The organism is Corynebacterium sp. HMSC067D03 (genome assembly GCF_001811185.1).
Classification (GTDB): Bacteria; Actinomycetota; Actinomycetes; order Mycobacteriales; family Mycobacteriaceae; genus Corynebacterium; species Corynebacterium coyleae.
Genome location: NZ_KV803790.1, coordinates 1 through 56365 on the forward strand (window position 1 = coordinate 1; position 56365 = coordinate 56365).

Annotated in this window: 50 protein-coding genes and 1 tRNA gene (1 of these 51 cut by a window edge); 26 read left to right on the forward strand and 25 right to left on the reverse strand. The window is 63.0% G+C overall.

All coding sequences use genetic code 11. The annotated features are described in order from the left end of the window. Positions 1 to 212 (forward strand): hypothetical protein (locus HMPREF2785_RS12070; protein ID WP_210386080.1); only part of this gene is annotated, 212 nt, incomplete at its 5' end. A gap of 1123 nt (positions 213 to 1335) precedes the next feature. On the opposite strand, the gene HMPREF2785_RS02570 is transcribed toward HMPREF2785_RS12070, so the two are convergent. Both HMPREF2785_RS02570 and HMPREF2785_RS02575 read right to left on the reverse strand, forming a co-directional pair. Further along, positions 1336 to 1980, reverse strand: coding sequence for a DUF3239 domain-containing protein (locus HMPREF2785_RS02570; RefSeq protein WP_070570978.1), 645 nt, complete (start codon positions 1978 to 1980; stop codon positions 1336 to 1338). Between the two features lie 10 nt (positions 1981 to 1990). Further along, positions 1991 to 3631 (reverse strand): DNA repair helicase XPB, encoded by a 1641-nt coding sequence (locus HMPREF2785_RS02575; RefSeq protein ID WP_070614189.1) that lies wholly within the window; start codon positions 3629 to 3631, stop codon positions 1991 to 1993. Positions 3632 to 3674: 43 nt separating this feature from the next. Between HMPREF2785_RS02575 and HMPREF2785_RS02580 the strand changes: the two genes are divergently transcribed. After that, positions 3675 to 3887: a type II toxin-antitoxin system ParD family antitoxin gene (locus HMPREF2785_RS02580; protein WP_070614190.1), complete on the forward strand. Its 213-nt coding sequence runs from the start codon at positions 3675 to 3677 to the stop codon at positions 3885 to 3887. On the opposite strand, the gene HMPREF2785_RS02585 is transcribed toward HMPREF2785_RS02580, so the two are convergent. Beyond that, positions 3884 to 5077 (reverse strand): ABC transporter permease, encoded by a 1194-nt coding sequence (locus tag HMPREF2785_RS02585; RefSeq protein ID WP_070614191.1) that lies wholly within the window; start codon positions 5075 to 5077, stop codon positions 3884 to 3886. The two genes, HMPREF2785_RS02580 and HMPREF2785_RS02585, sit on opposite strands and share 4 nt — an antisense overlap. Then, positions 5077 to 5955, reverse strand: coding sequence for an ABC transporter ATP-binding protein (locus HMPREF2785_RS02590; protein ID WP_070614192.1), 879 nt, complete (start codon positions 5953 to 5955; stop codon positions 5077 to 5079). Before HMPREF2785_RS02590 ends, HMPREF2785_RS02585 begins: the two co-directional genes overlap by 1 nt. 56 nt (positions 5956 to 6011) lie before the next feature. Between HMPREF2785_RS02590 and HMPREF2785_RS02595 the strand changes: the two genes are divergently transcribed. Then, the gene (locus HMPREF2785_RS02595; RefSeq protein WP_070614193.1) at positions 6012 to 8828 is read left to right on the forward strand and encodes an FAD-binding and (Fe-S)-binding domain-containing protein; all 2817 of its coding nucleotides are present in this window, start codon (positions 6012 to 6014) and stop codon (positions 8826 to 8828) included. Here HMPREF2785_RS02595 and HMPREF2785_RS02600 read toward each other — a convergent pair. Continuing rightward, positions 8825 to 10858, reverse strand: a complete 2034-nt coding sequence (locus HMPREF2785_RS02600) for a helicase-associated domain-containing protein (RefSeq protein ID WP_070614194.1) — start codon at positions 10856 to 10858, stop codon at positions 8825 to 8827. The two genes, HMPREF2785_RS02595 and HMPREF2785_RS02600, sit on opposite strands and share 4 nt — an antisense overlap. A 53-nt stretch (positions 10859 to 10911) precedes the next feature. On the opposite strand from HMPREF2785_RS02600, the gene HMPREF2785_RS02605 reads away from it, so the two are divergent. Beyond that, positions 10912 to 11106 carry a hypothetical protein gene (locus HMPREF2785_RS02605; RefSeq protein WP_092101852.1) on the forward strand — a complete coding sequence of 65 codons (195 nt, stop codon included), beginning with the start codon at positions 10912 to 10914 and terminating at the stop codon, positions 11104 to 11106. Between the two features lie 120 nt (positions 11107 to 11226). On the opposite strand, the gene HMPREF2785_RS02610 is transcribed toward HMPREF2785_RS02605, so the two are convergent. Then, entirely contained in the window at positions 11227 to 11958 is a 732-nt protein-coding gene (locus tag HMPREF2785_RS02610; RefSeq protein ID WP_070421467.1) for a resuscitation-promoting factor Rpf1 domain-containing protein, read from the reverse strand. A gap of 284 nt (positions 11959 to 12242) precedes the next feature. Here HMPREF2785_RS02610 and HMPREF2785_RS02615 point away from each other — a divergent pair, with 284 nt between their 5' ends. Beyond that, positions 12243 to 12626, forward strand: coding sequence for a cold-shock protein (locus tag HMPREF2785_RS02615; protein WP_070421466.1), 384 nt, complete (start codon positions 12243 to 12245; stop codon positions 12624 to 12626). On the opposite strand, the gene HMPREF2785_RS02620 is transcribed toward HMPREF2785_RS02615, so the two are convergent. Together HMPREF2785_RS02620 and HMPREF2785_RS02625 are read right to left on the reverse strand one after the other, a co-directional pair. Beyond that, entirely contained in the window at positions 12627 to 13124 is a 498-nt protein-coding gene (locus HMPREF2785_RS02620; protein WP_070421465.1) for a DUF2771 family protein, read from the reverse strand. 15 nt (positions 13125 to 13139) lie between these two features. Continuing rightward, positions 13140 to 13937, reverse strand: coding sequence for a glutaminyl-peptide cyclotransferase (locus HMPREF2785_RS02625; RefSeq protein WP_070614195.1), 798 nt, complete (start codon positions 13935 to 13937; stop codon positions 13140 to 13142). Positions 13938 to 13976: 39 nt separating this feature from the next. On the opposite strand from HMPREF2785_RS02625, the gene HMPREF2785_RS02630 reads away from it, so the two are divergent. From HMPREF2785_RS02630 to HMPREF2785_RS02640, 3 genes are all read left to right on the forward strand, one after another. Next, positions 13977 to 14651 (forward strand): DUF3027 domain-containing protein, encoded by a 675-nt coding sequence (locus HMPREF2785_RS02630; RefSeq protein WP_083308828.1) that lies wholly within the window; start codon positions 13977 to 13979, stop codon positions 14649 to 14651. 91 nt (positions 14652 to 14742) lie between these two features. Beyond that, positions 14743 to 16188 carry an NCS2 family permease gene (locus HMPREF2785_RS02635; protein WP_070614197.1) on the forward strand — a complete coding sequence of 482 codons (1446 nt, stop codon included), beginning with the start codon at positions 14743 to 14745 and terminating at the stop codon, positions 16186 to 16188. Continuing rightward, complete coding sequence (locus tag HMPREF2785_RS02640) at positions 16189 to 16989, forward strand: TrmH family RNA methyltransferase (RefSeq protein WP_070421461.1); 801 nt, start codon at positions 16189 to 16191, stop codon at positions 16987 to 16989. 5 nt (positions 16990 to 16994) lie between these two features. Here HMPREF2785_RS02640 and HMPREF2785_RS02645 read toward each other — a convergent pair whose 3' ends face one another. Both HMPREF2785_RS02645 and sepH read right to left on the reverse strand, forming a co-directional pair. Next, positions 16995 to 17834, reverse strand: a complete 840-nt coding sequence (locus tag HMPREF2785_RS02645) for a DUF6928 family protein (protein ID WP_070614198.1) — start codon at positions 17832 to 17834, stop codon at positions 16995 to 16997. Positions 17835 to 17837: 3 nt separating this feature from the next. After that, a complete protein-coding gene (gene sepH / locus HMPREF2785_RS02650; protein ID WP_070483724.1) occupies positions 17838 to 18752 on the reverse strand; it encodes a septation protein SepH in 915 nt (304 codons plus the stop codon). A gap of 253 nt (positions 18753 to 19005) precedes the next feature. Between sepH and HMPREF2785_RS02655 the strand changes: the two genes are divergently transcribed. From HMPREF2785_RS02655 to HMPREF2785_RS02675, 5 genes are all read left to right on the forward strand, one after another. After that, positions 19006 to 20301, forward strand: coding sequence for a citrate synthase (locus tag HMPREF2785_RS02655; RefSeq protein WP_083279316.1), 1296 nt, complete (start codon positions 19006 to 19008; stop codon positions 20299 to 20301). A gap of 110 nt (positions 20302 to 20411) precedes the next feature. Then, positions 20412 to 20771, forward strand: coding sequence for an FKBP-type peptidyl-prolyl cis-trans isomerase (locus HMPREF2785_RS02660; RefSeq protein WP_070451706.1), 360 nt, complete (start codon positions 20412 to 20414; stop codon positions 20769 to 20771). Between the two features lie 10 nt (positions 20772 to 20781). Continuing rightward, positions 20782 to 21609 carry an aldo/keto reductase gene (locus HMPREF2785_RS02665; RefSeq protein ID WP_070570965.1) on the forward strand — a complete coding sequence of 276 codons (828 nt, stop codon included), beginning with the start codon at positions 20782 to 20784 and terminating at the stop codon, positions 21607 to 21609. 227 nt (positions 21610 to 21836) lie between these two features. Beyond that, positions 21837 to 22175, forward strand: a complete 339-nt coding sequence (locus HMPREF2785_RS02670) for a DUF485 domain-containing protein (protein WP_070421457.1) — start codon at positions 21837 to 21839, stop codon at positions 22173 to 22175. 3 nt (positions 22176 to 22178) lie between these two features. Further along, entirely contained in the window at positions 22179 to 23831 is a 1653-nt protein-coding gene (locus HMPREF2785_RS02675) for a solute symporter family protein (protein ID WP_070421456.1), read from the forward strand. Positions 23832 to 23957: 126 nt separating this feature from the next. Here the strand turns inward: HMPREF2785_RS02675 and HMPREF2785_RS02680 are convergent, their stop codons facing one another. The 4 genes from HMPREF2785_RS02680 to HMPREF2785_RS02695 form a co-directional block, all read right to left on the reverse strand. Then, complete coding sequence (locus HMPREF2785_RS02680; RefSeq protein WP_083308829.1) at positions 23958 to 27680, reverse strand: DUF4062 domain-containing protein; 3723 nt, start codon at positions 27678 to 27680, stop codon at positions 23958 to 23960. Positions 27681 to 28024: 344 nt separating this feature from the next. Beyond that, complete coding sequence (locus HMPREF2785_RS02685; protein ID WP_070570962.1) at positions 28025 to 29548, reverse strand: hypothetical protein; 1524 nt, start codon at positions 29546 to 29548, stop codon at positions 28025 to 28027. A 61-nt stretch (positions 29549 to 29609) separates the two neighbouring features. After that, positions 29610 to 30413, reverse strand: coding sequence for a DUF1906 domain-containing protein (locus HMPREF2785_RS02690; RefSeq protein ID WP_070450789.1), 804 nt, complete (start codon positions 30411 to 30413; stop codon positions 29610 to 29612). Between the two features lie 37 nt (positions 30414 to 30450). Further along, positions 30451 to 31152, reverse strand: coding sequence for a PAQR family membrane homeostasis protein TrhA (locus HMPREF2785_RS02695; RefSeq protein ID WP_070614200.1), 702 nt, complete (start codon positions 31150 to 31152; stop codon positions 30451 to 30453). 114 nt (positions 31153 to 31266) lie between these two features. Here HMPREF2785_RS02695 and HMPREF2785_RS02700 point away from each other — a divergent pair. Both HMPREF2785_RS02700 and HMPREF2785_RS02705 read left to right on the forward strand, forming a co-directional pair. Then, positions 31267 to 31339 (forward strand) — tRNA-Arg (locus HMPREF2785_RS02700). Between the two features lie 48 nt (positions 31340 to 31387). Then, positions 31388 to 31864, forward strand: coding sequence for a GNAT family N-acetyltransferase (locus HMPREF2785_RS02705; RefSeq protein WP_070483772.1), 477 nt, complete (start codon positions 31388 to 31390; stop codon positions 31862 to 31864). Between the two features lie 25 nt (positions 31865 to 31889). On the opposite strand, the gene HMPREF2785_RS02710 is transcribed toward HMPREF2785_RS02705, so the two are convergent. Genes HMPREF2785_RS02710 through HMPREF2785_RS02725 form a run of 4 tightly spaced genes read right to left on the reverse strand, consistent with a single transcriptional unit; the run spans position 31890 to position 34226 of the window. Then, on the reverse strand, positions 31890 to 32174 hold the full coding sequence (locus HMPREF2785_RS02710) for a mycoredoxin (RefSeq protein WP_070421450.1): 285 nt from the start codon (positions 32172 to 32174) through the stop codon (positions 31890 to 31892). Position 32175: 1 nt separating this feature from the next. After that, on the reverse strand, positions 32176 to 32652 hold the full coding sequence (locus HMPREF2785_RS02715) for a dihydrofolate reductase (protein WP_070483714.1): 477 nt from the start codon (positions 32650 to 32652) through the stop codon (positions 32176 to 32178). After that, on the reverse strand, positions 32652 to 33449 hold the full coding sequence (locus tag HMPREF2785_RS02720) for a thymidylate synthase (protein WP_070483712.1): 798 nt from the start codon (positions 33447 to 33449) through the stop codon (positions 32652 to 32654). The genes HMPREF2785_RS02715 and HMPREF2785_RS02720 overlap by 1 nt, the downstream gene beginning before the upstream one ends. Before the next feature lie 3 nt (positions 33450 to 33452). Further along, positions 33453 to 34226, reverse strand: a complete 774-nt coding sequence (locus HMPREF2785_RS02725) for a 3'(2'),5'-bisphosphate nucleotidase CysQ (protein ID WP_070483710.1) — start codon at positions 34224 to 34226, stop codon at positions 33453 to 33455. Between the two features lie 30 nt (positions 34227 to 34256). Here HMPREF2785_RS02725 and HMPREF2785_RS02730 point away from each other — a divergent pair, with 30 nt between their 5' ends. Then, positions 34257 to 38927, forward strand: a complete 4671-nt coding sequence (locus tag HMPREF2785_RS02730; RefSeq protein WP_083308831.1) for an ATP-dependent helicase — start codon at positions 34257 to 34259, stop codon at positions 38925 to 38927. A 10-nt stretch (positions 38928 to 38937) separates the two neighbouring features. On the opposite strand, the gene HMPREF2785_RS02735 is transcribed toward HMPREF2785_RS02730, so the two are convergent. Further along, positions 38938 to 40452: an HNH endonuclease signature motif containing protein gene (locus tag HMPREF2785_RS02735; protein ID WP_070614201.1), complete on the reverse strand. Its 1515-nt coding sequence runs from the start codon at positions 40450 to 40452 to the stop codon at positions 38938 to 38940. A gap of 208 nt (positions 40453 to 40660) precedes the next feature. Between HMPREF2785_RS02735 and HMPREF2785_RS02740 the strand changes: the two genes are divergently transcribed. The 3 genes from HMPREF2785_RS02740 to HMPREF2785_RS02750 are packed head-to-tail and all read left to right on the forward strand — an operon-like array spanning position 40661 to position 42658. Continuing rightward, complete coding sequence (locus tag HMPREF2785_RS02740; protein WP_070614202.1) at positions 40661 to 41470, forward strand: DNA-formamidopyrimidine glycosylase family protein; 810 nt, start codon at positions 40661 to 40663, stop codon at positions 41468 to 41470. A 32-nt stretch (positions 41471 to 41502) separates the two neighbouring features. After that, on the forward strand, positions 41503 to 42399 hold the full coding sequence (locus HMPREF2785_RS02745; RefSeq protein ID WP_070614203.1) for a RelA/SpoT domain-containing protein: 897 nt from the start codon (positions 41503 to 41505) through the stop codon (positions 42397 to 42399). A gap of 10 nt (positions 42400 to 42409) precedes the next feature. Then, a complete protein-coding gene (locus tag HMPREF2785_RS02750) occupies positions 42410 to 42658 on the forward strand; it encodes a hypothetical protein (protein ID WP_070421444.1) in 249 nt (82 codons plus the stop codon). Positions 42659 to 42706: 48 nt separating this feature from the next. On the opposite strand, the gene HMPREF2785_RS02755 is transcribed toward HMPREF2785_RS02750, so the two are convergent. From HMPREF2785_RS02755 to pgi, 3 genes are read right to left on the reverse strand one after another with little or no spacing between them, the layout of a single operon-like run. Then, positions 42707 to 43354 carry a DedA family protein gene (locus HMPREF2785_RS02755; RefSeq protein WP_070570954.1) on the reverse strand — a complete coding sequence of 216 codons (648 nt, stop codon included), beginning with the start codon at positions 43352 to 43354 and terminating at the stop codon, positions 42707 to 42709. Positions 43355 to 43369: 15 nt separating this feature from the next. After that, a complete protein-coding gene (locus tag HMPREF2785_RS02760; RefSeq protein ID WP_070614204.1) occupies positions 43370 to 44857 on the reverse strand; it encodes a glutamate-cysteine ligase family protein in 1488 nt (495 codons plus the stop codon). Further along, positions 44857 to 46494: a glucose-6-phosphate isomerase gene (gene pgi, locus HMPREF2785_RS02765; RefSeq protein ID WP_070451830.1), complete on the reverse strand. Its 1638-nt coding sequence runs from the start codon at positions 46492 to 46494 to the stop codon at positions 44857 to 44859. Before pgi ends, HMPREF2785_RS02760 begins: the two co-directional genes overlap by 1 nt. Before the next feature lie 118 nt (positions 46495 to 46612). On the opposite strand from pgi, the gene HMPREF2785_RS02770 reads away from it, so the two are divergent. Beyond that, a complete protein-coding gene (locus HMPREF2785_RS02770) occupies positions 46613 to 46948 on the forward strand; it encodes an antibiotic biosynthesis monooxygenase family protein (RefSeq protein WP_070483701.1) in 336 nt (111 codons plus the stop codon). Between the two features lie 27 nt (positions 46949 to 46975). On the opposite strand, the gene HMPREF2785_RS02775 is transcribed toward HMPREF2785_RS02770, so the two are convergent. Continuing rightward, on the reverse strand, positions 46976 to 47269 hold the full coding sequence (locus tag HMPREF2785_RS02775; RefSeq protein ID WP_070483699.1) for a chorismate mutase: 294 nt from the start codon (positions 47267 to 47269) through the stop codon (positions 46976 to 46978). Positions 47270 to 47337: 68 nt separating this feature from the next. Between HMPREF2785_RS02775 and pcrA the strand changes: the two genes are divergently transcribed. After that, positions 47338 to 49650: a DNA helicase PcrA gene (gene pcrA / locus HMPREF2785_RS02780; RefSeq protein ID WP_070614205.1), complete on the forward strand. Its 2313-nt coding sequence runs from the start codon at positions 47338 to 47340 to the stop codon at positions 49648 to 49650. Here the strand turns inward: pcrA and HMPREF2785_RS02785 are convergent. Continuing rightward, positions 49647 to 50345 (reverse strand): M23 family metallopeptidase, encoded by a 699-nt coding sequence (locus tag HMPREF2785_RS02785; protein ID WP_224212937.1) that lies wholly within the window; start codon positions 50343 to 50345, stop codon positions 49647 to 49649. The two genes, pcrA and HMPREF2785_RS02785, sit on opposite strands and share 4 nt — an antisense overlap. Positions 50346 to 50634: 289 nt before the next feature. After that, on the reverse strand, positions 50635 to 51360 hold the full coding sequence (locus HMPREF2785_RS02790) for a M23 family metallopeptidase (protein WP_070421437.1): 726 nt from the start codon (positions 51358 to 51360) through the stop codon (positions 50635 to 50637). 301 nt (positions 51361 to 51661) lie between these two features. Between HMPREF2785_RS02790 and HMPREF2785_RS02795 the strand changes: the two genes are divergently transcribed. The 5 genes in view from HMPREF2785_RS02795 to HMPREF2785_RS02815 are tightly spaced (at most 22 nt apart) and all read left to right on the forward strand, a layout consistent with a single transcriptional unit that may run on beyond the window. Next, positions 51662 to 52900, forward strand: coding sequence for a cell division protein PerM (locus HMPREF2785_RS02795; protein ID WP_141750628.1), 1239 nt, complete (start codon positions 51662 to 51664; stop codon positions 52898 to 52900). Positions 52901 to 52910: 10 nt separating this feature from the next. Beyond that, positions 52911 to 53492: a phosphoribosylglycinamide formyltransferase gene (gene purN, locus HMPREF2785_RS02800; RefSeq protein WP_371325687.1), complete on the forward strand. Its 582-nt coding sequence runs from the start codon at positions 52911 to 52913 to the stop codon at positions 53490 to 53492. Further along, complete coding sequence (purH, locus tag HMPREF2785_RS02805) at positions 53489 to 55033, forward strand: bifunctional phosphoribosylaminoimidazolecarboxamide formyltransferase/IMP cyclohydrolase (protein WP_070614207.1); 1545 nt, start codon at positions 53489 to 53491, stop codon at positions 55031 to 55033. Before purN ends, purH begins: the two co-directional genes overlap by 4 nt. A 22-nt stretch (positions 55034 to 55055) precedes the next feature. Beyond that, on the forward strand, positions 55056 to 55931 hold the full coding sequence (locus tag HMPREF2785_RS02810) for a serine hydrolase (protein ID WP_083308833.1): 876 nt from the start codon (positions 55056 to 55058) through the stop codon (positions 55929 to 55931). A 2-nt stretch (positions 55932 to 55933) separates the two neighbouring features. After that, a protein-coding gene (locus HMPREF2785_RS02815; RefSeq protein ID WP_180949995.1) for a serine hydrolase crosses the window boundary here: on the forward strand, positions 55934 to 56365 show its 5' end (the start). The gene runs 432 nt beyond the window's last position; 432 of the gene's 864 nt are visible here — the first part of the coding sequence; its start codon is at positions 55934 to 55936; its stop codon lies beyond the right edge, outside the window.

Genomic DNA, 56365 nt, shown 5'->3' on the forward strand with positions numbered 1-56365 from the left:
CGCCGACCCAACAACTTCACACACAAACACCCAAAGTACAACACCCACGTTGCACTTTGGGTGTTTTCACGTATACCCACATGATTGTTGTCGCCGACAACAGCAACATTGGTGACCACCCACTCGTCCGCAATACAAAACCAGAAACGCAGCAGGCGTCACTACGCCGCCGCATAGTGGATGCTGACTCGTCTCACTATGCCACCGCATAGTCGTTGGGGTCCACCCACTAGTCCGCAATGCAGAATCAGGAACAGTGCGGGCGTCACTATGCCACTGCATAGTCAATGGGTGTGCGCCAACTTGTCCGCAATGCAGAGTCGGTTCCCACGGTTCTTGGTTGCGCTCTTTGAAAAGTAGCCCAACACACTCGCTGAGATAGTTGGTATCCACCAACTTGTCCGCAATGCAGAATCAGAAACATTGCGTGCCTGACTATGCGACTGCATAGTCGTTGGCGTACACCCGTTAGTCCGCAATGCGGAGCGGGAGACTGAACGGGTTCCACTATGCCGCTGCATAGTCGTTGGTGTCCACCAACTTGTCCGCAATGCGGAGTCAGTGGCAGAACGGGCTGCACTATGCCACTGCATAGTCGTGGGGTTTCACCAACTTGTCCGCAATGCGGAGTCGGTTCCCACGGTGCTTGGTTGCGCTCTTCGAAAAGTAGCCCAAAGCGCTCCGCCAAAAGTAGCCCACCACCCATGCCGAAATAGATGGTGGGCGCCCACTAGTCCGCAACGCAGAGTCCATAACGCCACGGGCACCACTATGCCGCTGCATAGTTGTTGGCTGGAGCCATTTGTCTGGAATGCGGAGACGGAAACGGGATTCGATATGCTATGTCGCTGCAAAGTCGTTGGTGTTTCCCTGTTGTCCGCAATGCGGAGTGGCAGGAGGACACAGCGTGGTAACTATGCCGCTGCATAGTTGGCGTACACCCATTAGTCCGCAATGCGGAGTGAGAAGGGGATCGATACCCATTACGCTACTGCATGGGCATCGGGAGAGGGCAGGGGGGAGGTCCAACTGTCCGTAACGCGGAGTCATCGCCTTCACACCACCGAAGCCCCCACTAAAGCCACCTGCGCACTTCTGTGAATGCAAAATGAAGCTCAACTGGCTGCAGGATTTTACACTCCGCCCAGGTTGGCGAATGGTGTGATGTGGGGTTTTGCATTGGCGTGCGGGGCAGGGTTGTCGGCAAGGCCAATGGGGGCTGCCGGCGTGGCGCAGAGCGGACGAAACGGCCGGCGCGGGGCGGCAGGGGCCGAACAGCCCCCAACAGCCAAGCGCTCCCAACAGCCCCAACAACCTCGAAAAACAAACAGAGAACTACAACTCCACGACGGCGTTCTTGGACTGCTCGAGGAGGTCCTTCTTCTTGCGGGCGCGCTCGAGTTTGGACCACTGGTCGCCGGGTACGGCGTTGCGGGCCTCGTCGATGACGGCGACGTCCGGGGTGCCCCAGGCGATCGGCATCGGGGTGACCATCTGCCACATCTTCTTGTTCTGGGCGGAGCGCTGCGCGCCGACGGCGGCGACGGGGACCTTGGTGCCCACCTTGTCGGAAGTGTTCGGGATCGGGTGGTAGACGCGGGAGGTGATGCCCCAGCGGGGCGGCAGGGAGGGCTCGACGTTGAGGTTCACCAGGGCGGTCAGGGTGATGGTGGTGCCGACGCGTTCGGTGATGATGGCTGGGGCCAGCGGGTTGGCGTCGTAAAGTTCTTGCGTCTTGCCCACACTGCGGGGGATGAGCAGGCCCACGACGAGCATCATCAGGCCGAAGAGGGCAAGGCCGAACGTGCCCAGGGTGTGCCAGGGGGATTCGGGGTCGACGAAGAACCAGACGGCTGCGGCGCCGAGCAGGGAGATCACAAAGAGGGCGACGCCCGAAGCGACGAGGCTGCGGGTGTCGCGGATCATTTCGTTGTGTTGCTTTGCGTACTCTTCGTCGACGTCGAACTTGAAAACCTTCATGGGGAAGAGTTTAGAGGTCGGAGGCGTCGACGAGTCGATACGCGTAGCCCTGCTCGGCGAGGAAGCGCTGGCGGTGGATGGCGTATTCGGCGTCGAGGGTGTCGCGGGCGACAACGGTGTAGAACACGGCCTCTGCGCCGTCGGCCTTCGGGCGCAGCAGCCGGCCCAGGCGCTGCGCTTCCTCTTGGCGGGAGCCGAATGTGCCGGAGACCTGGATGGCCACGGCGGCTTCGGGCAGGTCGATGGAGAAGTTCGCCACCTTGGACACCACCAGGGTGGAGATAGCCCCGTCGCGGAAGGCTTGGAAGGCTTCTTCGCGTTTTTTGGTGGTGGTTTTTCCGTCGACAAGTGGGGCGTCGATGCGCGCGGCGATCTCTTCGAGTTGGTCGACGTAGGCGCCGATGATCAAGGTCTGCTGGCCCTCATGTTTTGCAAGCAGCTTATCGACGACCCCAAGCTTCGCCTTCGAACACGCCGCCAACCGATAGCGTTCGCGGGTTTCGGCGGTGGCGTAGGTGAGGCGTTCGTCGTCGCTAAGTGTGGTGCGCACTTCGACGCATTCGGCGGTGGCGATGTAGCCGGCCATTTCGAGTTCTTTCCAGGGGGCGTCGTAACGCTTGGGGCCGATGAGGGAGAACACGTCGTCCTCGCGACCGTCCTCGCGCACCAGGGTGGCGGTCAGGCCTAGGCGGCGGCGCGACTGGAGGTCGGCGGCCATGCGGAAGACGGGGGCGGGCAGGAGGTGAACTTCGTCGTAGATGATGAGGCCCCAGTCGCGGGAGTCGAAAAGTTCGAGCGCGCGGTATTCGCCCTTGGTTTTGCGGGTGACCACCTGGTAGGTGGCGATGGTGACCGGGCGGATCTCCTTCTTCTCCCCGGAGTACTCGCCGATCTCCTCGGGCGTGAGCGTGGTGCGGCGCAGCAGCTCGTCGCGCCATTGGCGGCCCGCGACGGTGTTGGTGACCAGGATCAGTGTGGTGGTCTGTGCCTGCGCCATCGACGCCGCACCCACGATGGTTTTGCCCGCGCCGCACGGCAACACGACGACGCCGGAGCCGCCCTCCCAGAATGACTCGGCGGCGTACTGCTGGTAGTCGCGTAGCGCCCAGCCGTCGTGGTTGAGCGCGATCGGGTGCGATTCGCCATCGACGTAGCCGGCGAGGTCCTCCACAGGCCAGCCGAGTTTGGTCAGTTCCTGTTTGATTTGGCCACGGGCGGAGGGGTGGACGGGGATGGTGGTGTCGTCGATACGCGATGCGACAAGCGGGATGATCTTCTTGGAGCGAGTGACCTCGGTGAGGATTGCCGGGTCGTCGGCCTCGAGGATGAGCCCGTGCGCGGGGTGCTTGACCAGCTTGAGGCGGCCGTAGCGCGCCATGGTCTCCGCAACATCCACGAGCAGCGGCTGCGGGACGGGGAAGCGGGAGAACCGTTCGAGCACGTCAACGGCCTGCTCCGCGTCTAAGCCGGCAGCGCGCGCGTTCCACAACGCGAGCGGGGTGATGCGGTAGGTGTGGATATGCTCAGGTGCGCGCTCGAGCTCCGCAAACGGGGCGAGCGCAGCACGGGCCTTGGGTGCGTCCGGGTGTGCGACCTCGAGCAGCACAGTCTTGTCCGACTGGACGATGAGCGGGCCGTCGCCGAGAGCCATGCGATCTACTCCTCCTGTTCGTAGGCGTTGGTAGTCTACGGGCATGGCTGCGAAAAACACATCCGTTGTCCTCGGCGAACGCTACGACAAATTCATCGCCCAACTGCTCGAAGACGGCCGCTACGCCTCCGCCAGCGAAGTCCTGCGCGAAGGCCTGCGACTGGTGGAGGAGCGGGAGCAGAAGTTTAAAGCGCTACGCAAGGCCGCGGAGAACGGCGACATTGACGCGAAGGCGTTTATCGACGAACTGCGCTAACCCCTCCGAAGCACCTGTGACCACTTGGTCACGCTGCCGTTGTTGAGGATCGTGCGCTTGTAAATGCCGGCGGCGCCCCACACGACGAGCACAGTGGTGACCGCAGCGAGCGCGAAGGAGCCCGCGAGCTGGATGGCGGTGAAGTCGCCAGCTGCGTAGGTCAAGGGCGCGCTGAAGATCGAAAACGGCGGGATCCAGCTCATCACCTGCATGAAGGTTGAGTCGGTGTTGGACCAACCAAACGACGAGATGTACACGCACGCCATCAGCAGGATCAGAATCGGCATCTGGGTGGACTGCAGGTCCTCGGTGCGCTGCACCATCGCGCCGGCGGCGGCGTAGAGGCCGCCGAAAAACAGCATGGACAACAGCCAGGCGACAAGCAGGATGGGGAGGACGGACCAGTCGACTTCGACGTCGTCGATAAGCCCCGAGACCTTCAGCCCGATGCCGCCGACAGCAAGCAACACTGCGGTGGCGAGGAAGCCGAAGATGACGGTGCCCAACAGTTTGCCGGCGAGGAAGTCCAGCGGACGAACGGAGGCCAAGATGAGCTCGACGACACGCGAGGATTTCTCCTCGGTGACGCGGCTGCCCACCTGGGCGGCAAAAGTGATCACGGTGAACATGACGATGATCAGCGCGAAGAAGGTGGTCAGCAGGCGGGTCAACTGCTCTGCGGTGTCGTCGCCTTCGGTGTCGTTGATGTCCACCGGCACAACGTCGATCTGCGGGGAGGCAGCCTCGTAATCGGCGGGGCTAATGCCCAGGGTGCTTAAGGTTTCGGCGCGCGCCTGCTCTTGGGAGAGGGCGTCGAGGCCGGTGAGGATGGTGGTGGAGGGGGAGCCGTCCGCAAGGACCTCCCAGTTGTCGCCCTCGACAATCAGGGCGGCCTCCACGTCGCCGTCGCGGACTAACTGTTCGGCTTCGGTGCGGTCGGTGGCGGTGCGGGCGTCGTAGCCGGCGTCGTCGAGAAGCTGCTCTGCGATGCCCACGGCGGCGATGGCCGGGCCGCCGGCTTCCGCTTCGGCGTCGTCCTTGTTTTTCATCCAGGTGCCGAAGCCGATCATGCCGAACATGACCAGCAACATGATCACGAGCGTGACAATGACGCCCTTCTTCAGCAGCAGAATCTGCACCTCGCGCTTCGCGGTGGTGGTGATGGTGTGCATGGGGGAGTAGGTCTTCATTACTTCACAACCTCCTTGAACAGCTCGGCCAGATCCGGCACGACGCGGGTGAACTCGTGGACGGGGCCTGCGGCCATGGCGGCGCGGAGGATGTCCTGGTCGTTGTCGGCGGAAGTGGTTTCGACGATGACGTGGGTTGGGGTGTCGCTAATAAGCGTGGCGGTTGCGGGAATCCAGCCGCGCGCTTGCGTGCCGACGCGGAACCGCACCGGGCCACCCGAGCGCAACTCGTCGACGGTGCCCTCGGCGACCATGCGGCCGCGGGTGACGATGCCGATGCGGTCGCAAAGCCGCTGCACCAAATCGAGCTGGTGGGAGGAGAAGATCACCGGCACGCCGGCGCGGGCGCGGTCGGTGAGCATCGTGCTCATCACGTCCACGGCGACGGGGTCCAGGCCGGAGAAGGGCTCGTCAAGGATGAGCACCTCCGGGTCGTGGATCAGCGACGCGGCCAACTGCACGCGCTGTTGGTTGCCTAGGGAGAGATCGTCGAGCTTGTCGTTGAGCCGCTCGCCGAGGCCCAACTCCTCGAGCAGTTCGGTGCCGCGCTGCTTGGCGGCCGCGCCGTCCACGCCGTGGAGTTTAGCCAGGAAGATCAACTGATCAAGGATCTTTTCCTTGCCGTAGAGGCCACGTTCTTCGGGCATGTAACCGATGCGGCGACGGGAGTCGTCGTCAAGCGGACGCCCATCGAGGAGCACCTCGCCAGAATCGGCGCTGAGCACGCCCAACGCGATGCGCATCGTCGTGGATTTACCGGCGCCGTTGGAACCGACGAAGCCGTACATTTCCCCATCGTGGACGGTGAAGTCCATTCCGTCGAGGGCCTGGACGTCGCCGAAGCGTTTGTGAAGGTCCTGAATCTGAAACGTAGTCACCCGACAAAAACTACCAAAAGATACGACATCGCTCAGGGCGGGTTTACCATGAACCCATGACTGCAACCATCTCATCCCCAGCGGCGCATCTGGCCCGCGAACTCGGCTCCGACGAGGCGCTGTCCACGCGCCCGATCGACCGCATCAAGTACGCCCACGACGCATCCCACTTCCTCTACACCCCCGATGTGGTGGTCGAAGCGCGCAACGCGAATGATGTCGCGGCGGCGTTCCGCGCGTCGGCATCCTCCGGCGCCCCAGTGGTGCTTCGCGGCGGCGGTACCTCCCTGTCCGGCCAGGCAGGTGGTGCGGGCATGCTGGTGGACGTGCGTAAGCACTTCCGCGGCGTGGAGGTACTTGACGGTGGCAAGCGCGTGCGCGTCCAGCCCGGCTCCACGGTGCGCCAGGTCAACGCGCACCTGGCCGCGTTCGGCCGCAAGATCGGCCCGGACCCGGCGTCCGAGGGCGCCGCGACGATGGGTGGCGTGATTGCCAACAACTCCTCCGGCATGGCCTGCGGCACGGAGTTCAACACCTACAACACCATCGAATCCGTCACCTTCGTCCTGCCGTCCGGCACCGTGATCAACACCGCCCACCCGGATGCGGAGGCGCAGTTCGCGCGTCAGGAGCCGGAGCTTGTGGACACGATCGAGAAGCTCAAGCGACGTGTGCGCGACAACAAGGAATCCGTAGACATCATCGAGCGCCACTTCGCGCTGAAGAACACGATGGGCTACAGCCTGAATTCGTTTTTGGATTACGACTCGCCGCTGGACATCTTCATGCACCTGCTGGTCGCATCCGAGGGCACACTCGCGTTTATCGCGGAGGCTGTCCTGCGCACCATCGAGGTGCCGAAACTGAAGACGACCACCATCGCGGTCTATCCGACGCTGGACGCCGCGACGCGCTCCCTGCCGGCCCTGTTTGAGTCGAAGGCGGCGACGCTGGAGTTGATGGATTCGCGCTCCATCAAGGTCGGCCGCACCTTTGATTCGGTGCCGGAGCAGATCACCGGCTTCGAACTTGGCGGCCAGGCGGCGCTGCTCATCGAATACCACGCCAACGAGGCCGAGCAGCTGTGCGAATACGAGCAGGCCGGCTCCAAGCTCCTGCGTGAGTTCGACCTGCAGACCCCGGCGCAGTTCAGCACCGACCCCATCGAGGCCGCCAAGGCGTGGGCGTTCCGCAAGGGCCTCTACGCCCAGGTCGCGGAGGCTCGCCCGTCCGGCACCACCGCGCTGCTTGAGGACATCGCGGTGCCCGTCGAGGACCTCGCCGACACTTGCGGCGGGTTGCAGCAGCTTTTCGACGCCTACCGGTACGACGACGCCGTCATCTTCGGCCACGCCAAGGACGGCAACATCCACTTTTTGATCACCGACCGCTTCGAGGGCGACGAGAACCTCACGCGCTACGACGGCTTCAACGAGGACATGGTGGACCTCGTGCTCGGTGCCGGCGGCAACCTCAAGGCTGAGCACGGCACCGGCCGCGTCATGGCGCCGTACGTGCGCCGCCAGTACGGCGAGGAACTCTACGACGTGATGGCGGCGCTCAAGCGCGCCGCCGACCCTCGCGGGGTGATGAACCCGGGCGTGATCATCACTGACGACGAGCGCGAGCACATGAAGAACTTCAAGCTCAACCCGCAGGTGGAAGACGAAATCGACTCCTGTGTGGAGTGTGGCTACTGCGAGCCGGTGTGCCCCTCGCGCGACCTGACCATGACCCCGCGCCAGCGCATCGTCGTGCGCCGCGCACGTGCGAAGGCGCTGCAGGAAGGCGACATGGAGCTGGTTAAGCACATCGACGAGGCCTACCAGTACGACGGCATCGACACCTGTGCGGTGGACTCCATGTGTGTCACCGCGTGCCCGGTGGGTATTGACACCGGCAAGTTCATCAAGTCGCTGCGCCGCGGCCAGGCCGGTGCTGTGAAGTCCGCCGGCTGGGCGGCCGCCGCGAAGGTGTGGGGCCCGGGCAACACCCTGGCTTCTGCAGCGCTAACCGGCGCCTACGTCATGCCGACGAGCCTGGTGCAGAAGGTTACTGACGTCGCCCGCGCCCTCGTAGGGGAAGACACCGTTCCGCAGTACCGCCCCGAGCTGTCCAAGGGTGGCGTGAAGCGCTCCAAGGCGTTTGGCACGCAGATCGGCGCGCCGGGCGCGGAGCCTGTCGGCGTGTTCGTCCCGGCGTGTGTGAACTCCATGTTCGGCCCGCAGGGCGAGGGCGTTGGTGCCTCGGAGGCGTTTGCGAAACTCGTGGAGCGCGCCGGGTTGTCCCTCGTGGTACCCGAGGGCATCGACGGCATGTGCTGCGGCACCCCGTGGACCTCGAAGGGCATGAGCACCGGCCACGACATCATGCAGCGCCGTGTCAACGACCAGCTCATCGCCGCTACCGACGGCGGGCGCCTACCGGTCGTGGTGGACGCGTCGAGCTGCACGCACGGCTTCCGCGACATGGCTGAAAACATCGGCATCACCGTCATCGACGCCATCGAGTTTGTCGACGAGCACGTGCTCGATCGCCTCACGGTCAACCACAAGGTGCCATCGGTGACGCTGCACCCGACGTGCTCGGCGACCCACCTGGGTATCGTCGATACGCTGAAGCACGTTGCGGCCGCCGCAGCAGAGGAAGTGAACGTTCCGGCCGAGTGGAACTGCTGCGGCTACGCGGGTGACCGCGGCATGCTGCACCCCGAACTCACCCACGCCGCAACCAAGCGCGAGGCGGCCGAGGCCAAGGAGTTCGGCTCGGCGTGCCACGCGTCGTCCAACCGCACCTGCGAGTTGGGCCTGACGGCCGCGACCGGCACGGACTACGAGCACATCCTGGAAATCCTGGAGCGCGCCAGCCGCTAGGCCAGCACCACTTTTGTCACCCGCGGCAGGGCGATGCGCACGACCCGGTCCTTCGCTTCGTCGAGCGCGTCCACCTGGCCCGCAGTGACACTCAGCGGCAGCACAGTGATCGTCTTGCCGCGCCCTTGCTTATCTACGTAGCCCACGGTGACGTGCCTGCGCGCCCGCGCCGCCGCGCGCAGCGTTTCAAACGCATCCCCGCTGCCAGCATCGGTGCTTTCGGCAGAGCGCAGCTTTGCGACGATCGCACGCACCTGCTCCGGCGCCACCCTCCGCGACTTCGGAAGCGTCGATGGCGTCGGCGCAACCAGGGCGGGCTCGGGAGCCATGTTGACGGAAACACCCTGGTCGTCCTCTGCGGTGGGTTGTAGTCCTGCGGTGCGCAGCGCCGTCATGAGCTTTGCCAGCGGCAGGTATGAGATGGCGACGGTGGGGGCGAGGACCCGCAGGCCTAACTTCTCTGCTGCGGTGGCGATGAGCGCCGGGTCCTCTGAGCGGATGTAGGAGAGCGCTTCGCCGGCGCGGATGGCGCCGTGGGTACGCGCGGTGTCGTCGATGATGAAGGTGATGGCCTGGGGGACCTCGCCAAGTACGTGGTCTGCGAGCCAGCCGTGGATCTCCGGGGCGGTCAGTCCACTGTCCAGGCCACGGCGCACCGAGGCCTCCGAGATACGCCACACGCTGGCAAGACCAGGCGACTCCAGATCCGCGATGCGCTCGATGAACCCGGCCATTGCGGGCTCGAACGGGCCCGGGGCTAGCACCGTCATGTCGGCCTGGGCGATCAACGTGTCCACCGAGGCGGGCACGAGCGTGGCGGTTGCTGCAGCGACGTCTTCGCCGTTGATCAGGGCTAACGTCGGGGTCGGCTGCGCTTGGTTGGCCAGCGCGCCGACGAATTCGGCTTCCCGGACAACCGCGGCGATGAGGTTGTCGGAGAACCCCGACGATTCCAGCGGGGCGTGGAAGAGCATCCTGTCCATGTCGCCCGCGTGTCGCAGCATGGTGAGGCGGGCGTGGCGAAGCGCGGGGGCGTGGGCGTCGTCGCTAAGCAACTTCGCCCCTGTATCCACGCGCCACGGGGAGGCCACCCAGCCGGCGAGCACGATCGCCCACTGATCGGACAGTGTCGCGTCAAGCCAGGTCAGGGCGTCGCGAGTGGCGGCGAGCACATCCTCATCGTCGACGTTGCCGCGGCCGACAAGACCCGCGGACTCGCCGACGGTGACAAGCAAGCTCGGGTCGAACCCAAGTGCCTTCTCCAGGTTTGCCGCCGCGCGCACGCCGACAGTGCCGTCTTTGTTCAGTACCACCGGGGTATCCATCAGCGTCATGACCAGTTGGCGCATCTGGCGCACCGCGTCGAGGCCCTGGGCGGTTGCGGTTTCGTCGATAGCGGCCTGATCGATCTCTGGTACGGCGGGTGGTGCAAGCGGGAACACGCGCGGCGTTGCGCCACGCATCGCGTCGCGCACCGGACGGGGCAGGCGCACCGTGGTCTCGTCGACGCGCACAAGCAGACCAAGCGCGAGCAACTTGGACACCGGCGCATCCGGGTCCGCATCGGGTGCAGCCGCCGCGGTTGTGCCCACCCCGCCGGACGCCGCAAGGGTGTCCAACACCTTGCGCTCACGCGCAGGCAGTGACGCCAGCGCCTCGGTCGCGCCGGGCGGCAGCGTATCGGTCACGCGCCAACCGGGAGGCAGGGCAGTCAGCGTGCCGGGGGCGATACGCAACGCCTCATCCGGACCAAACACGAGCGCCAACTCGCGCAGGTGGTGAGTGGAGCCGAAGCCGGTGGCGTTCACAGGCTCAAGCTCCGCTCCGGCATCCGCGAGCTGCTCGAGCACCGCCAGATCCGCGGCGTTGAGGAGACGCAACGCGCGCGACGCCGACCCGGGAAGACCAAGCCTGGTCGCGAGTGAGCCCACCGACGGCGGGGCGGGGAAGAAGGCATCCGGGCGTGCCTCGATGAGGGCGTGCAGCGCGTCGTCATCGAGCGAACTCAAGAATTTAGGGAACGTAGACATTGCGGGGGTGAGTTTACGTGCGTTTTTGTCTCCGGCGTGAAAGAATGAGGGGCATGGCTAAAGATGTGAAGAAGATTGGGCGCGCAAACCCCGCATGGCCCGCTAATACCCCAGGTAACCTGCACCCGGTCACCGAGATCACCTCGACGTTAACCGGTGCTTCCAGCCCGTTCGGCGACGACCTGATCCTGCCGATGCCGGCAGAAGAGACGGGCTACGTCCACCCGACGACGCGCATCAACCGCTAAACCAGCGGAACTTAAAAAACCGGCACGGTGCCTGACCGTGCCGGTTTTTGTTGTGGGGTGGCAAAGGCAAACGCCCCGTTCACAACCTGAACGGGGCGGACGATTGCTGTGCGCTATTGCTTAGCGAGCCTGGAAGGACTGCTGCACGGAAGCAACGGTGTTGTTGACCTGGTTGGCAAAGTTAGCGCCGACCAGGTTTGCCACGGCTGCGAAGTCGCCGGAGAGGGCAGCGTCGATCAGCGGCTGGTTTGCAGCGTAGAACGCGCTGTAGTCGTTGCGGTTAGCAACGTAGTTGGACTGCACGGAAGCCGGAACCTGGAAGCCGAATGCCTGGATAGCGTTACGCACCTGTGCGTAAAGGGCATCGACCTGCGGGGACTGTGCGGCCGGAGCCTGGGCCTGTGCTGCCGGCTGAGCCGGAGCGGCCTGCTGTGCCGGTGCCGGTGCTGGCTGCGGGGCCGGCTTGGATACCTGCGCGTCGCGGTTGGTCGGCGCGGAGTTCAGGCCGTAGCGAGCGGAGCAAGCCGGCCATGCGCCCCAACCCTGACCTGCCAGGGTGCGCTCGGCGACAGCGATCTGCTGCTCGCGGGTTGCCAGGTTAGCGGTCGGGGCGAACTCGCCGCCACCGTATGCCAGCCAGGTGCCGTAGGAGAACTGCAGGCCACCGTAGTAGCCGTTGCCGGTGTTGATAGCCCAGTTGCCGCCGGACTCGCACTGTGCAAGCTTGTCCCAGTCGGAATCCGGTGCTGCGGTTGCCTGCGGGGCAACAATGCCAGCCAGTGCAGCTGCTGCTGCAGAACCTGCCAGAGCCTTCTTGCCCATGGAGGTGGTCTTCTTAGAGTGGCGTCCCATTGTTTCGTTTCCTCTCATCGTTGACCGCCAATTTCTCGGGACAGCCTAACGTTGTATAACGATTGTGTCACGTAACGGTGTCGTTTTGGGGCGCAATACTCGAAAAAGCCTCACATTTCCCCAGCTCGAAGGCGCGACATGCAAAATATGTGTTCTGGGTCACACTGGCGTGAACTGCTTGATTTTCGGGCGGAAATAGTAAGGTTTTGATTTTGTTTTACTTACTGGCGGTACATCTGCACGAGTGATACTGCATAAGTGATGCGTTACGGAAGGAGAGCGCCATGCCTGTCGGAAAGGTGAAATGGTACGACGCCGAAAAAGGGTTCGGCTTCGCATCCAACCCGGGAGACGAGGATGTCTTCATCGGTAAGTCCGTGCTGCCTGAGGGAGTTGAGGAGCTGGTCGCAGGCCAGCGCATCGAGTTCGACTTCGCCGCAGGCCGTCGCGGCCCACAGGCGCTGCGCGTGAAGGTGCTGGACACCCCGAAGCGCCGCCCAGTGCACCGCCGTAAGCCGGAGGAGCTGGGAAGCATGCTCGCGGACGTGATGACGCTCATCGAGACCCAGGTCCAGCCTGCTTTGACCAACGGCCGCTACCCGGACCGCAAGGAAGGCCGCCAGGTGGCGGAGATCCTGCGGGCCGTTGCGCGCGAGCTGGATGCGTAATTAGTTAAAGCCCACGGACCATGTGGCGATGACAGGGGTTTCCTCCCCGTCATCGCCCTTTTTAATGTCCAGGGTGGTCACCTCGGCAACGACGAGCTTCGCGCCCGACTCGGTCGTAGCCGGCACGGTCTCCTCGGTTGCCTCGCCGGAGGTGAAGACGCGCTCGGAGTTGGCCTCCGGGTCGTCGTAAATGAGCAGCAGGCGCCAGCTATTCGACGCAATCTCGTCAGGAACCGTAACCACCACATCACCCTCGCCGCGCTGCATGGTGGGGGCGTCGCCGCCGGCGCACTCCTCGTCCAACTCACACACGGTGTACACGCCGATGTCCTCGCGCTCACCGTTGGCAGCTACCGACACCGTCAGTTCATCGACCGGAGTGGTGGGGCGGGTGCGCTGGTACTCCATGACGGCGTAGACCACGCCGACGAGTGCCAGGACGCCCACGAGGGCGACCACGATGGTTTTCCACTGCTTGCTGCCTGAACGTTGTGCCATGGCGAAAAATCCTAACTAGTCAGCCTGGGTAAAGCGCACCCGGTACATGTCCGGCCAGCGCTTGCCGGCGAGGAAGAACTCGTCAGTGCCCGGAATGTGCGCGATGCCGTTGAGGACGTGGTTCGGGTCGTCGGTGGCGTTATTGGGCAAGGCGGAGGCGTCGATACGTGCGGTGACCTCGCCCGTTTCCGCGTCAATGCGCACGATGTCGGTGGTGGTGAACACGTTGGCGTAGACATCGTTACCGACGCACTCCAACTCGTTGAGCCCCGCCACCGGCTCGCCATCAAGCGTGACGGTGAAGCGTTCGCGCTCCTCGAGCGTTTCCGGATCCATGCGGCGCAGCTCTTCGGTGCCGTCGGAGAAGATCACCTCGTCCGCTTCCGGACGTGAGCACAGCCCCCAGCCTTCGCCCTGATAGGAGGCGCGGCCGACCTCCTCGAGCGTTTCTGCGTTGCGACGAATCGCCGTCCCGTCGAGCCACGTCAACTGCCACAGGGTGTCGTCGATACGCGTAATACCCTCACCGAAAAACTGCGGATCCAAATCAACCGACGCGAGCTCCTCGCCCGCGATAGTGCGGGTGTATAGGCGCGATTCGCCCTCCTGACCAGTGCCAACGTAGAGGTTGCCGTCGGCGGTGACCTCGAGGCCCTGCGTGAAACTGGTCTGGTCGAACGGGAGGCGCTCGATCACCTCGGCGCGAAGGTGCTCGACGCTTGGGGTGGACGACTCCGGCGCGCAGCCAGCAAGCAAACCGCCCGAAAGCGCAGCGATAACAGACAGAGCGGACAAAGCTTCACGATGACCCATGGGTTACATCCTGCACTACATCGCGCATAATGGGTAAGCGTGTCACGATCCAGAAAACGCACTCGCTCCCGCAACCCGTTGCTTGGCAACGATGCAATAGCTATTGCGCTCGAGGCGCTTGAAGAAATCGCAGACGGCGACATCGGCGAACACATCGGTGTTACCGGGCTGACCCGCAATGTTGCCACGCACCGCTTCGAAGCCGACGTGCCCGGATACGCCGGGTGGGAATGGAACGCCGTCATCGCCTGCGCAGACGGCTCCAACGTGGTCACCGTCAACGAGGTCGCGCTCGTACCCTCCCAAGGTGCGCTCGAAGCGCCGGACTGGGTGCCGTACTCCGAGCGGCTACGCCCCGGCGACCTGGGCCCAGGCGATGTGCTGGAGCTCCTGCCTGACGACGAACGCGTCACCGACGATTCCTTTGCCCGCGACGCCATTACCTTCCCGGGCCGCGAAACCAAGCACTACCTGACCAAACAAGGCCTGGAGGACGCGAAGTACCGCTGGCGCACCGGCGACTACGGGCCAAACAGCGAGTTTGCCGAAAAGGCAGCCCTGTCGTGCCGCACCTGCGCCTTCTATATCCCCATGGCGGAACCGGTGGGGGAGCACTTCGGTGCTTGTACCAACGAGTACTCCGCCGACGGCCATGTCGTTGCGTCTTCCTACGGTTGCGGCGCGCACTCGGACACGGAAGTAGACAACTCCTAAGTAATTCCAATCACTGGGGCAGCAAAATAGTTGCGTTTGCCCAGGGAGAGTGAAAAGCTAAGCCCCCGTGAGTACGACCACGGGAGCAAAAATGAATAAGGACCAGCCGCAGCCGCGCGGCGGGCTGGACGCCTTCTTCCACATCACAGAGCGCGGATCCACGGTGGGCACCGAAGTGCGTGCCGGGGTAGTGACCTTCTTCGCGATGGCATACATCGTGCTACTCAACCCGCTGATCATCGGCACCAGCCCCGACCGCGAGGGCACCGTGCTGGGCATCCCGCAGGTAGCGGCCGCCACCGCTTTGGCTGCTGGCGTGATGTGTATCTTGTTCGGCCTGGTTGCCAAGTACCCCTTCGGCATCGCCGCCGGCTTGGGTATTAACACGCTCGTCGCCGTGACGATGGTGGGCCAGCAGGGGCTGACCTGGGCGGAAGCGATGGGCCTGGTGGTTATCGACGGCATCATTATCGTGCTGCTGGCCATCTCCGGTTTCCGCACCGCCGTGTTTAACGCTATTCCGGATTCGATGAAGGTGGCTATGAGTGTCGGTATCGGCATGTTCATCGCCACCATCGGCCTTGTAGATGCCGGCTTTGTCCGCCGCATCCCGGATGCCGCCATGACTACCGTTCCGGTCCAGCTGGGCACCGGCGGCTCGATCGCATCCTGGCCGACCTTCGTGTTCATCATCGGCCTGTTCATCTGTGGCTTCATGGTTGTGCGCAACGTGCGTGGTGGCCTGTTCATCGGCATCATCCTGACCACGATTGTTGCCATGATTGTGGAGGCGATCACGGGTTCCGGCTCGTCCGCAGACAACCCGCAGGGGTGGAGCTTGGCCGTGCCGGAGCTGCCGGATTCCTTCGGCGGCATCCCGGATCTGTCCATCGTGGGCAACATCGACCTGTTTGGTGCGTTTATCAACATCGGCGTCATTTCCGCGTCGCTGCTCGTGTTTACCCTGGTGCTGGCCAACTTCTTCGACGCCATGGGCACCATGACCGCCCTTGGCCGTCAGGCTGGCCTCGCCGCTGATGACGGCGTCCTGCCCGACATGAAGCGTGCCCTGGTTGTCGAAGGCTTCGGCGCAGTCGTGGGTGGTGGCGCTTCGGCGTCGTCGAACACGGTGTTCGTGGACTCCTCGGCAGGCATCGCCGACGGCGCACGCACCGGCCTGGCCAACGTGGTCACCGGCGTGCTGTTCCTGCTCGCAATGTTCTTCACCCCGCTCTACGAGGTCGTGCCCATCGAAGCCGCGGCACCGGTACTCGTTGTCGTCGGTGCGCTCATGATGATGCAGGTCGGCCAGATCAAGTGGAACGACTTCTCGGTCGCGCTGCCGGCATTCTTGACCATCGTCACCATGCCGCTGACCTACTCCATCGCCAACGGCATCGGCGTCGGCTTCATCTCGTTTGCGCTGCTGTCCCTGTTCGCCGGCAAGGCGAAGGACATCCACTGGATCATGTGGCTCATCTCCGCCCTGTTCGTCGTGTACTTCGCGCAGGGCCCGATCATGGCAGCACTCGGCTAAATGCAATTGCGTATCGACGACCCCCTCGACCCCCGTCTCGACGACATCCGCGACCTGAAGCACTCCGACAAGGAGAAAAACCTTGTCTTCGCCGAAGGCCCGCTGGTGGCTGGCCGGCTGGTCGAGTCGCGCTTTCCGGTGCGCGCCGTGTTCGGCTTCGGGGGACGGCTTGAGTCGTTCATGGCCGACTACGGCGAGGAGTTGTCGCGCCGCGGCATCCCGGTGTACGAGATCACCCGCCAGATCATGGGGGAGGTTGCCGGATACGACATGCACCGCGGCCTGTTGGTCTCCGCCGATAAGCCGGAGCCGCTCACCGTTTCCGAGGTGCTCGAAGGGGCGCGCACCTTGGTGATCCTGGAAGGGGTCGGCGACCACGAAAACATCGGGTCCATCTTCCGCAACGCCGCCGGCATGGGGGTCGACGGCGTGCTTTTCGGGGCGGCGACCGCTGACCCGCTCTACCGGCGCAGTGTGCGCGTGTCCATGGGGCACGTGCTGCGCACCCCGTTCGCGCACCTGGAGGGCACCCCGACGACGTGGCAGCGCTCGCTCGCCGAACTTCACGACGACGGCTGGTGGCTCATTTCACTGACCCCCGCTGACGACGCCGTCGAACTTAAAGATGCCATCCAGGGCCACGACAAAGTTGCCTTCCTTGTTGGTGGGGAAGGCCCGGGGCTGACCCCGCACGCCATGCGTGCTACCGACGTGCGCGCCAAGATTCCGATGGCGCCGGGCACCGATTCGCTGAACGTGGCCACCTCGGCCGCGATCGCGTTCTACGAGCGCATGCGCTAACCGGGCTAGCGGTCGATGTGGCGGATGCGCTCCTTTAACGCAGCCGCCCACTCCACAGCGCGACGACGTACACCCCGGCCGATGCGCTTCGCAGCGGCGACGGACGCGTCCGCCAGCTCGGCGAACTCGTCGCCCTCTTGCTTTTCCTGTTCGGCCTCGTAGTCGTCGTAAACTTTATCGCGCTCCGCGAACTTCGCTGCGACCTCGTTGACCGACTTGGTGGCCGGCTTCGGCTCCTCAATCTTCGGCTCAGGCCGGCCGTCCACGGCGTAGCCCACCACGTTGATGTCCGGGCCGTTCTGGCCGATCTCCGCACCCAGCCAGGCTTCCTCGGCGGCAAGCGCAAGGTCCTTCGGCTCAAACGGCAGCGCGATCCCGCCTGCTTGTTCCGCCTTCTCGCCCGCCCAGTAGGGGGCCTCAAACGGCTCGGGTAGGCCGATGTCTTCGATAACACTGGTGCGGGTGGCGCAGAAACTGCGCGACACCTTCTCGCCATTGAAGTGGGCGAAGCCGCCAAAGTCGCTATCCGTACCCAGCGCGATAACGAACACGTCCGCCGCCGGAAGCGCGGTGTGCCATTGGGTAGGGGAGGACAACTCGGTGACGTCCACACGCATGCGCACCACCGAAATCCCCGGGAAGCCCGCAATATAAAACTCGTCGCGGCCAGGCACCGACGAGCGGTTCAACGGAAACGACCCAATCGGCGTGATTGGCCACGCCGGATTCACCTGAGCCAGCAGCTTTCGGCCAAACCCGCGGTCGGCCTTCGGCTCGCGGCGCAATACCTCCGCAGGTTCAGCAGTGTTGACAAACCACAACGTGACAACGGCGTTGAAACTCATGGCTTACCGCTTCGGACGCTTCGTGTTGGTCCGTACGCCGAGCAGCACGTCCTCCCAGTGGGGCGTCACCGACTTGCGACGACGCTTCTGTGGCTGCTCCTCCTCATCCGGGTGGCGCAGGAAATCACCCTCGAGCACCTCGCCCTCCTCGGCGGGTGCATCCTGAAGGATTTCGACGGGCGCGGCCGGCGCAGCCTCATCCTGCTCGCCGTGCAAGGAACGCACCGCAGACAGCGAGCGCACCGGCTGGGCGAAATCCGGATCGGTCAGATCCGCAGCCATAGCGTTGCGCGCCTCAGTCTGGGCCGCGGCGCCCATGGAGCGCTTAAACGACCACAGGGCCTCATTCTCCGTCAGGCCCGCCTGCCAGGTAACGCGCACAACCCAGGTGTCGCCCTGCTCGCGGGTGGCATCCCACTCCGCATCCGAAATCGAGTGACCACGGGCAGCAAAGGAGGTAGCCAGGATCTCCAACAACGTCTGCTTCGCCGGGCCGTCCTCGCGCACCGGGTGGGACTGCTTCGCAGCCTCCGCAACCTGGGCGCGCTCAAGCAGTACCGGGTGGGCATAGGACTCGAGGCGGCTTTCGGCCACACCCATCTCTTCTGCCAACTCCGCGGCGGTCGCGCCGGCGCGGATGCGTGCCTGGATCTCGTTCGGACGCATCGACAACGGGGTGGCGTAGAGCGGATCCGGCTCCGGCAGTGGGCGCGGCTCCGGGGCGGGTGCCACCGGTTGCGCAGGCTGCTCTTCCTCAGTCACCTCGGTATCGGTGGCTGGTTCTTCCGGGGCGGGGGAGTCGTCGATAAGCAACGGCGCAAGCTCCTCACGGGCAAGCTGATAGCGCACACCCTCCTCGTCGCGGAGCACAAAAAACGTCTCCGTCGACTCGTCTTCCAAGAAAACAAGCTCGCGCATAGGACTCCTTCCGCCTGGCAATACGAAAACTAAGCCTATCGGACGCACGTGCCCACATCAGGCAACCAGCCCCAAGACACCCGACGGCGCAAAGCGATACCATCCCAATACGACCAATGACGCCATAAAAATATGTGGTACATCCAGGACAATCGCAGCATTGTCGGACGCATCACAATATTTGCTAGAGTGCGTTACGTAAAAAGGTTGCCCGAAAAACGAGAGCAACACCCAACGTAGGAAAGGGAAACCAGTGGCTACTGAGAACAAGGACAAGGCCGTACTCCACTACCCGGGCGGCGAGTATGAAATGGACATCATGCGCGCCACCGAAGGCAATGACGGTGTCGTGCTGGGGAACCTCCTCGGTGAAACTGGCCTGGTCACCTTCGACCCGGGCTACGTCTCCACCGGCTCCACCGAGTCCAAGATCACCTACATCGACGGTGCAGAGGGCATCCTGCGCTACCGCGGCTACGACATCGCAGACCTGGCAGAAAACGCCACCTTCAACGAGGTGTCCTACCTGCTGATCAACGGCGAGCTGCCGACCACCGACGAGCTGGACAACTTCAACTCCGACCTGCGCCACCACACGCTGCTCGACGAAGACTTCAAGGCCGCGTTCAACATCTTCCCGCGCAACGCGCACCCGATGGCCGTCCTTGCCTCCTCGGTCAACATTCTCTCCGCCTACTACCAGGACCAGCTCAACCCGCTCGACGAAGAGCAGCTGGACAAGGCAACCGTGCGCCTCATGGCTAAGGTGCCCATGCTCGCCGCATACGCCTACCGTGCATCCCGCGGTAAGCCGTACATGTACCCGGACAACTCCCTGAACCCGCGCGAGAACTTCATGCGCATGATGTTCGGCTACCCGACCGAGGACTACCACGTCGATCCGGTCCTGACGAAGGCCCTGGACAAGCTCCTCATCCTGCACGCCGACCACGAGCAGAACTGTTCCACCTCCACGGTGCGCATGATCGCCTCGGCACAGGCGAACATGTTCGTCTCCATCGCAGGCGGCATTAACGCCCTGGCCGGCCCGCTGCACGGCGGCGCAAACCAGGCGGTGCTCGAGATGCTCGAGGACATCAAGAACAACCACGGTGGCGACGCAACCGACTTCATGAACCGCGTGAAGAACAAGGAAAAGGGCGTCCGCCTCATGGGCTTCGGCCACCGCGTGTACAAGAACTACGACCCGCGCGCGGCTATCGTCAAGGACACCGCACACGAGGTGCTCGAGCACCTGGGTGGCGACGAACTGCTCGACCTGGCGATGAAGCTTGAGGAGATCGCGCTGAACGACGAGTACTTCATCCAGCGCAAGCTCTACCCGAACGTCGACTTCTACACCGGCCTGATCTACCGCGCCATGGGCTTCCCGACGGACTTCTTCACCGTCCTGTTCGCCATCGGCCGCCTGCCGGGCTGGATCGCACAGTACCGCGAGCAGCTTGAAATGAACACCAAGATCAACCGCCCGCGTCAGATCTACACCGGTTACCAGAAGCGCGACTTCGTCCCGCGCGACCAGCGCTAACCAAACGTTTCAACCGCCGAGGAACACGTCCCCTATAATTCGCGGGGGAAGTTCCCGGCGGTTTTTTAATGCCGACCGTACAAACCTCAAGGAGATTCTCACTCATGGAAATGGAAAAGCCATTCATTGAAGCCCCCGAGGGGCCGGCACCAGCTGATCTGGTTATCCAGGACATCACCGTCGGCGAGGGCGAAGAAGCGGTGGCTGGCGGCTTCGTCAAAGTCCACTACTTGGGTGTCGATTACGAAACCGGCGAAGAGTTCGACTCTTCCTGGGACCGCGGAGAAGCAGCCGAGTTCCCGCTCGCGGGCCTCATCGCAGGCTGGCAGGAAGGCATCCCGGGCATGAAGGTTGGCGGCCGCCGTCAGCTCACCATCCCGCCGGAGAAGGCATACGGCCCGGCAGGTGGCGGCCATCCGCTGTCTGGCCGCACCCTGATCTTCATTATCGACCTGCTCGACGCCCGTTAGGGGAAAGCGCATGCGAATCCCGGTAACTACGCTCAACGACGGCTACGATCTCCCGCTGCTTGGCCTGGGCACCTACAAGCTCCAGGGCGAGGACGTGGAGCGGACCGTGCGCACCGCGATCGAGCTGGGCTACCGCCACATCGACACCGCGTCGTTTTACGACAACGAGGTGCAGGTGGGCAAGGCCATCAACGACGCGATTAAGGCGGGCGACGTCACGCGCGAGGAACTGTTCATTACCACCAAGCTGTGGAATGACGATCAGGAGCGCGCCCTCCAGGCGTACAACGAGTCCCTCGAGCGCCTCGACCTGGAGTTCCTCGACCTTTACCTCGTGCACTGGCCGTGGCCGCAGAACGGCACGTACGTCAAGGCGTTTGAGCAGCTCGCTGAACTGCAGGGGATGGGCCGGCTCCAGTCGGTGGGTGTCGCGAACTTCTACCCGGAGGTTCTCGACGACATCATCAACGCCACCGGCATCACGCCGGTGCTGAACCAGGTGGAGCTGCACGCTGGTTTCACCCAGCCGGAGCTGCGTGCTTACCACGAGGAGCACGACATCCTCACCGAGGCGTGGGCGCCGATCGCCCGCGGCAAGAATTTTGACGACCCGGCCATCCGGGCCGTCGCGGATGCCCATGAGGCCACACCTGCGCAGGTGTGCTTGGCATACCTGATGAAGCTTGGCTGCTCTGTGGTGCCGAAGACGAAGAACCCGCAGCGCCTCGTCGAAAATCTCGGCGCGGTAAATGTGAAGCTCACCGACGAAGATGTTGCCACCCTCGATGCGGTGCAAGGGGAGCGTATGTCAGGGGATCCCCTGACGTTCCCGGGATAAAGGTTTTCCTGGGAGTGGATTTGAGCCCGTTCGGCCGTGGAAGCGGCCGGGCGGGCTTTTCTCGTCGCAACGAAAAGCGTGACTTTTCGGGGGTAGGGGTAGGGGTGAGAGGATTTAAACAAGTCTCCGTGAGTGTGTGATACGTTACACTCCACATTGTTGAGTCGAGAATCGCGAATTGTCGGCAAGGCAAGACCCAATCCCGTGAACAAGAAAGGATCGAGGCAATGACAGGTTCCCCCGCTGTCCCGCAGCGCCGCGAGCCCACGCCAGACGAGTTTGTGGCAATGCAACAGAGCCCCGAATTCCAAGATCTGCGTGGAACATTCCGTGGCTTCACCTTCCCGGTGATGATTGCGGCGTTCCTCTGGTACGTCTTCTATGTCGTCTTTGCTACCTTCGCGCCCGATGTCATGGCGCGGCCCTTCCTAGGCCTCAACCTTGGACTGTGGCTCGGACTTGCACAGTTCTTGACCACATTCCTGATCACCTGGGTCTACGTGAAGTGGGCAAACAAGAACATCGAACCCCGTGCAGCGCACATTCGCCAGGAAATGGAGGGCTAAGCCATGCAGACGTACATCAACGCCACAGCGGCTGAAAGCACCGCCACCGGCAACCCTCTGCTGAACATCGCCATCTTCGGCGCGTTCATCGTGGTCACCCTCTTCATTGTGACCCGCGCTGGCAAAACCACCAGCGAATCCGCCGACTTCTACACCGGCGGCGCATCCTTCAGCGGCACCCAGAACGGCCTCGCCATCGCCGGCGACTACCTGTCCGCCGCGTCCTTCCTGGGCATCGTCGGCTCCATCGCGCTGAGCGGTTACGACGGCTTCCTTTACTCCATCGGCTTCTTCGTCGCATGGCTGGTCGCCCTGCTGCTGGTCGCCGAGCCGCTGCGAAACGTCGGCCGCTTCACCATGGCGGACGTGCTGTCGTTCCGCCTCCGCCAGAAGCCGGTGCGTGTGGCCGCAGCTTTCGGCACCCTGTTCGTGTCGCTGTTCTACCTCATCGCACAGATGGCCGGCGCCGGCTCGCTGGTGTCCGTGCTGCTGGACCTGCACTCCTTCGCCGCACAGGCAATCTGTGTTGCCATCGTCGGCGTGATCATGATCGCCTACGTCCTCATCGGCGGCATGAAGGGCACCACCTACGTGCAGATGATCAAGGCCGTGCTGCTCATCGCCGGCGTGCTGATCATGTCGATCCTCGCCTTCATCATGGCCAAGGGTGGCATGAATGCGGTGCTCAACCAGGCGATCGACACCCACGCCGCGTCCCAGTACATCGCGGAGAAGGGCTACCAGGCCGAGGATCTCCTCAAGCCGGGCCTGAAGTACGGTGCGACCACCACCTCGAAGCTCGACTTCCTGTCGCTGGGTCTTTCCCTGGTGCTTGGTACCGCGGGTCTGCCACACGTGCTCATGCGCTTCTACACGGTGCCGACGGCCAAGGAAGCCCGCAAGTCCGTGACCTGGGCAATCGTTCTCATCGGTTCGTTCTACCTGCTGACCCTGGTGCTCGGCTACGCTGCTGCAGCATTCGTCGGCCCGGACCGCATCCTTGCCGCACCTGGTGGCGCGAACGCCGCGGCACCGCTGCTCGCATTCGAGCTCGGTGGCTCCATCTTCATGGCGCTGATCTCCGCGGTTGCCTTCGCAACGGTGCTTGCCGTGGTGGCAGGCCTGGCGATTACCGCCTCCGCATCCATCGCGCACGACGTGTACAACGCAGTGCTTCGCGACGGCCAGGCCACCGAGGATGAGCAGGTCCGCGTCTCCCGCATCACCGTGGTGGTGCTCGGCATCGTCTCCATCGTCCTGGGCATCCTGGCGATGCAGCAGAACGTGGCCTTCCTGGTGTCCCTCGCGTTCGCGATCGCGGCATCCGCAAACCTGCCGACCATCCTGTACTCCCTGTACTGGAAGCGCTTCAACACCACCGGCGCGGTTGCGTCGATCTACACCGGCCTGATCTCCGCGCTGGTGCTGATCGCCCTGTCGCCGGCGGTCTCCGGCAGCCCGACCGCGATGTTCCCGGACGCCGACTGGTCCATCTTCCCGCTGACCAGCCCGGGCCTCGTGTCCATCCCGCTCGGCTTCCTGGGTGGCCTTATCGGCACCTTCCTGGGCAAGCCGGACAACTTCGACGAACTTCAGGCCGAAATGGAAGTTCGCTCCCTCACCGGTGTTGGTGTGGAGGCTCCGGTCGACCACTAATCCTGGTTGAATAACAAGAAACGGGCTCAGCGTGATGCTGAGCCCGTTTTTGCGTTTGCTTTGTTTTAGCCAGCCGCGCAACTCAAGCTTGCGTGCACTGAGGAATGCCGGGAAGCACCGCCATGTCTACATCTGCTCTGCGATTTCCTTCATCGCTTCCCACATGCTGCGCTGCTCGGGTGTACCGCTGTCAGTTTGCAGCAGGGTGACACAAGAATCGTGCACGGCGGAAGCAAACTCCTGGCGGAGAGATTCAGGAACCCCACGAAGGATCAGTGGTGCTGCAAGCACAACCGTATGGGCAAAGCGCGGTACCGTCGCATCGGGACTGTCATACTCTGACACGAGCGCGGTGCAGTACTGGGTCAACACCTGCGACGTTTGAGAAAGCGCCTGCCCATCCTCCGGAAGCTCGGCCAAACCTATGTCCCGTTTGCGCACGGTATCAAGGGTTGCCCTGGCTTTTTCACGACGGCCAACACGTGCGTAGTGCTCGTAGAGCTTCCTCAACGAGTAGCTGTAGTTGAGCTGGCATTGAGCGTCGGGGTGTGTTTGTGCGATCCACTTTGCAATATCGGTAAGTGCCTCCATGAAGCGGAGCCTTGCTTCTAGGTTTTCGGCTTGGGAGAGACCGATCAGCAGTGCGTGATGCGCAGCATTTGCAATGGCGAACGCCTCAGGCAGGTTAACGCTTGATGCTTCCGCAAGCACTCGAGGGGTATGGACGCGAACAAACCTTGCTGCCCCGACGCGAACCTCCCTTGACTGGGCGCTCTCACAGAGCTCAAGAAGAAGAGCAAATACCTTAGCCAACTCGTTCCAGCCGGCCGGCGGGGCGGAGTTGAGGAAGGGGACAAGCGCCACCACCGAAGCGCGAAGCCGTAGGAAAGCGTCCATTTCTTTCTGCATCTCGATGTAAATATTCGCTAGTTCGATGCTGGTCCGAAGTATGTCGGTTGAGTATTTGGCGCCGAAGGGAACCTTCTGCGTTGCGACGACGAATTGGTTGACAGCATCCTCGAGCAGCTCCACCGGCGGGGCCATATTCGGAAAAAGCTTCCGGACAAACTGTGCTCTTATCGCCGTGGCTTCCGCTGCCAATGCGAAGGAAACAGCTGGCCCGTCGCCGCCGTCAACCAGGATGGCAGCGATCTCCATGGCTTCATCCAAGGTGGGGATCACAAGCCCATTGTTTGTAGATCCATGGATATCTGCGATCTGAAGGAGCACGCGTATCGCTTCTTCGATGGCTCTAGGATCCCTGGCTTGGAGCGCAGGGACAAGCATGTCTTGGCAGCTAAATAGCAGCTCGAGTGCTGATTTGGTGTCTCCCGCCTTTGCATCCAGAAGTGCCATCTCACGTTGGGCTCGAGAGTAGAAAACAGCAGGTAAAACACGATTTGGCTCGGCGTCGTACAGGGGGTCGATATTCTTAAACGCCAGGTACAGCAGTAGGCGAGCTTCCTCCACATCTTCGGTGTGTGAAGCGGCAATCGTGAGAGCTTGGCAGCGCAATAAAACCGTTTTCGCCGTGACAGGGAAGTCGTTCAATACCTCAAAACAAATTGAGGCCACACTTGTTTGTACCCGAGGGTCGGGGGAAAGATCAGCAGCCGCTAAGAGCGTCCGCAGCGCTTCGAATGATGCACCGGCCGTACGCAGATGCTGAAGGTGTTCGATTGCGTAGGGCAAGTGAAGCAAGTTGGTCACAATTGCTGCGTCGTACACTGTGGTTTGCGGAAGGCAGTCGAGCGCCAACGGAATGCTCTCTAGATTTTGAGGACCCTTGGGAGCAGGCGATGAAAAGAGGTGGAACAGGAACGCCTCCGCGAGTTTGCGCTGGTTCTTCCACTGATGCTCAATGTCGTAATAATCCTCGCTTTCGAGCGCCGCATACTTTGGGGTGGTCTCGACACTGTTGCGCAGATCGGTTTCGTAAATGCGCATGAGTAGAGAATGTGTGAGCGGTGAACCAAAACTCTCCGCGGCCTCGCTAAATACTCGGTACGTAAAGCGCATCCGTTTCTCCGGCCCATTTGGAGTTAGTTGATTCGCCAAAGAACGGAAAAGTCGGGCGACCGAGATCTCAGTATTTGTTGTGAAGCCAGCGTCGCGCAGCGCGTTGACGGTTTGTTCTTGCGAAAGCCCGATCCGAGAAGCACCCAAGAGACCTACTGCAGCGCGGGCGAGGGCACGATCGGTAGATGCGATGGAGGTTTCCAAAAAGTGGTGGGCAGCGCTTGGCAGGTCATCGGGGATGAGCCACGCGCGGTCTGCAAGCATGTTTTGGATTGCGCTGGCTTGATCAGGTTCATCCTCGATGGACTTGAAATCATCACCATCGATATCGAGAAGTAGATCCAACGCAAGTTCTATCCAAAGAGGGAAGCGTTGCTTGGAAGCGATGATCTGGCGAGCGCCGCCTCCGATCTCGCGCCTAATTCTGCGCTCCCAGTCCTCTACGAATTCTCGCGCAATGTTGGCTGGTACTGGCCCAACCAAGACTTCTTTGAAATCGGAGTTCTTCAACAGAGTGACGTCCGAGCGCGAGGAAGAAGATACAGCCAACGCGGTGCGAGACGAGAGCCATTCCACTGGCCAGAATCCGCCGGCTCCATCCACAAGCTGCTCTAAACCGTCGACGATGAAAAGCAGATCAGGATACTCAGCTACAACCTTTTCCATTTCTTGCCTCCAGCGCGGGCGCCAAGTTTCGGGAGAGCCCCGCCAATCGTCGAAAAGCGACAGGCCCAAGGTTGCGTTTATGCATCGCGTAATCTCGAATGCGAGCTCGTCCCCCGTCCAAATGCGGTCGTCCAGCCCCATAATGACGGTGATGGGCAACTTGCCGGATATAGATTCTCCGGAGGCCGCCAAATACTTCTCGAGTGCCAACAGAAGTGAGGACTTACCCGCGCCGGACTCGCCATAAACCACGACAGGCGAATCGATGCGGAGGAAAAAATCGATCGATTTGAGCAGTTCCTCTGACCCAAAATTACGAGTGCGGGAACCTCGAAACAGGACCTCCTCCGCGGTACCGTCGCGCGGGATGCTGCGGGCTCGCTCCAGAAGCTGCGGTTCAAGCAGACTGACCGCAAGATCCTCGAAGTGCTGCATTGAAGCAGTGGGCCACTGACCATTCTGGTCGAAGGCAACGGAGTAGCGTTTCACCGTCTCCGCATTGCCCCATCGTTGAGATACCTCGTCTTTGAAGTCAGAAATTCGGGTTGGGTCTGAGTCGGCCCAGCCGTGCGGTGGGGTGCCTTCGACCTGCCGGAAAAGGATGAACGGTGTGGTTGTATCATCTGCGTCCCAAAGACCAGCTTTGGCGAATTCCAACTCGGTGATAGAACACTCGCGAGACCTCTCGGGGTCGAGTCCAACGCGCTGTGCCGTCCATTCGAGGAGAGACTTGTCGTCTGAAATCCAACCGTAGCGGTCTCCGATGAGCCCGAGGAAGAGCGGGGCCGCGCGATCGACTTCGTCAAGGCATACGTCTAATACCTTGCGCCCAGCCGCTTCTTCATCCATGTCGTTGGTGTCGACTCCCCAGCGCAGGTCAATAAAGTGCATCTTTGCGCCGAATCGGCGCAAAGATTCGTTGAGCCGGTCACTTACGGGACCGTTGAGAATGTCACGTTCCGTATGGAAATCGCGAAAGGTCGATGACACAAAAACAGGAATGTTGAGCATGAGGCCCCTTAGCGCAGTCAGTGTTTGAACACTCATTATGCGCCAACCGGAGCATATTAGGAGGCCGACGACCGCTTGGTTTTCGCTCAACCCGCTAATATCGCCTGCATGAAAAAATGGTCCCAAGAGCGCCTTGACCAGCATCTCGCGCATGCTGCATGGTATAAACCGATCCGCAAGGTTAGGGCCCGACGCTTGGACAAAGACGCGCAGTGGCGGACTTCCACTGGCAGCGTCCTTCACGCAAAGGCGGGGGACTGGGAGGTCACTGACGGGACACGAACATGGACAGTTGCGTCTGGGGTTTTCGACAGGTCATACAGTCAGGTCGCGCCGGGTGAATACAGGAAAACGGGAAGGGTCCAAGCCCGCCGACTCGAAGAGGACGCTATGATCCCCACGCTGGAGGGAGAGGCTCACGCACACGCAGGTGATTGGGTGGTCCGTGGCGTAACAGGAGAGTGTTGGCCAGTGCCAGATGCGGAGTTTTCCGAGGCCTACGAGATCCTAGAAATGCCGTAACCGAACATTCCCGCCAGGGCGGGGTACACAACTTTCACGATCTTGTGGTTGTAATCCTGGGTGTGCGAGTCGAGCTCTGCGAACGGTTTATATGAGGGTTTCCGAGCAGGAGGTTCCTTGCTGTAGTCATAGGATGCGCGACGCTCGGTTCCGTTGCTATCAATCCATGTGCGCTTGAGCATCCAATCATCGTGCTCGGCTTCCGCCATCGAGGTGATCTCCTGTTCCGAGGGATGCTCTTCCCACCCGTAGCCGTCCTTCACAAGCTGAAAACCGTGTAGACGTAGGTTTTCAACCATGGCCCGAGCGGCTGCTTCAGAAGTTTGTCGTGCCTTCAGGATGTCGTCGTGAGAAAGCTTCTGCGATGGGGATGGCGGGCCATAAAGCGACGTGTAGGCGATGTCGAATGCCCAGCCCCAGACGGAGAAGGCGGAATCGCGGATGGCGTCGATGCTCAACCCAACCTTTTGTGGGTCAATAACTTCCAGAACTGTTCCGGCTTCGGCATCGTTCCAGACAAGACCCTGCAGTATGTGGTCAGTCACCGCAATAATCGCTCGACGTTTCCTGAGGGAGGGGATCTGAGCAGCGACGTGGACTGGATCGCCGACGAGGACAACCATATCTGCCAGGCCCTCTACCTGAGGGCTCACAATCTGTTGAACTTCCAGCTCTTTAGCGAACCGGTTGTAATTGTGAATCCACGCGTCCAACTCACGCTTTTCATCTCCCGGGCCGCATTGCTTGACCTCAACAGTGTGAGCATCGAGTGTGGTCAGCAGGTGGAGTATTTTGTCTGTGATTGCGCGAACTGTGAGGTCGGCTGGATGAAATGCTTCAACAGGTCGTCGTTGAGCGATGTGGGTAAAGCGTGCTGAGGTTGCTAACTCGGGGGACCGAAGAAGCTGGAATATTGATACCGTCTCACCGCATTGTGCGTGACGGAGGTCCTGCGCCTCAGAACTCAGGCGAGCTGTTTCGATGTCATTTTCGGCAGCGATGATCACGTGGGAAGCATGTTTGACAGTTTGAGCAACGAGCCGATCATCGCTCAGATGCTGTTTGTACCCTAAGCCAAGCGTGCCTTTGGCTGTTGGGTTTCCCTTCTCCAAGATATGAACGGGGAGCTCCCTTTCTTGGTCAAGGACTGAGCGGACGATGCTGTTTGCTTCCTCGGAGGAGCCGATCACCACTGGACCTCCTCGGCGGCGCTTGCTCGTTGCTCTCGCCCACCCGATACGCGATATTCCTAGTAGGGCAGAAATGACTGCTCCGAAGGTGACAAGGAGTGAGAGGATTAAACCTATCGTCATCCAGGTCGTTGGTGATGCCGGCTGGCCAGGCGCTGGCGCATACGAGGCGGCAAAAGGCGCGATGCTCGCGTAGATGAGCGAGACGACGGACGCGTTATGAGACTCCGAAAGCGTGACGCCGCAGTTGTAGAGGCCAATCGCAGTGGCAGACAATGCGATGACCAGACGATTTGAATCGAGCCGCATAGTGTCAGGATAAAAGTTTCGCTTCCGGAAGAAGCATTGAGCCTAAGTGCTTATCGACGACCTACCGGACCAACAGTCCATTCGACGACAGCAGGCTGCTCATCTGGAACAGGGAATCGCTTTGGCCGGGGGTCCACTGGCCCCAATCGGCGGTGTAGACGTCGTTGATGTCCACCTGGATGCCCTGGATGTATGCCTGGCGTCCGGCGACCTGGTGAATGTTCGCACGGGGGTGGATGTTGCCGCGCGAGCCCCAGTCGTGCTGCCAGAAGTAGCTACCGATGCCATCCTCCAGGCACCAGGCGATGGTGTAGAAGTTGCCGTACACACCCAACTGGTAGCCGGCGGCGCTGAGTACAGCGCCCATGGCGGAAAGGTATGGGTTGATGAATTTGTTGAACTGGGCGAGCGTCGGGTTGTCGTCGATAGCCACATAGATCGGGCGCCCGGTCGGGCCGCCTGCGGCGCGGTGCAGGGCGATGGCCTGGGGTGCGTGCTTGGCAGCGCCGAGCGGACCCTGGAGCCAGTCGGCGGTGTCGGCGCGGCCGAACTGGTAGACCGACGCCACCGACAGGCCGTTGGCCTTGTAGTCCTGGGTTTCGTCGAGGGTGACGGGCTTGCCGCGCATCCAGAGTGCGTCGGGGCGGGGCTGGGATACGTAGCGCACGGCGCCGATGTGGCCGGCGGCTTTCACGGCGCGGGCGGATGGGACGGCGGCGGAGTAGTCGATCACGGTGCCGAGCACGCGGCGCTGCTGAGCCTGTGCGGCAGGGGAGAGGGCGGTGGCTGCGGCGCCGGCGGCGGCGGTGGTTGCCGCGAGTGCGCCCGCAGACTTCAGGAACGAGCGGCGATCAAAAGTAGTCACTTGCGTAACATTAGTCTCGTTTTGCCTCTTGTGCACCTTAGTTTGCCTGCGTGGCCACGATCCAGATGGCGACGAGGTGACACACGGCCGCCACGATCGTCGCAGTGTGGAAGTGTTCGTGGTAGCCGTAGTAGCGCGCCTCGCGCCCCGGCCAGCGGGCCCCGTACACGATGGCGCCAACCGTGTAGAGCACGCCTCCCGCGAATAGGAGCCACACCACCGCCGGCCCTGCGCTGGCCCACAGGGTGGGGATCAGCGGCACGATCACCCAGCCGAGCCCCACGTACACCACAACGTCCAGCCATCGCGGGTGATTGATCCACACCAGGTTGAGCGCGGCACCACCCAGGCCGCCGATCCAGGACACGACGAGGATGGTCGCGGCGGTTCGCGGCTCGAACACGATCAGGCACAGTGGGGTGTAGGTCGCGGCGATGAAGATGGAGATGGTCGCGTGGTCGGCGCGGCGCCACCACTGCACCGTGGACGGGGAGCGCCACGGGTAGAGGTGGTACATCGCGGAGACCCCAAACAGCAGTACGACCCCGACGCCGTAGACGGTAACCCCGGCGGCGTGGAGCGCCGGCAGGGTCATCCACCCGTAGGTGATCAGCACGGTGGAGGCCAGCGCGAAGGCTGCGGCCGCCACGAAGTGGGCCCAGCCGCGAATCAGGGGGCGCGGGCCGCGGTCCGCCATGATGTAGGAGCGCTGGACCTGGCCTTCTTGAAGGATCGTCATAGTGACCTCACTGGGGGTGGAGGAACAGTGACGCTATGTTACTACTTGGTAACTTATGTGGGTAGCCCAGCCGATTCCGCGAACGAAAACCGCTGCGGTAACCTAAGCCCCATTGCCCTAGTAGCTCAGTGGATAGAGCACGGCTCTCCTAAAGCCGGTGTCGGAGGTTCGATTCCTCTCTGGGGCGCAAATAGGGGTTTGGTGTGGCGTCGAGGTCAGATGGCGGGTGGTGAAGATGACTATCGAATTACGGCCACTTCGCGTCGAGGACGCTACCGAGATGGCTGATGTGCTTTCGGATCGAACCCTTTACACATTCACAGGCGGTGGGCCGCCCTCTGAGGATGAGCTTGCGCGGCGGTACGCGATCCAGACTCGAGGCGAATCCAGCGATGGTGCCGAGGAGTGGATCAATTTCGTCGTCACACTCGGTGCGTGCAAGCAGCCGATCGGATACGTCCAAGCGACCGTGCCCCGCAACGGCGGTGCGACGGAGATCGCGTGGGTGATCGGGACGCAGTGGCAGGGGCACGGCTACGCCAAAGAAGCCGTGAAACTGCTTTCCACCTATCTTGCGGAGCGAGGCATTACGTACCTCATCGCTCATATCCACCCCGACCACATCGCCTCGCAGCGAGTCGCCGCCACCGTAGGGTTGGTCCCCACGGGGCAGGTCGTCGACGGCGAAGTCCGCTGGGACCGGAGAGAGTAGAAGGGCCCCGAAGGATTCTCCGGGCCTACTCCTCGCCGGTGAGCTCGCGCAGCTTGGCGCGCACTGCCGAGGCCTCCGGGTTGGTGGCGTGGGTGCCGTCGGAGAAGAGCACGGTGGGCACGATGCGGTTGCCGTCGTTGACGGACTTGATCCACTCGTTGACCTCGTCCATGCCGTCGGCCTCGACGTCGACGATGTCGTAGGGGGTTTCGGTGCGGTCGAGGCGCTGGCGCAGCTTCTGGCAGAACGGGCACCAGTCGGCGGCGAAGATGGTCACGTGGGCGTTGGTTTCGGGTGCGGTGACGGTCATGTTAGATCCTTTCGAAGCGTTGGAATTTGTAGCGCAAGCCTGTCGACGAGGTGAGCCACTCCGTTTCGGAAACGAGGGCAAAGGTGTCGTCGATACGCGGGGCGTAGACGGCTTTGGCATCGGGGACGTCGGGGTGGACGTCGATAAGCGTGCGTTCGATGACGTCGACCTCGTCGAGGGTGGCGGCGTAGATTTGGGCGCCGCCGATGATCCAGGCGTCGCCCTCGAGGTCCGGGATGTCGGCGACGACCGACGCCCCGCGGGACCAGGCGCCCGCCTCGCGCGAGGACAACACGATGTTCTTGCGGTTCGGCAGCGGCTTGACCGGCAGTGACTCCCAGGTGCGGCGCCCCATGATGATCGGATGCCCGCTGGTGGTGTCCTTGAAATGTTTGAGGTCTTCGGGCAGGTGCCAGGGCATGTCGTCGCCGTCGCCGATGATGCCGTCGGCGCTTTGCGCCCAGATCGCGCCCAACACTAGACGGACACCTCCGCCTTGATGGTGGGGTGCGGGTCATAGCCGACGACCTCGATGTCGTCGAAGTCGTAGTCGAACAGGGATGCAGCCTTGCGCAGTTTGAGCTGCGGATACTCGCGGGCGTCGCGGGAGAGCTGCTCGCGCACCTGGTCGACGTGGTTGTTGTAGATGTGGCAGTCGCCGCCCGTCCAGATCAGCTCGCCGACCTCAAGGCCCGCCTGCTGGGCGAACATGTGGGTCAGCAGTGCGTAGGAGGCGATGTTGAACGGCACACCCAGGAACATGTCGGCGGAGCGCTGGTAGACCTGCATGGACAGGCGCCCGTCGGCGACGTAGAGCTGGAACATCAGGTGGCACGGCATGAGCGCCATCTTGTCCAGTTCGGACACGTTCCAGGCAGACACCAGGTTGCGGCGCGAATCCGGGTTCTTCTTCAGGGTTGCCAGGGCTTCGGCGATCTGGTCGACGTGGCCGCCGTCCGGGGTGGGCCAGGAGCGCCACTGCACGCCGTAGACCGGACCCAACTCGCCGTCGGCGTCGGCCCATTCGTTCCAGATGCGGATGCCGTTGTCCTGCAGCCAGCGCACGTTGGAATCGCCGCGCAAAAACCACAGCAGTTCGCCGACGACACCCTTGAAGAAGACCTTCTTGGTGGTCAGCAGCGGGAACGACTCGGAGAGGTCGTAGCGGATCTGGCGGCCAAACACGCTGCGGGTGCCGGTGCCGGTGCGGTCACCTTTCTCGGTGCCGTTTTCCAGCACGTCGCGCAGCAGGTCCTCGTATGGGGTCTTGACCATTGGTTACTTCAGTACTCCTTCGAACGAGCCGTGCTCGTCGTGGTAGCGGGCGGCGGCTTCCAAGATGTCGTCGGCAATCTCCGGGCGACAAATAAGCATGTCTGGAATATAGGTGTCGTTGTTGTTATAGCGAAGCGGGGTACCGTCGAGGCGCGATGCGTGCAGGCCCGCCGCGAGCGAGACTCCTACAGGTGCAGCTTGGTCCCATTCGTATTGGCCACCGGCGTGGATGTAGGCGTCGTAATCGCCCAGCAGCACGTGCATGGCCTTGGCGCCAGCGGAGCCGATCTGTTCTGTTTCGAAGCCGATCGCGTCCGCGACGTAGCGGGCGACGGCGGGCGGGCGGTTGCGCGACATGGCCACCTTGCCGGCGAACGGCCCTGAGACGTGGCGCACGTCGGAGGACTTAAACACCACACCAAGGTCGGGCAGCCCGACGGCGGCGTGGGTGGGCACGCCATTTTCGACGAGCGCCACATGCACCGCCCAGTCCTGCCGGCCGGTCGCGAACTCCTTGGTGCCGTCGAGCGGGTCGACGATCCACACCCGGTCCTTGCTCAGGCGCGCCGGGTTGTCGGACGCTTCCTCGGAGAGGAACCCGTCGTTGGGGCGGTGTTGGCTTAAGACTCGCTCGATCCAGGCCTGGGCGAGATCGTCGCCAGTCTCGCCGAGTTCGCGGCCACGCAGCAGGCCCACCCCGCGGATGCCTTTGAGGATTTCACCCGTGCCTTCCGCAATCAGGTTGGTCAGCCGGGAGTCGGAGTACTCAGCAGTCATGTGCCCGACTCTACCGCTAAGGTTGGCGAAATGACTGGCTCGATCTTGGACCGCTTTCACCCGCAGGTGGCGGGGTGGTTCCAGGATGTCTTCGCAGCGCCCACGGCGGTGCAGGAGCAGGCGTGGCGCGCGGTTTCCGACGACGAGAACGCCCTCGTCGTCGCACCCACCGGCTCCGGCAAGACGCTGGCGGCGTTTCTGTGGGCGCTGAACTCCCTGGTGGAGCGGGCCGGCCAGCAGGCGCTGCCCATCGATGGGGCGAACACCTCCACCCACGGCGGCGTGCGCGTCCTTTATATTTCGCCGCTGAAGGCCCTCGGCGTGGATGTGGAGAACAACCTCCGCGCACCCCTGGCTGGCATTGCGCGGGTGGCGCAGCGTTTGGGCCGCGACATGCCGGACATTTCGGTGGGGGTGCGCTCGGGTGACACCCCGCAGGCGGAGCGCAACCGGCAGGTGCGAAAGCCGCCGGACATCCTGATCACCACGCCGGAGTCGCTGTATCTCATGCTCACGTCCAAGGCGGCGGGCATTCTGAAGACGGTGGACACGGTCATTGTCGACGAAATCCACGCCCTGGCCGGCACCAAGCGCGGCGTGCACCTCGCGCTTTCGCTGGAGCGCCTGCGCCGCCTCGCCGGGGACTTCCAGCGCATCGGACTGTCCGCCACGGTGCGCCCGATCGAGGCGGTGGCCAACTTTTTGGGCCCCAAGACGACGATCATCAACCCGCCAGGGGAGAAGCGCTGGGAACTCGACGTGCGCGTGCCCGTCGACGACATGAGCGACCTGCCCGTTCCCGAGGACGCCTCCACCATCGGCGATGCGATTCTCGACGACGCCGTGGACGACGCCCTGGACGCCCCGCCGCCCGGTGCTACCAACTCCATCTGGCCCCACATCGAGCGCGCGATTTACGACGAAGTCATGGCGCATCGGTCCACCATCGTTTTCGTCAACTCCCGCCGCACCGCGGAGCGCTTGACCAGCCAGTTAAACGAACTCTGGGCGAAGGAACACGACCCGGAGGCGCTCTCCCCGCAGACCCGCCGCCCGCCGGCGCAGCTGATGAAGTCGGTGGATACCGCCGGCCACGCCGCGACCGTGATTGCGCGCGCCCACCACGGCAGCGTGTCCAAGGACGAGCGCGCCTTGACCGAAACCATGCTGAAAGAGGGCACCCTGCGTGCGGTGGTGTCCACCTCCTCGCTGGAGCTGGGCATCGACATGGGTGCGGTGGACCTGGTCATCCAGGTGGAATCCCCGCCGTCGGTTGCCTCCGGACTGCAGCGCGTGGGCCGCGCCGGGCACACCGTAGGGGCGGTCTCCGAGGGCACGTTCTACCCGAAGCACCGCTCCGACCTGGTGCAAACCGCGGTGACGGTGCCCCGGATGCGCCAAGGCCTCATCGAGGAGCTGCACACCCCGCGAAGCCCGCTGGACGTGCTTGCCCAGCAGACCGTGGCTGCGGTTGCGGTGGAGGACCTGGATGTGGACGAGTGGTACGACACCGTGCGCCGCGCCTGGCCGTACCGTGACCTTGCCCGCGAGGTGTTCGACTCGGTGATCGACCTGGTCATCGGCGTCTATCCGTCCACCGACTTCGCCGAGCTGCGGCCCCGCGCAATCCTCGAAGGCAATGTCTTGAAGGCGCGCCCCGGCGCCCAGCGGGTGGCGGTGACCAACGCGGGCACCATCCCGGACCGTGGCATGTTCGGCGTGTTCTTGCTCGCAGGCTCGCAAGAAGGGGACAAAGCACCCCGCCGAGTCGGCGAGTTGGACGAGGAGATGGTCTACGAGTCCCGCGTCGGCGACGTGTTCACCCTCGGCGCCTCCTCGTGGCGCATCGAAAACATCACCCGCGACCAAGTGCAGGTCAGCCCGGCGCCCGGCCACACCGGCCGCCTGCCGTTCTGGACAGGCGACGGGCTGGGTAGGCCGTATGAGTTGGGTAAGGCGGTGGGGGCGTTTCGTCGAGAAGCAAGAAATGCTTTGGACGAAAGCTTGGACGAGCGCGCGCGTATCAACCTGCTGCAATACCTCGACGAGCAGGAGGAGGCCACCGGCATCCTCCCCGACGAGAAAACCCTCGTGCTGGAGCGCTTCACCGACGAGTTAGGCGACTGGCGCGTCGTGCTGCACACTCCGTTTGGCAAGGGTGTCAACGCGGCGTGGGCGCTGGCCACCGGGTGGCGGGTCGCCCAGGAAACCGGGATGGATGCCCAGGCGGTGGCGGGCGACGACGGCATCGTGCTGCGCCTGCCGCAAGGGGAGAGGGAGCCCGACGGGGCGATCTTCCAATTCGACGCCGACGAGATCGCGGACATCGTCACCGAACAGGTGGGCAATTCGGCCCTGTTTGCCTCCCGGTTCCGCGAGTGCGCCGCCCGCGCCCTGCTGCTGCCGCGCCGCAACCCCGGCAAGCGCGCACCCCTGTGGCAGCAGCGCCAGCGTGCCGAGCAGCTGTTGGATGTGGCCCGGAATTACCCGTCGTTTCCGATCATCCTGGAAACGGTGCGCGAGTGCCTCCAGGACGTCTACGACCTACCCGCCCTGCAGGAGGTGATGCGCGACATCAATACCCGCCGGGTGCGCATCGCCGAGGTGACCACCGACCAGCCGAGCCCGTTCGCCTCCTCGCTGCTGTTCAACTACACCGGCGCGTTCATGTACGAGGGCGACACCCCGCTGGCCGAGAAGCGGGCCGCGGCGCTGTCCTTGGACCCGTCCCTGCTGGCCAAATTGCTGGGCACCGTCGAGCTGCGCGAACTGCTCGACGCGGACATCATCGCGGAGGTCGACGCCTCGCTGCGCCGGGTGGGCCGCGCGGAAACTTCCGAGCAGTTCGCCGACACCCTGCGCTTCGTGGGGCCCGTGCCTATCGACGACCTGCCCACCTACACCTCGGTTCCCCTGACCTCCCTGGAGCAGTCCCTGGGGGCACGCATGATGCTGGTGCGCATCGGCGGGCGCGAACACGTGGCCCAAGTCCTGGATGCGCCCTTGCTTCGCGACGGCCTCGGCGTGCCCGTCCCGCCCGGCGTCCCCGCCCAGGTGCAAACCATCCCTGACGCTCTGACGCAACTGGTGGGGCGTTGGGTGCGCACCCGCGGGCCCTTTGTGTTGCGCGACCTTGCCGACGCGTTCGGGCTGGCCGTCGGTGCGGCGCATGCAGCGCTGATGCCGCTGGTGGACAAGGACAAGGTCATCGAGGGCCGCTACCGGCAGGGCGTCGAGGAGCAGGAGTACGTCGCCGCCGAGGTGCTGCGCATCATCCGGTCGCGCTCGCTGGCGGCGGCGCGCGCCCAGACCCGGCCCGTGTCGCAGTCTGCTTATGGGCGTTTTCTGCCTTCGTGGTCAAACGTCGCTCCGGTGGGGGTCACGCCGGCGCTGCGGGGCGCCGACGGGGTTTACTCAGTGATCGAGCAGCTCGCCGGGGTGCGCCTGCCCGCAAGTGCCTGGGAGTCCCACATCTTCCCGTCCCGTGTTGGCGACTACTCGCCGGCGATGCTTGACGAGCTCACCGCCAACGGCGAGGTCGCCATCGTCGGCGCCGGCAAGGCAGGGGCGCGTGACCCGTGGATCATGCTGCTGCCCACCGACTACGCGGCCCAACTCATGCCGCAGGTCGAGGAACCCCTGCTGTCGCTGACCCAATCCCAGGTGATGGAGAAGGTGCGCCGCGGCGGCGGGTTCTTGTTCGGGGACCTGCTTGAGCCCTCGACGACAACCGAGGAGCTGCGCGAGGCCATGTGGGATCTGGTCGAGGCCGGTTTCCTCGCGCCGGATTCCTTTGCCCCGATCCGGGCCCGGTTGGCGGGTGGGAAGGCGGCGCACCGGGCGCGTCGCAGGCCGCAGCGAAGCAGGGTGCGTTCGGGGCGGACCTCGTTCGCGTCGACGGTTCCGCCCGACATGGTGGGCCGTTGGTCGCTCACGCCCACGCCTGACGACGACCCCACGCGCCGCTCCGTCGCCCTGGGCGAGTCGCTGCTGGACCGCTACGGGGTGGTCACCCGTGGTTCGGTGGTGGCGGAGGACATCCTCGGCGGGTTCGCGCTGGCCTACAAGACCTTGTCCGGGTTTGAAGAAAGTGGCAAGGCGATGCGCGGCTACCTGGTGGAGGGGCTTGGGGCCTCGCAGTTTTCTACCCCGGCGACGATCGACCGGCTGCGCGGACACCAGGACACCGACGACGTGGTGGGCTGGCCCTCGGGCGCCCGGGATCCGCAGGTGCATGTGCTGGCCGCCACCGACCCGGCGAACCCCTACGGGGCCGCGCTGCCGTGGCCGGCGCAGGGCCCGACCCGTTCGGCCGGCGCGATGGTGGTGCTTGTCGACGGCCTCTTAGCCGCCCACATCACCCGCGGCGGGAAAACCATGACGACGTTCTTCGAATACTTTCCCGACGGGGTAGGGGACCCGATGCCGTTGGTCGTCGATGCCCTGACTCAAGCGGTCCGGGCCGGCCGCATGCAGCCGTTGAGCGTGGAGAAACTCAACGGCGGTCCTGCCTTCTCCTTGAAGGACTTCGGGGCGACGGTGACCCACAAGGGGGCCAAGATCGGCGGGCGTGCCTCGGCGCCTCCGAAGCGGCGCGGGCGCAGCATAACGGAGGCGCTGGGGGAGCTAGACGGTGCAGGGGAGGCCAACGGCAGGCCAGACTTGAGTGGCCCAGCGGATGGGCTCACCTTTCACGACTAGGGTCCAGGCTTTAGGGCCGTAGCGGCACGCGGGGTACCGGCCGGTGGGTGGTCCCCGGCGGTTGCCCCGCCGCCCGGGCCCGTTTCGCCCGGATTCGGTTGACCGCCGAGTGCATGGCGGGGTCCGTGGTGTTTACGTGACGGGTGCCGTCGGCCTTGACCAGCACGGCGGTGCCGGTTGTGGGGTCGTAATCCATGTAGCCCTTGTTAAAGGAGCCGTCCCGGTGGTCATTGTTGCACCGGTGATGGGTGGGGCACAGGCCGGTGAGGTTGGTGATGTCGGTGCTGCCGTACCGCAGCCAGGAGATGATGTGGTGGGCTTCGCACTCGCTCATGGCGGTGGTGCAGCCGGCCCATGAGCACACGCCTTGGATGGCGAACATGGCGATGCGTTGCGCAACAGACGCGAGCCGTTTCGACCTGCCCAGGTGCAGCGGCACTCCGGTGAGGCCGTCGACGGTGAGTAAGAAGTCGGAGGTGCCGTCCATGCCGAGGCGTACCAGGTCGAAGGCGTTGAGTTCCACGCCGACGTTGGTTTGGAACAGGGTGGTGGCGTCGGCGTCGGCAAGGTCGTCGAGCGTCACCGAGACCACCACGGAGGCGGCGCCGCCGTTGGCGGCCTGCTCGCCGTGTTCGTATTGGCGCATGATGTCCATGAACTGGTCGTATCGGCGCTGGCCGCGGGTGCGGGGGTCGCGGTCCTGCTGGTGTTCAGCCGGGATGTTGGAGTTTGGTGCGAGCCCCTTGTCGGTGAGTGCTTTGTAGAGGGCGTAGTCGCCTGCGGTCATGTGCAGGCGCACGTCGTAGGTGCCGTCGGAGTTTTCCTTGCCCAGGGTGGCCTCGCGCTTTTCAAAGCCAGCGTTGGGGTTCTTCTTTGCGTGTGGCTTGTTCGCCTTGTCCACGAGGCGCTTCACAAACAGCCGCAGGTCCTTTTCGCTGCGTGTCTTCGCTTCCTCCATGGCGCGGGCGTAGATGCTCATGCGTTCGCCCTCGGCGGCCTTGAGCAGTTTGTCGAGTTCTCGCCGGATGATGTCCTGCTTGGCGGCGGGGACCTCGCCGGCGCGACGGCGGGCGTCCTCCTGGTCTTTGCGGCGACGCTCGGCTTCCTCGTCGGCGGCCTTGCGGGCGGCTTCTTCGGCGGCGGCGCGCTCCTCGTCGGTCGGTTCATCGCCGGCGCCAAACAGGTCCCCGAGGAAATCGTCCAGGTCGGGCTCGGGTGGCGGGGGTGGCGCGAACATGGCTTTGGCTCGGGCGAGCCGGTTGTAGGCCTCGCCCTTGGAGATGCCCAACATCTCCATGAGGTAGGCGTCCGGGTAGTTCGCGCCGACGAGTTTGCCTGCATCGGCGAGCACACAGGCGTGTGCAAAGGAGGCGTCGACGTAGGCCTTCTTATCCATAGCTTGTTCGAGACGTGCGATGTCGCGGGCGATGGTGGGGAAGGGGAGGGACGTGGGGTCGTCGAAAAGCAGACGCAGCTGCGTCAGGCTGTCAACGACCTGGTCAACGAGCCGTGATACGTCGTTCATGTCACCTCCTTTACGTAGTTGAGGGTCAATGTATCAACGTGCCCGACGTTAAAATCGAACTTTCGAACACGCGTTCTACTACAACTGCTTGACCAGGTGCGCTGCGGCCGCAAGGCCGAGCCGCGGATTCGACTCGCGCACAAATTACTCTTCCGGGGTCGGGCCAGAATTGAAAAAGTTTCCCAGAAAGCGGAACATGGGCTCCACTATGCCTGAAGGTGATTCGGTCTATCAGCTGTCTAAGCGCCTGCAGTGGATGCAGAATCGCGAAGTCGCAGCCACAAGCATTCGCGTCCCGCGCTACGCCACCGTCGATTTCACGGGCATGACCTGCGAGCGCGTCTGGCCTCGCGGCAAGCACCTCTTCATGCAGTTCGCTAAAGGCGGCCACCAGGCGCAGATCCTGCACACGCACCTCAAAATGGAGGGCACGTGGTCGATGCATCGCGCCGGAACACGCTGGAAGAAGCCTGGTCATGCGGCTCGCGTGGTGCTTTCGCTTAGCGACGACCCCCGCCCCGACATCGAACTCGTCGGCTTTTGGCTCGGCCTCGTTCGGGTGTTCCCAGCCCGCCAATACGAGCAGGAGATGGGGTATCTCGGACCGGATTTGCTCGATCCGGATTTCGACCTGGCGGAGGCAGTCAGGCGCATCGAGGCACAGCCGAACCTCGAAATCGGACGTGCCCTGCTGGATCAGCGCAATCTTGCCGGCATTGGGAACGAGTACCGCGCGGAGATCAACTTCCTCGCGGGTACGCACCCGAGGGAACGGGTGGGGGAGGTGGACGTCGAAAAGCATGTGCGTCTTGCGCGACGGCTGATGTGGGCGAATAAAGACGCCCCCGTCCGCGTGACCACTGGGATCAAGCGGGCGGGGGAGACGAGTTACGTGTTCGGCCGCAACAACAAGCCGTGTAGGCGCTGCGGCACGCTCATTGAGAAGGGATTTCTCGGCGGCGACGGCGACCTCGAGCGGGTTATTTGGTGGTGTCCGCGGTGTCAGCCGGAGCCCTGATATATTCCATTTCTGGAAAAGGGGGGCGAGATATGGACTTTGAATTTTTGAGAGAAAAACGTCCGTGGGGGAAGCGAGAAATCGACCGGCTCGGAGAATATTTCGCTGGTAGTGCCAGTGTTCCTGCGGAAGCCGCGGAGATGATTATCTGGCACGACGAGTTAGCTCGACGGACTGCTGCTGCCTGTGCAGGTTTTGCGCAGGAACTTTTTGGCCAGGAAAACCAAAGTCCGGACATTGTCAGTGCTTATCGAGTGAAATCGCAGGCGACTATTGGTGACAAAATCAGACGGTCGAATGAGGACAAAACGAAGAAGGTTCAACTCGGCCGGATGTGGGATTTCGCCGGGGCTCGAATTACGGCCAACGTGTTGCACGACGATTTGCGCCATCTCTCATGGGAGCTGCAGCAGGTGCTGCGGGCAGAGGGGCATCGTGTGATTGAGCGTGACTATATCGCCCGTGCGCAGCCCGGGGGTTACCGGGCTATTCATCTGGTGGTTCAGTCGGCTGCGGGTAATGTCGAACTCCAAATGCGAACCTTGCTCCAGTCGGAGTGGGCGAACACCTTTGAAAAGTTAGCGGACAAAACTGGGCGAAAGATCCGATACGAAAGCGATGCGCGGCCAGGGAATAAAGAGCTAGCCAGGGTTTTTGATGCGCTAGTTGCGATTGCGCGTGATATTCACCATATGGAACGGCAACGAGCAGCGACGCGTCGGAGTAGTTCGAACTCGATGGAGCAGTTAGCGAATATCCCGATGGGTCTGCCATTGAACTCGAGGCTGCATGAATTGCGGGCGGAAGCTTTTCGAGCATTGTCGTACTCGGAGACTGCTACGAGTCAGCATGCCTCGAGTATTCTGAGCCTCATTGAATCTTTGCGAGCCCTATCGCAACGTCTCAGTTCGTACGAGGTAGAAGAGTGAGGGGGAGACGATGAAGCACTTCCTTATGGTGTTCAACCGCAAGACCGGCGCGCTTCGGATGAAAGAGTATGCGGATGTACGTGATGCGATCCTGCAGCGGCTTGAGGAAGAACAGGCCAACGACAATCCAGATGTCGAGATTGTTGTGATCGGGGCGCCGTCCTTAGAAGACTTGAAGGTTACGCACTCCCGATACTTCGCGGTCGATGAACTTCCCGATGTTGCTTCGTATTGGGCGCAAGGCGAGAAGGTTTCTTAAAGGGGAGAGGGCGACCGTCACTTTCGTGATCGGTCGCCCTCGAGCGGGTTATTTGGTGGTGTCCGCAGTGTCAGCCTTTTTCGCCTCCCAGTCGCTGAGCGCGCGGCGGATAAAGAACACCAGGAAGCCAAGGATGATCAGGATGAGCACGACGTAGATGACGTTGGAGTAGGTGTCGGCGTACTCGGTGGCTTTTTCCCAGTTGTCGCCGAGGATGTAGCCCAGGTAGATCAGGATGGCGTTCCAGATGCCGGAGCCAAGCGTGGTCCACAGGCCGAAGGTGAGAAGGTTCATGTTGCCCAGGCCCGCCGGGATGGAGATCAGCGACCGCACACCCGGGATGAGGCGACCGATGAACACGCTGGGCTTGCCGTATTTGTTGAAGAAATCCATCGATGCGTCCACGTCGGAGGCGCGCACGAGCCACATCCAATCGGCGATCTTGCGCAGGCGCTCCAGGCCGAGCCAGGCGCCGACGCCGTAGAGGATGTATGCGCCGATGACGGAGCCAAGCACGGACCAGATGAACACGCTGACCATGTTCAGGGATCCCTGCGCGACGGTGAAGCCTGCCAGCGGCAGTACGACCTCGGACGGAATGGGTGGGAAGAGGTTCTCCAAGAGGATCGCAATGCCGACACCGGGGGCGCCAAGGGTTTCCATTAGGCCGACGATCCAGTCGATGATGCTCTGCATTGGGCCTATCTTGCCTTATTCGACCTCAAGGTTCCAAGTGTGCACCGGCGCGTCTGCCTGGGAGTTTTTGATGTACTGCCGCAAAACCCGTGCGAGGCCTTCGGCGCGTTCGCTGGTGGCGGGTTTGGATCCGGCGGCGGCGCGGCTCAGGGCGTCGAGTTGCCAGGTCGCCCCGTTTTGGCCGGTGCGCACGCGGCCCTCGATGATGCCGAGGTATTCGTCTGCGCAGGATTGGTCCACGTCAAGGGCTCGCAGCCCCTCGTAGGCGAGGTCGAGCAGATGCTTCTCGACGAGCTCACGTACCGGAACCGAACCCAACGTCGGACATTCCATCTCGGCGTTGATGCCGTGCTTGGCGCCGGCGAGGAAGTTACGGTTTGCGGCGTCGAAGGTGAGGCGCGACCACACAGGTCGGGTCTGGTTGCTTAGGGCTTTGACCAGGCCGTAGTAGAGCGCAGCGTCGGCAACGATGTCCTTGACGGTCGGGCCAGCGGGAAGCAGGCGGTTTTCCACGCGGATGTGGCTGAGTTCGCCCGCCGGATCGTAGATGGGCCGGTTCCAGCGCCAGATCGTGCCGTTGTGCAGGTTGAGGTAGTGCAGGCCGGGGTTGTCGCCGTTCATGAACGGGGTGCCGGCATCGGCGCGGCCCTCGGGCAGCAGGGGAGAGAAGTAGCGCACGTTTTCTTCAAACAGGTCGAAGACGCTGGTGATCCAGCGTTCGCCGAACCACACACGCGGGCGCACGCCTTGGTTGATCAGTTCTTTGGTGCGTGTATCGATGGACTGTTTGAACACCGGGATGCGCGACTCGTGCCACACCTTGTGGCCGAGGAACAGCGGTGAGTTTGCTGAGAGCGCGACCTGCACACCCGCGATGGCTTGGGAAGCGTTCCACGCTTCCGCGAACCGGTCTGGTGCCACCTGGAGGTGTAGCTGCATGGATGTGCAGGTGGATTCGGGGGCGATGGTCTCAAAGTAGTGGGTGTATTTCTCCTCGCCCCGCAGGTCGACTTTGACCAGTTCACCGCGCGATTCCAGGATCGAGTTGTTCAGTCCGGCGTAGCGATTCTCTGGCGTCATCCACTCGTCGCTATCGAGAAACTGCGAGGTCATCGTGGGCAGGGTGCCGATCATTGCCAGGTGCGACCCGGCCCGCTTTGCTGCCTCGCGCACGCGGGCAAGTCGCTTCTCGACGCCACCAGCCAACTCCGCTAGCCCCTGGCCTTGAATATCCAAGGGTGGGTGGTTCATCTCCACGTTGTAGGCGCCGATTTCGGCCTGGTACTCGCTATCAAGCAGCGCGAGCACGGCTTGGTTGTTGGGGTGGGGGAGCATGGTGTCGTCGACAAGATTGAGCTCCAACTCCAGCCCGATCGTGCCGTGATCGACGAACTCGGCGCCCTGGAGGTGCCGGTCGAAGCGCTCCAGCTCATCCTCGAGCCGACGGCGGTACGTGGTGCGCTGGCGTGGCGTGTAGGACTCGGATGAGATGGCGTCGCCCATTAGCGGTGCTCCCTGTACCAGGTGATGAGGTTGTCGGTGGATTGGTCGCCGGAGGCGGGCTCTTCCTCGCCCGCAACGGCAGCGGCGAGGTCATTGGCCTGAGCCTTGCCCAACTCCACGCCCCACTGGTCGAAGGCGTTGATGCCCCAGATGGCGGCCTCCACGAACACGATGTGCTCGTACAACGCAATCAACGCGCCGAGGGAGTGCGGGGAGAGTTCCTCCGCCAGGATCGTGGTGGTGGGGCGGTTGCCAGGCATAACCTTGTGCGGCGCAAGTGCATGCGGGACACCTTCTGCTTCGATTTCCTGCTGGGTTTTGCCAAACGCCAGCACCTTCGTCTGCGCGAAGAAATTACCCATGAGCAGGTCGTGCATGGAGCCTTCGCCGGTGGCGGTGGGCAGATCAGCGCGTGGTTTGGCAAAGCCGATGAAGTCCGCCGGAATCAGTGTGGTGCCCTGGTGGATCAATTGGAAAAAGGCGTGTTGGCCGTTGGTGCCGGGCTCGCCGAAGAAGATTTCGCCGGTGTCATAGGTGACCGGGGTGCCGTCGATACGCGTGCGCTTGCCGTTGGACTCCATGGTCAACTGCTGCAGATACGCCGGGAAGCGGGCGAGGTCCTGCGCGTACGGCAACACCGCGTGGGTTTGGGCCCGGTAGAAGTTGCGGTACCACACGTTGAGCAGCCCCATGAGTACAGGCACGTTGCGCTCGAAATCGGTGGTGCGGAAGTGCTCATCCATCGCGTGGAACCCGGCGAGGAACTCGCGGAAACGCTCCGGGCCGATGACCACCATCAGCGACAGGCCGATTGCGGAATCCACCGAGTAGCGGCCGCCAACCCAGTCCCAGAAGCCGAACATGTTGTCCGTATTAATACCGAACTCGGAGACCTTCTCCGCGTTGGTAGAGACGGCTACGAAGTGCTTCGCAATCGCGGTGTCGTCGCCATCGAAAGCCTCGAGCAGCCAGCGCTTCGCCGCATGCGCGTTAGACAGTGTTTCCTGCGTAGTAAACGTTTTGGAGGCGACGATAAACAGCGTCTGCTCCGGGTCAGCGTCAGCGAGCACCCGGGTCATATCGGCCGGATCCACGTTGGAGACGAACTCCGCGCTCACCCCAGCATCCGCGTAGGTACGCAACGCCTGAGCAGCCATGGCTGGCCCCAGGTCGGAGCCGCCGATGCCGATGTTGACCACCTTGGTAATCGGCTTGCCCGTGTGGCCGAGCCAATCGCCAGAGCGCACCGACTCCGCAAACGCACTCATGCGCTCCAGCACATCGTGCACGTCAGCGGTGACATCCTGGCCGTCGACGATCAGCGCCCGATCCGCCGGGGCGCGCAGCGCGGTGTGCAGCACAGCCCGGTCCTCGGTGGTGTTGAGGTGCTCGCCCGAAAACATTGCAGTGATGCGTTCGGTCAGGTCGGCGTCGTCGGCAAGTGCAATCAGCGCCTCCATGACACGCCCGTTGAACAGGTTCTTCGACAGATCCACGTGCAAACCGGCGGCGTCGAAAGTGAAGCGCTCGGCGCGCTGCGCGTCGGCCCGAAACAGATCACGCAGCGTCGTGCGAGACGTTTCAGCATGGAGTTTTTCGAGCTTTTTCCAGCTCGGTGCGGACGTAATGTCGTGCATTGCAGCCTCCCAGGCGGCGGTGATCATCTCCAGCGTTCAATGCAAACTACGGTAGTCAAAACCTGTCGTGCCTTCCGGGTAACACCCCACCACCCGGCAAATCTGGATAATGGCGCCCATGAGCATCGTCAAAATCAACGCGATTACTGTCCCCGAAGGCGCCGGCGAGGAACTCGAGCGCCGCTTCGCTGCCCGCAAGCACGCCATCGACTCCCAGCCCGGCTTCGAAGGCTTCCAGCTTCTGCGCCCGGTCAAGGGGGAGGAGCGCTACTTCGTGGTCACCCGCTGGGCCGACGAGGAGTCCTACAACGCCTGGTGGGAAGGCGCAGGCCGCGCCGGGCACGCTGAAAGCGACAAGGGCGGCGATAACGGTGAGGCCCCGCGCAAGCCGGTGTCACAGTCTGCTGAACTGCTGGAATTTGAGGTCGTGCTCGATTCCACCGAGCAGGACTAGCCGTCCGGAGCGCTAGCCCCAAGTGCGTTAACCCAACTTGCCCCGGCCGAGCCGCAGCAGGATCTGTGCCAGGCCGGGGCCTTCCTCGCCCAACTCGTCCTGGAACTGGTTAATGATGGCCACCTCGCGAGTGTGGACAAGACGCGTGCCGCCCGAGCCCATGCGTGTCTTACCAATCGCGGCGGAAATCTGGCTGCGGCGCTTCACTGCGTCGAGGATGACGCGGTCAAGTCGGTCGATTTCCTTGCGGTATTCCTGGATCTCCGCGTCCGAAAGGGGATCGTCGGTGCCGGATGGCATGCGGATTTCAAGCTCACTCATGGCAGTAGATTATGCCAGTTCGAACACACGGTCAGGGTCGTGTCGGCGGCGTTAGTACAGTGACTGCCATGACTGATGTGACCCTTGGCCTGAACCCGCAGCAACAGGCGGCCGTCGTGCACGAAGGTAGCCCGCTGCTTATCGTCGCCGGCGCTGGTTCCGGCAAAACTGCGGTGCTGACCCGCCGTATTGCCTATTTGCTGCAAAACCGTGGGGTAGCGCCGTGGCAGATCCTTGCCATCACCTTTACTAATAAGGCCGCAGCGGAGATGAAGGAGCGCGTCGGCCAACTCGTCGGACCTGAGGCGGAACGCATGTGGGTGGCCACGTTCCACTCGGTGTGCGTGCGTATTTTGCGCCAGCAGGCGCAGTTGGTGCCGGGGTTGAATACCAGCTTCACTATTTATGATTCGGACGATTCACGTCGACTGCTCGGCATGATCGGCAAAGACATGAACTTGGATCTGAAGAAGTTCTCGCCGCGCGTGCTGGCCAACGCGATTTCGAATCTGAAAAACGAGTTGGTGGATCCGGACCAGGCGCAAGCACAGGCGCAACGCACCCACAACCCGTTCGAGACCACGGTGGCGAACGTGTTCGCGGAATATCAGCGCCGCCTGCGTCAATCCAACGCGCTCGATTTCGACGATCTGATCGGCGAGGTAGTCCGCATCTTCAAGACGCATCCGCAGGTCACGGAGTACTACCGGCGTCGCTTCAGGCATGTGCTTGTCGACGAATACCAGGACACCAACCACGCTCAATACGAACTCATCCACACCCTGGTGGGCGACGGCCCCGACGCGCCCGAGCTGGCGGTGGTGGGCGATTCTGACCAGTCCATTTACGCCTTCCGTGGCGCGACGATCCGCAACATCGAGGAGTTCGAGCGCGACTACCCCGATGCGGAGACGATCATGCTGGAGCAGAACTACCGCTCCACGCAGAACATCTTGAGTGCCGCGAACGCTGTCATCGCGCAGAACGAGGGCCGCCGCCCGAAGAAGCTGTGGACTGACCACGGCACGGGGGAGAAGATCGTCGGCTATGTCGCGGACAACGAGCACGACGAGGCCCGCTTCATCGCCACGGAAATCGATGCCCTGTCGGATCGCGGCGTGCCGTACTCGGATATCGCAGTGATGTATCGCACCAACAACGCCTCGCGCGCGTTGGAAGACATTTTCATCCGCTCGGGTATTCCGTACAAGGTAGTCGGCGGGACCCGCTTCTACGAGCGCCGCGAGATCCGCGACATCGTTGCTTACCTGAAGGTGCTAGAAAACCCGGACGACACGGTGAGCATGCGGCGCATTGTCAACGTGCCAAAACGCGGCATTGGCGACAAGGCGCAAGCCATGGTGGCGCTGCACTCGGAGCAAAACAATCAAAGCTTTGGGCGTTCGCTTATCGACGCCACTGAGGGCAACGTGGACATGCTGGCCAAGGCCGCCACGAACTCCATTACCCGCTTCGTGGACATGATGAGGGGGCTCCGCCAGGACATGCCGAACATGGTCAATGAGGTCACCGGCATGCCAGACCTCGGGCAACTGGTCGCCCAGGTGCTTGATGCCACCGGCTACAAGGCAGAGCTTGAATCCTCCAACGACCCGCAGGACGGGGCGCGCCTGGACAACCTCAACGAGTTGGTCTCTGTCGCCCGTGAGTTCTCCTCGGACGCTGCGAACCAGATGGCGTACATGACCGATGAAGAAATCGACGAGGTTATGCAGGAAGGCGAACCCGCGCCGGGATCACTGCAGGCGTTTTTGGAGAAGGTTTCGCTCGTCGCTGATGCGGATCAGTTGCCGGACAACGAGCAGGGCGTGGTCACGTTGATGACGTTGCACACTGCAAAGGGCCTGGAGTTCCCGGTGGTGTTTGTTACCGGCTGGGAGGACGGACAGTTCCCACACCTGCGTGCGTTGGGGGATCCAGCGGAGCTCGCCGAGGAACGTCGCCTGGCGTATGTGGGGATTACGCGCGCCCGCGAGCGGCTATATCTGACGCGTGCGATGCTGCGCTCATCGTGGGGCTCTCCGGTAACCAACCCGGCCAGTCGCTTCCTCGCAGAGGTCCCGGAGGACCTCATCGACTGGCGCAGGTTGGAACCGGAGCGCTCCTTCAACGCGGATGCGTGGGGCTCGCCCTCGCGTCCACGCACGCAGATGCGCTCTGCGCGCCGTGCACCGAAACAGACGGTGCACAAGAATTTGAACTTAGTGGCCGGAGACCGCGTCAACCACGCGAAGTACGGGTTGGGCACGGTCCTCACCGTGGAAGGTTCCGGCGTGAGGGAGACGGTGACAATCGATTTCGGGTCGTCTGGCACCGTCAGGCTGATGACCATCGGCGGGGTGCCGATGGAAAAGCTTTAGATCCGGATGCCCTGCTGGGCCAGCCAGACCTCGGGGTCGGCGTGGTTCACACCGTCCGGCTTGACCTCGAAGTGGAGGTGCGGGCCCGTGGAGTAGCCCTCGTTGCCGATGGAGGCGATCTTCTGGCCCGCCTTGACGCGCTGGCCGACCTGCACGTCGTAGTAACGCATGTGGCCGTAGACGGTCTCTTCGCCACCGTCGTGCTTGATCACGACCCAGTTGCCAAAGCCCTGCGCCGGACCTGCTGCGGTGACGGTGCCGTCCATTGCCGCGTAGATCGGGGTGCCTTCCGTGTTGGCAATGTCGATGCCACGGTGGAACGTGCCCCAGCGTGGACCGTAACCGGAGGTGTAGCGGCCAGACGCCGGCATGACCACGGTGCGGCCATCTGCGGTGCGGCCGCGCTGCGGTGCGACCCAGTCCGTGCCATCGGCAGGAGCGAACGCGGCCGACAGCGGCGCATCGAGGGCGCGCGGGTCGTACACGATCTTGTAGCCGCCAGCGGTCACGGTTGCACCGTTGTCCAGGATGGCGTCTGCAGCCTTTGCAAGGGCGCCCAAGGCGTCGCCCTGGTTGCCGATAGGTGCGCCACCGACAGTGAGGGTCAGTGCGTGCGCTGGCGACGCTACAAGCGTCAGCGCCAATGCTGCAGCGGCTGCCACGGAGGCACCGGGGAACATACGACTGGTTTTCACAGTTTTACCTTCTCTACGCAGGTCTGGTTCGGCGCAGCTTTGGCTACGCGCACAGCAGGTCAATTTAACGTGTGTCCACCCGCGAAGCAATGGCGTGACCTGCACGTTTGTTCTAATTGGGCGTAGCTAGGTGGTATCGCTGCAGGCAGGCGCGATGTTACTGAAGTGAAATTTGTTACGGATGTTAATTGCCTGTGGGGGTGGATGGTGTACCCCCGCATGCTCCGAAAAGTTGGACACCCAACAATGAAAAAGCCCCGCCGAAGCGGGGCAGAAGTCTGTGTGTGGCCTAGAGCTGGATGCCGCGTGCGGCCAACCAAGGCTCCGGGTCGACAGCGGTTGCGCCGTCCGGCCAGATTTCAAAGTGCAGGTGCGAGCCGGTGGAGAAGCCCAGCGAACCCATGCCGGCGATGTCCTGGCCGGCATGGACCTGCTCGCCGACGCCTACGTACAGAGACTGCATGTGGCCGTAGACGGAAATGGAGCCGTCCTCGTGGCGGATGCGGATCCACTGGCCGTAGCCCTGGGCCGGGCCGGAGTCGATCACAGTGCCATCGGCAACTGCGCGGATCGGGGTGCCTTCCACGTTGGCGATATCGATGCCGGAGTGCATCGAACCCCAGCGCATGCCGAAGCCGGAGGTGTAAGCGCCGTCGGCCGGGCGGACGACCAGCGGGGCACGTGCTGCTTCGTCTTGGCGAGCGACCTCGTCGGAGTGCTGGACTGCCTTGTTGAGCTGGTCGGTAAGGTTCTCAACCGGCTTGTACTCCGCGATCGCCAGGATCTGCGGGGTTGCGGCGTCGCTGTCTGGGGTGCCGGCAATTTCGTCGGTATCGGCTGCGAGCTGGATGGAGTAATCCGCGTCCTGGCTCTTGTCCGAGGTGAGAGCGCCTGCGGCGAGGCCGGAGAAGCCGGCGGTGGAAACCGCGCCAGTGGCGGCGGCGACGACAGCTGCGCGACCCGTGTTCGGCGTCTGCTTACGGTGCTTGCCGCCCTGCTTCTTCGAAATGAACATGTGCCCTCTTTGAGATTTCCCGTTGGCCTCGAATCTTCCCTGCTGGCAGTGTTTCCGGCAGGGGAATCGTAACCTTCCTGTTATCTACGAGTGGTTACTGTAACGAATTGGTTTCATCGGGGCAAGATGAATCTGAAAATTGTCTTAATCGTTCGCTGTCTTCGCAGTGTTACATCCCGGTTGCATCCACGTCATGTGTAGTCGTATGTGAACGGTGTGACTCTCCGGACGGGTGGGGCAAATTGGAAGATCGGGTGTCCTTCCCCAGAAGTGGGGGTGAGGAGTGGCAGAGTTGGCGGGGATGAGCACCACACCGAAACCACGCCCGGCGTCGTCGACAAGAGGGCGCCGCGCGCGCAACGCCAGCATGTCCAAGCGCAAGATCACCGGTATTAAGAAGCGGTCTGCCCCCGCAAAGGTCCCGGAGACGACCGAAGAGCGGATCAAGCACTACCTGCCGTATGTCGCTGTGCCGAATGCTGTCGTCGGGCTCGGGCTGCTTGTGGTGTGCTTTGCCGTCATCCTCATCGCAGGTTGGCGCCTGACCTACCTGCCTGCCGCGGTGGGGGAGAGCTGGTTCGTCTTCCACGGAGTGCCAGTGCGTATCGACGACATCGAGCTCGCCGCCGTACCCCTTTTGCCAGCCATCGGTGTTGTCGCACTCGTGGCGCGCCGCATCCGTGCGGCTACGGCGGGACGAGTGAGCATCCTGGACCTCCTCGTGCTGCTTGGTCTTGTCATCGGCTTTGCGCTGGTGTTCAGCGGCATCGCGTTGTTCATGGTCGCTGACGCGTCGGCCGTCTATCCGGTGGCCGCACCACACCCCGTGGCCGCGCTGCTTTGCCCGGTCATCTTGCACCTCATTGGTTACTGCATCGGAATCCGCAACGTGGTGTGGCATGCGCTCGCGAAGCGTGCGGGGGTTCCCGCGGAAACCGTTGATGCAGGTGAGGCTGCAGGCAAGATCGTTGTACGCCTGCTGAGTGCAGCCGCAGTGATCTACCTTGCGTTCCTCGTTGCAGGTTTTGGTGAGGTTCGCGAACTGCTCGGCCAGTACCCATCCCTCGGGTGGGGCGGCGGTATCGGCCTGTTCGTGCTCTGTGTGGCGTACCTGCCAAATGCGGCTATCGGGGCGCTGTCGGTCATGCTCGGCGGGTCCTTTACCTACGGTGCCGGTTCGATAAACCTCTTCGACGCAGTCCAGATCCCGTACCCACCCCTGCCCCTGTTTGGTGCGATCCCGGCGGAGGTGCCCGCGTGGGCGCCGGTGCTGTTGGTGGTGCCGGCGGCGGTGCTGGTGCATTACTTCGTCGCAAAGCAAGTGTCTCTGACTGCTATTGCAGCAACTGCCACGTGGTGCGCCCTATTCGGCGCGGCCGCAGGCGTCTTCTCCTCAGGGCAAGCAGGCGCTTATGGGGTCATCGGCGTGGACCCTTGGGTGCTGGCGCTACTGCTATTTGTATGGGTTGCCGTCACCGGTGCAACCGTGTTGGGGGTAGCTGCGCTAAGGCAACGCACACCTGCGAACACTGACAGCTAGACTGCTTCGCGTGAGTGATTCAGTGAAATCAATTGCTGTGCTCGTCTCTGGAACGGGTACGTTGCTGCGGTCCATGATCGACAATGCGCAAGGTCGCTACCGCATCGACATTGTGGTGGCGGATCAAATTTGCCCAGCGATCCAACGTGCGAAGAACGCGGGTATCCGCACCGCAGTGGTGCCAATGGAAACCAACCGCAACGCGTGGAACGAAAAACTTGCCGCCACGCTTGCGTCCGTGAAGCCAGACCTTGTCGTTTCGGCGGGCTTCATGCGCATCCTGGGCAAGCCCTTCCTTGAGAAGTATGAAGGTCGAACCATCAACGCGCACCCGTCGTTGCTGCCATCATTCCCGGGCGCACACGCTGTCCGGGATGCTCTGGAATACGGTGTGAAGGTCACCGGCTGCACCGTCCACTACGTCGATTCCGGACTGGATAGCGGCGAGATCATCGCCCAGCGTGCCGTTGAGGTGCTGCCGGACGACACCACCTCCACGCTGCACGAGCGCATCAAGAAGGTCGAGCGCGAGCAGATCGTGGAACTGCTCCATAACGCTCAAGTAGTAAACGGAAAGGTCCTTTTCTCATGACGAATGCCGCGAAGCGGGAAATCAAGCGCGCGCTAATCAGCGTCTACGACAAGACGGGGCTGGAGGATCTGGCTCGCGCGTTGGGCGAAGCCGGCGTAGAAATCGTCTCCACCGGTTCCACCGCGAAGCGCATTGCAGACGCAGGCGTGCCGGTGACCGAGGTCGCAGAGGTCACCGGTTTCCCGGAGGTACTCGACGGCCGTGTGAAGACGCTGCACCCGCGCGTGCACTCGGGCATCCTGGCAGACCTGCGTAAGGACGACCACAAGGCGCAGCTTGAGGAGCTGGGCATCGAGCCGTTCTCGCTCGTCGTGGTCAACCTGTACCCGTTCGAGGAAACCGTCGCCTCAGGTGCCAACTTTGACGAGTGCGTCGAGCAGATCGATATCGGTGGTCCGTCGATGGTGCGCGCGGCAGCCAAGAACCACCCGTCTGTCGCGGTTGTGACCTCCCCGAAGCGCTACGCCGACGTTGTGGAGGCCGTGAAGAACGGTGGCTTTACGCTCGACGAGCGCCGCGAGCTCGCCCTCGAGGCGTTCACGCACACTGCGCGTTACGACGCCGCCGTGTCCTCCTGGCTCGCCTCCCAGCTCGAGAGCCAGACCGAGTCTGGTGCGCAGACCACGGAACTGCGCTACGGCGAGAACCCGCACCAGGCAGCCCGCCTGGAAAGCGACGGTTGGGGCATTGCCGCTGCGAAGCAGCACGGCGGCAAGGCAATGAGCTACAACAACTACCAGGACGCTGACGCCGCATGGCGTGCGGCTTGGGATCACAACCGTCCGTGCGTCGCGATTATCAAGCACGCCAATCCGTGTGGTCTCGCAGTTTCCGACGAGTCCATCGCGGATGCACACAAGAAGGCACACGCCTGCGACCCTGTCTCTGCTTACGGCGGCGTGATCGCTGCGAACCGCGAGGTTACCCTTGAGCTTGCAGAGCAGATCCACCCGATCTTCACCGAGGTGGTCATCGCCCCGTCTTTCGCGCCGGAAGCACTCGAGCTGCTGCGCACGAAGGAGAACCTGCGCCTGCTGGAGGTCACCCCGGAGCAACTCACCGAGGAACGCAAGCAGATCACCGGTGGTTGGCTGGTCCAGGAGCGCGACCAGTTCCAGGCCGACGGCGACGCAGCCGCCAACTGGAAGCTGGTTGCCGGCGACGCTGCCGACGAGCAGACCCTCGCCGATCTTGAGTTCGCGTGGCGCTCGGTGCGTTGCGTGAAGTCCAACGCCATCCTGATTGCCAACGACGGCGCATCGGTGGGCATCGGCATGGGCCAGGTCAACCGCGTCGATTCGGCCAAGCTGGCCGTTGACCGCGCGAACACACTGGACGAGGGCCGCAACCGCACCAACGGTGCCGTGGCAGCCTCCGACGCGTTCTTCCCGTTTGCCGACGGATTCCAGTTGCTTGCAGACGCCGGTGTGAAGGCCGTTGTCCAGCCCGGCGGATCCATCCGTGACGAGGAAGTCATCGCTGCAGCCAAGGAAGCCGGCGTGACCATGTATCTCACCGGCACCCGCCACTTCGCCCACTAACCCTCTGAAGGAGAGTACCTCCGTGTCCTCCAAGCTCGCCGCGCTTGCGCTCACCGCAGGTATTTCGCTTCCGGGCCTGCCGGCCATTCCCACCTACTCCGCGATTGATCAGATCCCGGTTGTAGGCCCGGCCATTGTGCAGACCTACAAGCAACTGCCGCCGCAAGTGCAGCGAGCCATCCACCTGCCGTTGCCGCTGACGGCACCGGCCGCCGCGAAGAGACAGCCGACGGGCAAGAGTGCCACGGAGGTTCAAGCGCAGCTTGATCAGCTTGTGCGCGACGTTGTTGCGCGACATGGTGGCCGCGCGACAGCATCTGTCGGTGGCATTACCGCAGGGGATAACCGCCCGGAGCCGGCATTTTCCACTATGAAGGTCCCGGTGGCTATTGGTGCGCTGCGCAAGAGCCCGGCAGCCTACCCGGATGCTGAGGTCGCCGTGACCCGCTCCGATAACCCTGCCGCGCACCGTATGTTTGGCCAGGTATCGGGCGCGGAACTCGACGGCATCATCGCCGAGGCAGGATCGCGGACCACCAACTCCGCGGGATACCAGATGGACACGCTGTGGACCACCAGCGACCAGGCGGCGTTTGCATCGGGCCTGCGCTGCGTGAAGGGGCATGAGCCGGTGCTGGACATGATGGGGCGCGTCGTCGATTATCAGCGCTGGGGTGTAGGGCGCATCCCTGGTGCACGCTTCAAGGGCGGCTGGAACTACTACGAGAACGGGCACCTCGCCCGCCAGTTTGGCCTCATCCCTGGGCCGAACGGGGATATCGCCGTGGCGATCACCGCGCACAGCCCGAAGGGGCACGAGGGTAGTTTCGCCATGCTCAACGAGCTGGCGGACGGCATCGCAGCAATGCGCGGCGATCTGCCGACGGCCCGCTGCTAAACATGACGCCGCGACTGAGGTTTGCTGCAGCGCTGGTCGCCGCTGGGCTTGCGCTCAGCGCGTGCGGGGCAGGGGAGCGGGCCTCAGAACCAGCGACGGAAACTGTGACGGCAACCCACGTAATTACGCCGAGTTCACTCGCACCCTCGCCCGTCCCCGCGCCTGTTCTGGAGCAGTTGCAACCGCAGCTCCAAGCAGCAGTCGATGCCGTGGTTGCTCAATACGGGGGAACGGCAGAGCTCGCGGTGTCTGACGGCCGGGACGCAGTAGGATCGCCGGAACAAGATCCGCAGGTAGCGTGGTCAACTTCGAAGGTTCCGATCGCGGTCGCTGCGCTTCGCAAAGACCCTTCGCTACTTCCGGTTGCGGAGTCTGCGATTACCGCCTCAGACAACTTCGCAGCAGAAACACTGTGGGCGACGGTTGAGCCTGCG

What these genes read in the sequence shown, in the direction of transcription:
- HMPREF2785_RS02685 (WP_070570962.1), bottom strand. Translation starts at nt 29,548, where the DNA reads ATGCGGCTCGATTCAAATCGTCTGGTCATCGCATTGTCTGCCACTGCG.
- HMPREF2785_RS02615 (WP_070421466.1), top strand. Translation starts at nt 12,243, where the DNA reads ATGCCTGTCGGAAAGGTGAAATGGTACGACGCCGAAAAAGGGTTCGGC.
- HMPREF2785_RS02745 (WP_070614203.1), top strand. Translation starts at nt 41,503, where the DNA reads ATGGACTTTGAATTTTTGAGAGAAAAACGTCCGTGGGGGAAGCGAGAA.
- HMPREF2785_RS02775 (WP_070483699.1), bottom strand. Translation starts at nt 47,269, where the DNA reads ATGAGTGAGCTTGAAATCCGCATGCCATCCGGCACCGACGATCCCCTT.
- HMPREF2785_RS02595 (WP_070614193.1), top strand. Translation starts at nt 6,012, where the DNA reads ATGACTGCAACCATCTCATCCCCAGCGGCGCATCTGGCCCGCGAACTC.
- HMPREF2785_RS02710 (WP_070421450.1), bottom strand. Translation starts at nt 32,174, where the DNA reads ATGACCGTCACCGCACCCGAAACCAACGCCCACGTGACCATCTTCGCC.
- sepH (WP_070483724.1), bottom strand. Translation starts at nt 18,752, where the DNA reads ATGCGCGAGCTTGTTTTCTTGGAAGACGAGTCGACGGAGACGTTTTTT.
- HMPREF2785_RS02570 (WP_070570978.1), bottom strand. Translation starts at nt 1,980, where the DNA reads ATGAAGGTTTTCAAGTTCGACGTCGACGAAGAGTACGCAAAGCAACAC.
- HMPREF2785_RS02790 (WP_070421437.1), bottom strand. Translation starts at nt 51,360, where the DNA reads ATGTTCATTTCGAAGAAGCAGGGCGGCAAGCACCGTAAGCAGACGCCG.
- HMPREF2785_RS02735 (WP_070614201.1), bottom strand. Translation starts at nt 40,452, where the DNA reads ATGAACGACGTATCACGGCTCGTTGACCAGGTCGTTGACAGCCTGACG.
- HMPREF2785_RS02610 (WP_070421467.1), bottom strand. Translation starts at nt 11,958, where the DNA reads ATGGGACGCCACTCTAAGAAGACCACCTCCATGGGCAAGAAGGCTCTG.
- HMPREF2785_RS02705 (WP_070483772.1), top strand. Translation starts at nt 31,388, where the DNA reads ATGACTATCGAATTACGGCCACTTCGCGTCGAGGACGCTACCGAGATG.
- HMPREF2785_RS02645 (WP_070614198.1), bottom strand. Translation starts at nt 17,834, where the DNA reads ATGAGTTTCAACGCCGTTGTCACGTTGTGGTTTGTCAACACTGCTGAA.
- HMPREF2785_RS02665 (WP_070570965.1), top strand. Translation starts at nt 20,782, where the DNA reads ATGCGAATCCCGGTAACTACGCTCAACGACGGCTACGATCTCCCGCTG.
- HMPREF2785_RS02760 (WP_070614204.1), bottom strand. Translation starts at nt 44,857, where the DNA reads ATGGGCGACGCCATCTCATCCGAGTCCTACACGCCACGCCAGCGCACC.
- HMPREF2785_RS02795 (WP_141750628.1), top strand. Translation starts at nt 51,662, where the DNA reads ATGAGCACCACACCGAAACCACGCCCGGCGTCGTCGACAAGAGGGCGC.
- purH (WP_070614207.1), top strand. Translation starts at nt 53,489, where the DNA reads ATGACGAATGCCGCGAAGCGGGAAATCAAGCGCGCGCTAATCAGCGTC.
- pcrA (WP_070614205.1), top strand. Translation starts at nt 47,338, where the DNA reads ATGACTGATGTGACCCTTGGCCTGAACCCGCAGCAACAGGCGGCCGTC.
- HMPREF2785_RS02675 (WP_070421456.1), top strand. Translation starts at nt 22,179, where the DNA reads ATGCAGACGTACATCAACGCCACAGCGGCTGAAAGCACCGCCACCGGC.
- HMPREF2785_RS02720 (WP_070483712.1), bottom strand. Translation starts at nt 33,449, where the DNA reads ATGGTCAAGACCCCATACGAGGACCTGCTGCGCGACGTGCTGGAAAAC.
- HMPREF2785_RS02770 (WP_070483701.1), top strand. Translation starts at nt 46,613, where the DNA reads ATGAGCATCGTCAAAATCAACGCGATTACTGTCCCCGAAGGCGCCGGC.
- HMPREF2785_RS02750 (WP_070421444.1), top strand. Translation starts at nt 42,410, where the DNA reads ATGAAGCACTTCCTTATGGTGTTCAACCGCAAGACCGGCGCGCTTCGG.
- HMPREF2785_RS02625 (WP_070614195.1), bottom strand. Translation starts at nt 13,937, where the DNA reads ATGGGTCATCGTGAAGCTTTGTCCGCTCTGTCTGTTATCGCTGCGCTT.
- HMPREF2785_RS02740 (WP_070614202.1), top strand. Translation starts at nt 40,661, where the DNA reads ATGCCTGAAGGTGATTCGGTCTATCAGCTGTCTAAGCGCCTGCAGTGG.
- HMPREF2785_RS02640 (WP_070421461.1), top strand. Translation starts at nt 16,189, where the DNA reads ATGCAATTGCGTATCGACGACCCCCTCGACCCCCGTCTCGACGACATC.
- HMPREF2785_RS02580 (WP_070614190.1), top strand. Translation starts at nt 3,675, where the DNA reads ATGGCTGCGAAAAACACATCCGTTGTCCTCGGCGAACGCTACGACAAA.
- HMPREF2785_RS02695 (WP_070614200.1), bottom strand. Translation starts at nt 31,152, where the DNA reads ATGACGATCCTTCAAGAAGGCCAGGTCCAGCGCTCCTACATCATGGCG.
- HMPREF2785_RS02755 (WP_070570954.1), bottom strand. Translation starts at nt 43,354, where the DNA reads ATGCAGAGCATCATCGACTGGATCGTCGGCCTAATGGAAACCCTTGGC.
- HMPREF2785_RS02670 (WP_070421457.1), top strand. Translation starts at nt 21,837, where the DNA reads ATGACAGGTTCCCCCGCTGTCCCGCAGCGCCGCGAGCCCACGCCAGAC.
- HMPREF2785_RS02725 (WP_070483710.1), bottom strand. Translation starts at nt 34,226, where the DNA reads ATGACTGCTGAGTACTCCGACTCCCGGCTGACCAACCTGATTGCGGAA.
- HMPREF2785_RS02605 (WP_092101852.1), top strand. Translation starts at nt 10,912, where the DNA reads ATGGCTAAAGATGTGAAGAAGATTGGGCGCGCAAACCCCGCATGGCCC.
- HMPREF2785_RS02730 (WP_083308831.1), top strand. Translation starts at nt 34,257, where the DNA reads ATGACTGGCTCGATCTTGGACCGCTTTCACCCGCAGGTGGCGGGGTGG.
- HMPREF2785_RS02660 (WP_070451706.1), top strand. Translation starts at nt 20,412, where the DNA reads ATGGAAAAGCCATTCATTGAAGCCCCCGAGGGGCCGGCACCAGCTGAT.
- HMPREF2785_RS02680 (WP_083308829.1), bottom strand. Translation starts at nt 27,680, where the DNA reads ATGCGCGAGATGCTGGTCAAGGCGCTCTTGGGACCATTTTTTCATGCA.
- HMPREF2785_RS02575 (WP_070614189.1), bottom strand. Translation starts at nt 3,631, where the DNA reads ATGGCTCTCGGCGACGGCCCGCTCATCGTCCAGTCGGACAAGACTGTG.
- HMPREF2785_RS02600 (WP_070614194.1), bottom strand. Translation starts at nt 10,858, where the DNA reads ATGTCTACGTTCCCTAAATTCTTGAGTTCGCTCGATGACGACGCGCTG.
- HMPREF2785_RS02585 (WP_070614191.1), bottom strand. Translation starts at nt 5,077, where the DNA reads ATGAAGACCTACTCCCCCATGCACACCATCACCACCACCGCGAAGCGC.
- pgi (WP_070451830.1), bottom strand. Translation starts at nt 46,494, where the DNA reads ATGCACGACATTACGTCCGCACCGAGCTGGAAAAAGCTCGAAAAACTC.
- HMPREF2785_RS02620 (WP_070421465.1), bottom strand. Translation starts at nt 13,124, where the DNA reads ATGGCACAACGTTCAGGCAGCAAGCAGTGGAAAACCATCGTGGTCGCC.
- HMPREF2785_RS02635 (WP_070614197.1), top strand. Translation starts at nt 14,743, where the DNA reads ATGAATAAGGACCAGCCGCAGCCGCGCGGCGGGCTGGACGCCTTCTTC.